Genomic DNA, 57,671 nt, shown 5'->3' with positions numbered 1-57,671 from the left:
GGGGAAGCGGTGCCCGCATAGGCCTGCCAGTTCGCCACCTCGTCCACGGTTTCCAGGTACTGGCCCATTTCCGTCAGGACCCGACGTGTCTGCTCCATGGGTGTACGCTCTGGCATGTCCACCACAACCTGCAGCTCCGACTTGTTGTCGAAGGGCAGCATTTTGAGGATCACCAGCATGAACACCGGCAATGAGGCCGCCGCGACAGTCAGCCCCACTACGCCCAGCCCAAGGAACCGCCGGCGCCAGGAGTGTTCTCCAAGAAACGGGCCCAGAATCGTACGAAAGACCTTCATCGACACTGGGCTGACGCCATCGGCGGAGCTGCCCTGCTCCTCGTTGTTCTCCTGGTCGCCGTCTGACAGGTCCTCACCATGCTTGCGCTTGAGCAACCGCATGGCCAGCCAGGGCGCGACGACAAAGGCAACGATCTGGGACAGCACCATACCGGCGGAGGCGTTAATGGGAATCGGGCTCATATAGGGGCCCATCAGGCCGGTGACAAAGGCCATGGGAATCAGCGCGGCCATAATGGTCAGGCTCGCCATGATGGTCGGCGTACCCACCTCGTCCACCGCAACCGGGATAATGTCTTTCAGCGGCCAGTGGGAGTTGCGGATGCGTCGGTTGATATTCTCGGTGATGACAATGCCGTCATCCACCAGGATGCCGATGGAGAAGATCAGGGCGAACAGCGAGACCCGGTTGAGGGTGAAGCCCCAGGCCCAGGAAAACACCAGGGTCAGCAGCAGCGTCACCAGCACGGCAATCCCGACGATGGTGGCCTGGCGCCAGCCCATGGCTGCCAGTACCAGCAGCACGACACACAGCGTGGCAGATACCAGGTCGGTAATCAGCTTGCGGGCCTTGTCGGAGGCGGTCACGCCGTAATCCCGGGTGACGACCACTTCGATATCCTCCGGCAGGGCCCGGTTGCGGAGCAACTCCAGCCGGTGTTCGATGGCCCGGGTGATATCGATGGCGTTCTCACCGGGCTTCTTGGCAATGGCCAGGGTCACCGCCGGGTACAGTGTTCCGATGTCGCCCCTGCGACCGTCGTCACTTGCCGGCCCCAGGCCCATGGTGACGCTCTGGTCAGGCACGGTGCCGCCGCGGGAGACCTCGGCCACGTCCGCCAGGAAAATCGGTGCACCATCCTGCATGCCGACCACCAGGCGCCTTACGCTGTCCACCGTTTCCAGCAGGGTGCCGGACTGTACCGGGATCGACAGGTTATCACGGGTTACCCGGGCTTCCTGGCTACTGGTGTTGGCGGCCACCAGAGCCTGCTGAAGGTCATCCACGGTGAGGTTGAAGCCCTTGAGCAGGGCCGGGTCAAAGCGCACGTCCACCCGGTCCGGTATGCCGCCAACGGTATAGATATCCCGGGTGCCGGGTACCCGCTTCAGGGCTACTTCCAGGGTATGGGCCAGGCGGGTGAGCTCCTCGCCGGTATGACGATTGGTCGGGTCATACAGGGTGAGCGTCATGATGGGCACATCATCGATGGAGCGGGGCTTGATCACTGGCTGACTGGCACCCAGGTCCGGCGGCAGCCAGTCCTGGTTGGAATACACCTGGTTGTAGAGACGGACCAGCGCATCCTGGCGGGTAATGCCCACCGCGAACTCCACCGTGATCACCGCCTGCCCCTGGCGGGACACGGAGTAAACGTGCTCTACACCAGCGATTTCGCTCATGACCTGCTCGGCCGGCGTGGCGATAACGTTTTCCACTTCCCGGGTGCTGGCACCGGGTAGCGCCACCATGATATCCGCCATGGTGACGTCAATCTGCGGCTCTTCCTCCTTGGGCGTGACCACCACCGCCATAACACCGAGGAGGATAGCCAGTACGGTGAGCAAAGGGGTCAGTCGGGAATCCTGGAAGACCCGGGCAATCGCTCCGGAGGGGCCTGTCGGCGGCAGCTCGCGACTCACTCCTCACCTCCTGCCCGGGGTGCCAGTTGCTCCGTACCCACCAACGATTGCGGGTTTACCACCAGGCGTTCACCCTCAGAGAGGCCGGCAAGGATCTCCACCTGGCCACCCTGGCGCCCCCCGGTGCGCACCTGGCGCAACCGTGGGCGGCCTTCACCCTCGCCTTCCATCACAAAGACGGCTCGCAGTTCACTGCGGTGAATCACACTGCTTTCCGGTACCAGGATCACCTGGCGCTCACTGACCGGCACGGACACTTTCACCAGCATGCCCGGAAACAGGGTACCGTTGGGCTCGGTCAGGCTCATACGGACACGGAAGGTATGGGTGCCGGGGTTGGCGTAGGGATAGAAAGTCATCTCGCCGGTGGCAATGGCGCGGCCGTCATCCAGGGTGACCCGGGCCCGGCGCTGGTCCCTGGCCACGCCGGCGTATTTCTGGGGCAGGTCCACTACCACCCGCAACTGCTCCAGGGAAAGGCCGCTGATCAGGGGCTGGCCGGGGCTGACGGCTTCCCCGATCTCCACATGGCGCTCGGTCACGATACCACCATAGGGCGCCTCGACCCGGGTGTAGGACAACTGTTTTTCGGCTTCCTCAACCACACTACGGGCCCGCTCTACCCGGGCATTGGCGGATGCGAGGTTATTATTGGCCTGGTCGTATTCCTGCCGTGATACCAGCCCCCGGTCGTAGAGTTCATCAATGCGCCGAAAGCGCTGACGGGCATCGGACAGGCCGGAGCGAGCCTCCTCCAGGCCGGCTGCCGCCTGGGCCAGGCGGGACTGCTGCTCGCTGTCCTCCAGCCGCGCAATCAACGCTCCGGCCGGCACCGAATCATCCACATCAAAGGGCAATTCCATGACCTTGCCGCTGGCCTGTGCAGAGACGGTGCTTTGCTGGACCGCCTCGATCAGCCCATCCAGCTGGACCACTTCTTCGAAGGTACCCCGCTCTACCGTGCTGACCCGCACTTCCGCAAGGACAGGCACCGCCAGCACCGCCATTCCCAACAAACACCAACGCAGCATTACCATCACCCGAACCCCACAGCGCGACCATTCATTTACGTTATAACCTTATGAGATATATGGTGACATGTCAGTATAGTCCGGTATACAGCAACCACCGCCTGCAGCCTGATGCCGATCAATTCCGGACGACTCCGCTGATACCCGCAAGCACGAATGGAGGATAATGCGGTGCTACTGAGGCAGAATGTCGCGGCATACCCTCCCAGGAGCGCACTATAATCTCGCCATGAAACTGCACACCATTTCCCAGGCAGGATTCCGCCAGTCTGCCCGCTACCTGTTACTGATGCGTCTCTCCATGGTAACCATGGAGTGGCTTGCGCTGGCCACGCTGTGGTTCCTGGCGCCCCCCCTGGCCGGACCCGCACCCTTGCTGGTTACTATAGCCCACGCACTGTTTGCAGCGGCGAGCTGGCTATGGATGACCCGTCATCCGCCAAGACTGGCGTTACCGGTCACCTTCTCGCTGGCGGCAGACCTGGTCGCGCTGGGTATCTGGCTGGCACTGACCGGCGGCTCCACAAACCCGCTGGTCTCCCTGTTACTGCTGCCCCTGGCCACCGGCCTGGTCCTGATTCCGCTTCGTCACAGCCTGGTGATTACACTGCTGGCCATTACCGTCTATACCCTGTTGATGCTTTACCCGGTACCGCCGCCGGCCGACCTGACCCGGGCAGCCTATATGCAGCTGCACCTGATGGGCATGTGGGGCACCTTTGCCCTGACCGCAGCCATCATGCTGGTGGTCGTAGGGTCGCTGGCAAGCCAGCTAAGGGAACAGCAGCAGGCCCTGGCCCGAAGCCGTGAGGAGCGCCTCCGGGACGAGCAGGTCATTGCCCTGGGCCTGTCAGCCGCCAACGTGGCCCACCGGCTCGGCACCCCCCTGAATACCATGACACTGGTGGTGGACGACCTGAAACTGGCACCCGAGTGCACCGCCTTCCGCGAAGACCTGGAACTGCTGGACCAGCAACTGGGTCTGTGCCGTGAGCAACTACAGACCATGACAGAAGCCGCTGTCAGGGCACGGGAGGCAGCCACCGAAACCCTGCCCCTGGCCCGGTGGCAACAAAGGCTGCGGGAATCCGCCACCCTGCTGTGGCCGGGCGCCCGAATCCAGTGGCCACAGAACCCGCCCGAAGCGGCAGTCCGGGTGGACGCCACCCTGGACCAGGCGGTACTCAACCTGATAGCTAATGCCCTGCGAGCAAGCCCTGAGGGTATAGAGGTGGGCACCAGCGTCGAGGACAATCGCGCGCGCCTGACCATCATTGACCGCGGCGCCGGTATTGAGGACACCCTTCCGGGGCAACATCCGGTGCGCTCTGAGCAGGGGCTGGGCGTCGGCCTGTTCCTGTCCAATGCCACCATCCAGCGACTCGGCGGCCGACTCAGTGCCGAGGCTCGCACCGAAGGTCCTGAACGTGGCACCACAATGACCATTGAACTGCCGGCTGTTTCAGAGGAGGCTGCCCATGAGTGACACACCCTGGCTGCTCATCGACGACGATAAAACCTTTGCGGCCACCCTGGCCCGGTCCCTGGGACGCCGGGGCATCGACTGCGTTCAGGCCAACGACCCGGAAGCAGCGCTGAGTCAGCTGAACGCCAGTGACGCCCGTCGCTGTGTGCTTGACCTGAACCTGGCCGGCGAAAGCGGGCTTCAACTGCTGCCGGAATTACTGGCGAAGCAGCCCGGGCTGGAAGTGCTGATTCTCACTGGCTATGGCAGCATTGCCACCGCCGTGGAGGCCATGCGCAAGGGCGCGGTGAACTACCTGTGCAAACCGGTGACTGCGGACCAGATCATCGACGGGTTCGAACCGGACAACCACGAGCCCGCACTGCGGAGCCAGCCTCCATCCGTGGAGGAACTGGAATGGGAACATATCCAGCGGGTGCTGGCGGAAAATGACGGTAACATCTCCGCCACCGCCCGTGCCCTGAACATGCACCGCAGAACCCTGCAGCGCAAGCTGGGCAAGCACTCCCGCTGGCGGGAATAAACAGTGTCCGGTCAGCAGAAAATCATACCGCCGCGATCGCCCGGACACCTGGCATCCCGTTTGGTCAGGCGCTCTTGAGGGATTTCATGTCGATCACGAAGCGGTACTTCACGTCACCTTTTTTCATGCGTTCATAGGCTTCATTGATGTTGTGAATGTCCAGCATCTCGATATCACAACTGATATCGTGCTCGGCGCAGAAATCCAGTACTTCCTGGGTTTCGGGCATGCCCCCGATCAATGACCCGGTCAGGATGCGACGCTTGCCGATCAGGTTGCGGGAATGCACCGTCGGTTCAATGGGCTCGATCATGCCCACCAGGATATGACTGCCGTTCACCTTCAGGGTAGACAGATACGGGTTCAGGTCATGGTGGACCGGAATGGTATCCAGCAGGAAGTCAAAGCTCTCGGTAGCGGCGGCCATCTGCTCCGGATCGGTAGAGATGATGACGTGGTCGGCGCCCTGCTTCTTCGCTTCGGCCACCTTGGCTTCGGAGCGGGTAAAGATGGTGACCTCGGCCCCCAGTGCCCGGGCAAACTTGACGCCCATATGACCGAGACCGCCCATACCCAGGACCCCCACTTTGTGCCCCTTGCCCACGCCGAAGTGTTTCAGGGGCGAATAGGTGGTGATGCCGGCACACAGGATTGGCGCCGCTGCGGCGGGGTCCAGCTTGTCCGGCACCCGTACCACAAAGCGCTCGCTGACCACGATGCGCTCGGAGTAGCCACCGTAGGTGCGCAGTCGGTCAATACGGTCCTCACCGTTATAGGTGGGGGTCATGCCTTCCCGGCAATATTGCTCCAGACCCTGTTCACAGGAGGGACAGGAACGGCAGGAATCCACCATACAGCCAACTCCGACCAACTCTCCGACTGTGAATTGATTCACATCATTTCCAACCGCAGTCACTCGACCGATAATCTCGTGCCCTGGAACGACCGGGTAATTGGTGCGCCCCCAGTCGTTCTCGGCGAAGTGGATATCGGTGTGGCAGACACCGCAATAAAGAATGTCGATGGAGACGTCGTCGGCACGGGGAGTGCGGCGCTGGAAACTGAAGGGGGCGAGCCCGGAGAGCTCCGAGGTGGCGGCATAGCCCTTTACGTCTGACATGGTCTTTTTACCTCTTTACTGTATCTGTCATTGTTTTGGTTTGGCACCTTGATCATAATCAGCTAACTACTCGTAATGCCACGGAAGTCTATACTGGTCGCAGGGCAGCATTTCTTTTCATTGTATACAGCCCGAGCCCGGAGTATGGACGACACACCTGCCAATCACCACAACGACGACCTGACTGCACTACTGGCAGAAGTCGCATACCAGACCAGCAATGGCGTGGTGATTACTGATACGCAACGGCGGATCCGCTGGGTCAACCGCGCCTTTGAGCAGCTGACCGGTTTCCGGCTGGACGAAATCCGCGGTCATCGTACCGGTGAGTTCCTGACCGGTCCCGACACGGACACCAACACTGAAAACGCCATTCGCCAGGCCGTGGAGTCCGGCAAGGGTTTCGACAAGGACATACTCGCCTATCGCAGGAATGGTACCACCCTCTGGCTGCGGGCCGTATGCAATCCGATCTCACCCGGCACCTCCGGGAATGGCGGGTTCATGGCGGTATTGATTGACGTCACCCAGCGCAAGGAACTGGAACGCCGCCTCAAGATCACCTCCAGTGTGTTCGAGCGCAGCCAGGATGCGATTATCATCTCCGATGCCGATAACCGGATTATCGACGTCAACCCGGCCTTTACCAGCATCACCGGTTACACCCGGGAAGAAGCCATCGGCAATAACCCCAACATGCTCAGTTCTGGCCACCAGGGGCCGGAATTTTACCACTCCCTTTGGCGGGCCCTTCATGAGCAGAACTTCTGGCGAGGTGAGATCTGGAACCGGCGCAAGAATGGCGAGGAATACCCGGAATTCCTGTCCATCACCCGGGTACAGCTCGATGAGCCGGGAGAACATTATTACGTCGCCAGCTTCTCGGATATCACTGCCCTCAAGAACCACGCCGAGGAACTGGAGCGGGCCGCCCACTACGACGACCTCACCGGCCTGCCCAACCGCCAGCTGATGGTCACCCGTCTGAAGCGGGAAATGGACCACAGTGACCTGAGCCAGCAGCCCCTTGCAGTCTGCTACCTGGACCTGGACGGCTTCAAGGCCATCAACAACCAGGTAGGCCAGGGCCTGGGGGATCGAGCCCTGGTCACCATCGCCAACCGTTTGCGACTGGCGGTGCGCAGCGATGACACCGTTGCCCGGGTGGGTGGTGACGAATTTGTACTTCTGCTACGCAACGTGGATGATGAGCGGGTCTACCAGCGCATCCTCAATGCGGTTCGCCAGCCCCTGTCTGTCGGCCCCACAACCGCCAACATCACCGGCAGTATGGGCATCACGGTTTACCCCAATGACAGCTCTGACGGCGAACGACTGGTGCGCCATGCGGACCAGGCCCTGTACTCCGCGAAGGAAAAGGGTCGTAACAACTACCACTTCTTCGACCCCACACTGGATGAAAACCTCCAGCAACGGCGCCAGCAGATCACCGAACTGGCCAGGGCTATCCGGGAGGACGAATTCGAACTTCATTACCAGCCACAGATCCAGCTGCGTGATTCTGCCGTCATCGGGGTGGAAGCCCTGGTACGCTGGCAACACCCTGACAAGGGCCTGCTGGCACCAGGCCAGTTCCTCCCCTACATCGAGGGCAGTCACCTGGAAGAGCGCTTCGGTCAATGGGTGCTAAGGCACGCCCTGGCCCAGCAGGCTGAGTGGTCAAAGGCGGGGCTGCCCCTGGGGATGAGCATCAATATCAGCGCCGCGCACCTGCTGGCACCGGGGTTTTCCCGGTTCCTGGGGCGGTATCTGAGAGATCATCCGGGGCTGGATCCGGCACTGATCACCCTCGAAATCCTTGAATCCACCGCCCTGGATGACATGCAGCGGGCCAGCCAGGTAATTCACGAGTGCCGTGACCTGGGCGTGCAGATTGCCCTGGACGATTTCGGCACCGGGTTTTCCTCACTGAGCTACTTCCGCAGCCTGCCCGTCGACGTCATAAAGATTGACAAGAGTTTCACCCTTCGCATGCTGGAAGATGACAGCGACCGGGCCATTGTGGAGAGCGTGATCTACATGGCCCAGCGCTTCAATCGCACGGTACTGGCCGAAGGCGTGGAAACCGATCGCCATGGGGAAGTGCTCGCCACGCTGGGCTGCGACCAGATCCAGGGCTTTGGCGTGGCGCGGCCCATGCCGGCGGAGAAAACTGCCCAGTGGGTGCGCCAGTGGCAGGCCAGGAACCCGCTAACGGTACCGGCGTTCGTCCAGGGTAGTCAGTAATTCCGGATGGAAGACCATCAGGCCGGTCACCACCACACCGTTGACGAACCCCTCCGGCAGCAAAAACAGCGGCAGGTAACGCACATAGTCATGCTGCAGGTGGTACCAGTCGTACACGCCGGTCAGCCACAGCAGGACCACCATGGTCATGCCCGCCGCCAGCACTGAGGCACCCGCACCGAAGAACCCGCAGAAGAAAATATAGGCGAAGAAGTTACGGAAATTGCGCCGTCGCTCCCAGCGCATGATGGCATGGGTCACCAGTGCTGGCACCATGACCGTAATCAGGCCATTGACGGCAAACAGACTGGCCGGCTCCCGCCCGGTGATCACCACGATCACCGACGCCAACAGGCCGCTGAACACGGCCAGCCGCCATCCCAGCATCAGGGTCACGGCGGTCATGCCAAAAATATGGATGCTCAGACCTGGCGACAGCCCGGCCCGCAGTTGCCAGAGGAAGCCCAGCACCACGGCCGCACCGAACAGACAATGCTGGAGACGCTGTTCCGAGCGAAGCCACTGCCAGTCGGTCTGACGGACTGCCCGCACCAGGATACCGGCGAACATCACCGCTGTGACCAGCAGTAACCAGGCGGGAAAAAGGTTGTCTGTCAGTCCCATAAACGGGCCTCACGCGGATGGGATCAGGTTACCGAAAAGCCGGCAGGATGCTGCCAGAACCGGGCTGGAGAAGAAAGCGAACGCTGACTTGAATCAATCATTGATTGCCAAAATCGCCCTATCATGGTGCAATAGCTGGTTCCCATAAGTATTAACCACCATTAAATCCCACTATCAGGAGAAATCTATGCCGGCACGCCTGGACGAAAAACTTGAGCCCATTTTTCAGGATGTCCTGCACCGGAACCCCGGCGAGTCCGAGTTCCACCAGGCCGTACATGAAGTTCTCGAGACCCTCGGACCGGTACTGGTGAAGTACCCGGAGTTTGTCGAAAAGAAAGTCATCCAGCGTATCTGTGAGCCTGAGCGCCAGATTATCTTCCGGGTACCCTGGCAGGATGACAAGGGCGAAATCCATATCAACCGGGCGTTCCGCGTTGAATTCAACAGTGCCCTTGGTCCCTACAAGGGCGGCATGCGCTTCCACCCGTCCGTGTACCTGGGCATCATCAAGTTCCTCGGCTTCGAGCAGATCTTCAAGAACGCCCTGACCGGCTTACCCATCGGTGGCGGCAAGGGTGGCAGCGACTTCGACCCCAAGGGCAAGTCTGACGACGAAATCATGCGTTTCTGCCAGAGTCTGATGACCGAGCTGTACCGTCACCTGGGCGAGTACACCGACGTCCCCGCCGGCGACATCGGCGTTGGCGGCCGCGAGATCGGCTACCTGTTCGGCCAGTACAAGCGCATCACCAACCGCTACGAATCCGGCGTGCTGACCGGCAAGGGCCTGGACTGGGGCGGCAGCCGTGCCCGCACCGAAGCCACCGGCTACGGCACCGTGTTCTTCACCCAGGAAATGTTGAAAGCCCGTGGTGATTCCCTCGACGGCAAGACCGTCGTCGTTTCCGGTTCCGGTAACGTCGCCATCTACGCCATCGAAAAAGCCCACCAGCTGGGTGCCAAGGTTATTGCCTGCTCCGACTCCGGCGGTATCATCGTGGACGAAAAGGGCATCGACCTGGCCACCGTAAAGCGCCTGAAGGAAGTGGAGCGTCGCCGCATCAGCGCCTACACTGAAGTCCACAAGCACGCCAAGTACGTGGAGGATGGCAATATCTGGAGCGTACCCTGTGACGTGGCCCTGCCCTGCGCTACCCAGAACGAACTCAACGGCAACGATGCCAAGACCCTGGTAGAGAACGGCTGTATTGCCGTGGCGGAAGGCGCCAACATGCCCACCACCCCGGAAGGCATCGAGATCTTCCAGAGCGCCAAGCTGGCCTATGGCCCAGGCAAGGCGGCCAACGCCGGCGGTGTGGCCACCAGTGCCCTGGAAATGCAGCAGAACGCCAGCCGTGATTCCTGGACCTTTGCCTACACCGAGAAGCGCCTGGAAGACATCATGATCGAGATCCACAAGAGCTCCTTTGAAACCGCTGAAGAGTTCGGCTCCCCGGGCAACTATGTGCTGGGTGCCAACATCACCGGCTTTATCAAGGTCGCCCGCGCCATGGACGCCATGGGCCTGATCTGATCATGGCCAACGTCACCGATACTCAGGCCACCCCGGTGATCTCCACCGGGCTGCCAGGACTGGACCAGGTCCTGGATGGCTTGAGGATTGGTGACAATGTGGTCTGGCGGGTCACCGACCTGGACGACTACCGGCGGTTCGTGACGCCCTTTGTGGCGTCTGCCACCGCCGCCGGCCGCCAGATCATCTACCTGCGTTTTGGCCAGCATGAACCCTTGCTGGCACCCGCTCCGGGCATCCGCATTATCGAAGTGGACGCCCGGGACGGTTTCGAATCCTTCACCGCCCGTATCTGGGAACTGGTGGAAACCTGGGGCCGCGGCGCGTTCTACGTATGCGACTGCCTCAGCGACCTTCTTAATGCCTGGGCCACCGATACCATGGTGGGCTATTTCTTCCGCGTGATCTGCCCCTTCCTGTTCGAGCTGGATACCGTTGCATGGTTTGCGCTGCTGCCCCAGCGTCACTCGCGGCAGACCCTCGACCGCATCCGCGCCACCACCCAGGTGATGATCGACGTTCATCGGGCCGATGACGACATGCAGCTGCAACCGGTCAAGGTGTGGCAGCGCCAGTCGCCAACCATGTTCCTGCCCCACCGTTACCGGGACGGCGAGTTCATTCCGGTGACCGACAGCAGCAACGCCACCCGCCTGCAGGCCGCCATCGAGCAACAGGCCCACGCAACCCAGCAGCTGCTGGACGGCTGGGACCGACTGTTCCTCGAAGCCGAGGAATGTGACGCAGCGGATAGCGACCGCGCCCGCGCGCTGGTACAGCGCATCCTCCAGGTTCTGGTGAGCCGGGACCCCCGCATCCTGGCGCTGGCGGAAGACTACCTGTCACTGGATGACCTGACGGCCATACATAACCGCACCATCGGTAGTGGATTTATCGGCGGCAAAGCCGTAGGCATGCTGCTGGCCCGGGCGATCCTGACCAGGGAAGATCCGGACACCTGGGGTAGCGCACTGGACCCCCACGACTCCATGTTCCTGGCGTCGGACGTCTGGTATGCCTTCCTGGTACACAACGGGCTCTGGCCTGCGGTCATGAAGCACCGGACCCGGGAAGGCTTCTTCGACGAGGCTCCTGCCCTGCGCAAGGCTATCCTGCAGGGAGAGTTCCCGCCGGAGGTACGCCCGGAACTGATCCGCACCCTGGACCACTTCGGCCAGTACCCGATCCTGGTGCGCTCCAGCAGTCTGCTCGAAGACGGCTTCGGCAATGCCTTCGCCGGCAAGTACGAGAGTGTGTTCCTGATCAACCAGGGTGATCCCGAACAACGCCTTGCCGCGCTGGAAAACGCCATTCGCCAGGTCTACGCCTCCACCATGAGCGAGGACGCCCTCAGCTACCGCCGGGGCCGCGACCTGGAAGACCTGGAAGAGCCCATGGCCCTGCTGATCCAGCGGGTCAATGGCCGCTTCCATGACCACTGGTACCTGCCCGATGCCGCGGCAGTGGGTGTATCCCGCAACACCTTTGTGTGGGCGCCGGATATGGACCCGAAAGCGGGTATGCTGCGACTGGTGATGGGACTGGGCACCCGTGCGGTGGACCGGATCCAGGGGGACCACGCCTGGGTCATCGCTCTCGACCAGCCTCTCAAGCAGCCATTCCGTAACCTGGAAGAGAACTACCGCTTCAGCCAGCACCTGGTGGACACCCTGGACGTCACCGGACCTGGCCTGACCACCACAGACCTCACTACCCTGGTGCGGGAAGCCCCATCCCTGCCCCTGGAACGCCTGGGGGAAACCGACAGGGCAGCTTCACAGAGAGCACGGGAACTGGGCCTGGGCGCACCGGTCTGGCGCCTTACGTTCAGGCCACTGATTCGCCAGGGAGAATTCATAGACCTGGCCCGTCGCATGCTGACGACCCTTGAGAAGGCCTATCAACACCCGGTGGATGTCGAGTTTACGGTACACCTGGATAACAGCGAGGTCCCGGTCCGCCTCAACCTGGTCCAGTGCCGTCCACTCGCTACCATCGGTGACAGCCAGCCTGCCTCCCTGCCGGAACGGCCGGACCCGAGACGTTTGCTGATGGCCAGTGAAGGGCGCTTCATGGGGGGTAACATCAACCTGGCCATCCATCGCGTCATCCTGGTCAGGGCAGCGGAGTACAGCGCCCTCGACCTCAACGGCAAGCACCAGGTGGCAAAACTGGTAGGCCGGCTGGCCCGCCAGACACCCGAGCATTTCAACCTGATGCTGGCCGGCCCCGGCCGCTGGGGCACCAGCAGCCCGGAACTGGGTGTTCCGGTGGGTTTTGCCGATATCAGCCGGGTGTCACTGCTGGTGGAAATCGCCGATATGGGCAATGGCATGGTGCCGGACCTGTCCTTCGGCTCCCATTTCTTCCAGGACCTGGTGGAATCCGGCATCGCCTACGTGGCTATCTTCCCCGACCAGCAGGACTCCACCTGGAATCCGGACTGGCTGAAACATCATGCCCAGCAGCGACACATCGACAGCCTGCTGCAGCAGGACCTGCCACCGACCGCCATCCAGGACTGCATCACCGTCCTGGAGTGCGAAGGCTCACCCCTGCGCGTGCTGGCCGACGTGACCCGCCAGCGCCTGCTCGCCGGCCACTTCTGACGGCGTCAGGGCCTGCCAGGCCTGGAAGTTGGTAAGGTACACCTTGCCAGTCAGGCTCTCCAGGAACGAAGTGCGCCGCAGGCGGTCCATCACCGGGCCTTTTACCTCAGACAGGTGGAGCCTGACACCACTGTCGTGAAGGCGCTCGTTGATCGCCTCCAGGCTCTCCAGGGCCGACGCATCGATAAGGTTCACCGCCGGACAGACCAGCACAATGTCCTTGAGGTCCGGCTGGCTGCTTACCAGCCCCAGCACACAATCTTCCAGGAAGCGCGCATTGGCAAAGTACAGGCTCTCGTCCACCCGCAGCATGGCCAACTCCGGCCGGGTTTCAACCTGGTGACGCCGCACGTTCCGGAAATGCTCGGTACCCGGAACCCGCCCCACAACGGCACTGTGCGGCCGGCTGGTGCGGTAGAGGAACAACCACAGGGACAGCAACACGCCGGCCACGATACCCGCCTCCACACTGTAGGCCAGGGTCAATACAATGGTCGCCAGCATGGCGACGAAATCGGACCGGGAATAGCGCCAGGTGCGAACAATCGCCGGGAAATCGATCAGGGTTGCCACCGCCACAATGATGGTGGCCGCCAGGGTAGCGACCGGCAACATGGCGATCGCAGGTGTCAGGAGCAGTGTCGCCAGGGCAATACCCACGGCGGTATAGACCCCTGCCGCCGGGGTTTCCGCTCCGGCATCGAAGTTCACCACGGAACGGGAGAATCCACCGGTCACCGGCATACCGCCAGAAAAGCCGGCGGCCAGGTTAGCGGCACCCAGGCCCACCAGTTCCTGGTCCGGGTCAATGCGCTGCCGGCGCTTCGCCGCAAGGGTCTGGCCCACGGATACGGATTCCACGAAACCGACGATACTGATCAGCAGGGCACTCACCGCCAGTTGCTGCCACAGGGACAGGTCCAGGCTGGGCATGACCAGGCCAGGAAGACCGCCAGGTATATCACCAACCACCGCCACGCCACCCTGATCCAGCCTGAGCACCCAGGTCACCAGGGTGGTCACTACCACCGCCAGGATCGGTGCGGTCTTGGAGAGCATGCCGGCCGCGGAGTTTGACAGCCCCAGCCCCATCAGCAGTGGCTTCATATACCGTCGTGCCGCGACCAGGAATACCAGCGCTCCGAGCCCGATCATCAGGGTCGGCCAGTGGATATCACCCAGCTGTCCATACAACCCGGCCAGCAACTCCAGCAGGTTGTGCCCGCTGACGCTCACCCCGAGCAGATGCTTGAGCTGACTGGCAGCAATCACCAGCCCGGAGGCGGTGATAAAGCCGGAAATCACCGGGTGGCTGAGAAAGTTGGCCAGGAAACCCAGCCGGAAAATGCCCATCAGCACCAGCATCAGCCCGGACATGACTGCCAGCAGGATCGCACCCGCCAGGTATTCACCGGACCCTGGCTCAAACAGCTTGCCCAGGGCCGCCGCAGTCATCAGGGAAGCCACAGCCACCGGCCCCACCGACAGCGTCCGGCTGGAGCCGAACACGGCATAGAGCACCAGCGGCAGGATACTGGCGTACAGACCCACCTGGGGTGGCAGGCCCGCCAGCATCGCATAGGCCAGCGACTGTGGAATCAGCATGACGGTGACAATCACCGCCGCCAGAAGGTCGCTGGCCAGGGTGGACCGGTTGTAGCGTGGTAACCAGTCGAGCACCGGCAGGAAACGGGTCAGTTTCACGGTGGCTGACCTCAGAACCGGTTAATCGGGACTTTCAGGTAGACCTGGCCGTTGTCCTCCGCCGGTGGCATGTTCCCGGCCCGCATGTTCACCTGCACCGACGGCAGGATCAGGCGAGGCATGTCCAGGGTGGCATCCCGCTCGGTACGCATCCTGACGAACTCCTCCTCGCTGACGCCCTCGTGTACGTGCACGTTGGCCTCGCGCTGTTCCGCCACCGTGGTCATATGGTGATATTCATCCCGGCCGGGCGCCTTGTAGTCATGGCAGAGGAAGATCCGGGTCTCAGCCGGCAACGTCAGCACCTTCTGGATGGAACGGTACAGGGTGCGGGCATCACCCCCCGGAAAATCACAGCGGGCGGTGCCGTAATCCGGCATGAACAGGGTATCACCGACAAAGGCCGCATCGCCGATCACATAGGTCAGGCAGGCGGGCGTATGACCAGGTGTATGGAGCACGCGGCCTTCCAGGCCACCGATACTGAAGGTATCGCCTTCGCGGAACAGGCGATCGAACTGGCTGCCGTCACGGGCGAACTCGGTACCTGCGTTAAACGCCTTGCCAAAGATTTCCTGCACTTCAATGATGTGGGCGCCAATACCGGTCTTGCCCCCGAGCCGTTCGTGCAGGTACGGCGCTGCAGACAGGTGGTCCGCATGGACATGAGTTTCCAATATCCATTCCACCACCAGGCCTTCCCGCTCTACATACCCGATAATCTCATCCGCCGAACGCACATCGGTACGACCAGCGGCGTAGTCAAAGTCGAGTACGGAGTCCAGGATCGCGCAGGCATTGCTGTCAGGATCACGAACCACGTAACTGAACGTATTGGTGGGCTCGTCGAAAAAGTGCTGAACGATGGGGTTGGACATGACCTTACCTCCCGGGTAACGCTGATTTAGTTCTAAGCATATACTGGAAGGTAATATAAAGTGAAATACGGTTTTCTTATAGTGGTGATGCCCCTGATGCATCAACCAGGCAATTCCGACCGGAACGCTTGGCCCGGTAGAGACGGCGATCGGCTTCGGTAATCAGTTCATCCGGCGTGGGCGACGGATTTTCAAGGTCACTCACATGGACCAGGCCGGCACTGGCGGTGACCGGTATCACCTTGCCATGAAAACTGAGTGCCAACTCGCGGACCTCATCGATCACCCGCTCCAGCGCCCAGGTCGCCCGTTCGGGGGTAACGTCCGCCAGGGCCAGGATGAATTCCTCTCCGCCATACCGGGCTGCCACGTCCGAGGCCCGGCACTGGTTCTGCAACAGCTGCGCAAAGGCGCGCAATACCTGGTCACCGGCCTGGTGGCCATGGGTGTCATTCACCTGTTTGAAGTGATCAATGTCCAGCATCGCCAGGGCAAACCCCTCCCCGGAACGCTGGTAGCGGGCGAGCATTTCGGCGATACGGGGTTCCAGGTAACGGCGATTGTGGATACCGGTGAGCGGATCCCGTATGGATTGATTAAGCAGCTCCTGCTCCAGGCGGAAACGTTCCAGGGCCTGGGCAAGCAGGTTCGCCACCAGGATCAACAAGTCGGACAGGTCCCTGCGCCAGCGCCGCACCTTAAGCGAATCCATCCCGAAGAAACCGTCCACCAGACCCCGGGTGACGACAGGAATACAGAACATCGCAGCCACACCCTGCTCCTCCAGCAAGGCCCGCTCCGGCCCCGCCGAATCGGGCAGTTTGCTGACATCCTCTATAAAGAGCACCCGGTTTTGTTGCAGCAGGTTGCGGCTCTGCTCCTGCCACCAGCGAAACCCGGTGATATCGACATTTTGCTGGGAATCTTTCAGGGCAGGCACACCCGGGCGACACCACTCATGGGTGTTGGTCATTCGGGTCAGTTCCTCCGCAAACCGGTATACGTATACCCGATCCACGTCAAAGAACTCACCAATACGGGCCAGGAAGCGGTCAATCTCCTGGTCGAAATCGCCGATGGGCGCATTGATGAAATCAGACGACAGGCTTGCCAGCAGCTTGTGGAACTGCAGCTGATAGGCCGACTCGGCCTCTCTTTGCCGCAGATCCGCTTCCAGCTCCTTATGGGTCTGGATATCGGTGAACTGCCCATACCACAGGGTACTGCCGTCCGCTTCCCGGCGCGGCATGGAGTGTGCTTCAAACCAATGATAGGTGCCGTCTTTAAGGCGCAGCCGGGCCTGGTACTGCCAGGGTTCAAGGGTCGCCGCGGAGACACTGATCGAGGGCACGATTCCGGCCCGGTCGTCCGGGTGGATAATGTCGAACACAGCCGAGGCATCCGTCTGGAGCTTACGGGGGTCCAGGCCGAAGACTTCCCTCACCCGGCTGCTGATAAAGGGATAATAATGGAAGGTTCCGTCCGCACTGACCCGGTAACAAAACAGCACACCCGGCACGCCGGAGGCCAACTCCGACAACAGGCGGGGGAACATTGGAGTCTCCCCGTCATGGGCTGGCTTGGAAACCATGGCCGACTACCCGTGCTGACGCTTTAACCCCAGATTAGTTGAACCGGCGACATAAAACCACGGATTGAGCAGAATGATTATTATGTCGCCTATAACTACGCAGTATAAGCCGGTCCGGCTGGCTGCTATCGGGGCTTATCGGCCGACGACTTTTTCGGCCTCCTCGACCGGGGTATGGCGAACATCCTCGCCTTCCACCATGTAGATCACGTTCTCCGCGATATTACAGGCGTGGTCACCCACCCGTTCCAGCGCCCGGAGCACCCACATGACCGCCATGCAGCGGGAGATATTGCGGGTGTCTTCCATCATGAACGTCAGCAGGGTGCGGGCCGCGGCCTGGTATTCCTCGTCCACCCGCTTGTCTTCCTTCATGATGCGCAGGGCCTGCTCGGCATCCAGTCGGGAAAAGGCGTCCAGCGCATCGTGCAGCATGGCGGTTACATGGTTGGCGATATGACGCACTTCCACATAGCCCCGTGGCGCCTGGCCTTCCTCCGCCAGGGTCAGGGCGAACTTGGCAATTTTCTTGGCCTCATCTCCCACCCGCTCCAGGTCGGCGACCATCTTGATGACCGAGATGACAAAGCGCAGGTCCCGGGCGGCGGGCTGGCGCCGGGCGATCAGGCGGGTAGCCTCCTCGTCCAGGTCCATTTCCATCCTGTCCACCACCTTGTCCCGGGCGCGGATCTCGTCGGCGGCGTGGCCGTCGCCATCGATCAAGGCATTGACCGCGTCGGTGGTCTGCTGCTCAACCAGGCCGCCCATTTTGAGGAAGTCGTTCTTCAGGCTGGACAGGTCATCGTTGAACTGATGGGAGATATGATCCCCATACATGTTTTCTTTACTTGTAGGCATTCTGTGCTCCTGGATTCGTGACCTGCAATCAGCCGAAACGTCCGGTGATATAGGATTCGGTAAGTTCGTGTTCCGGCGCTGTGAAAACCTTGTTGGTTTCATTGACCTCCACCAGGTGCCCCAGGTGGAAATAGGCGGTGCGGTGGGAAACCCGCGCCGCCTGCTGCATGGAGTGGGTCACGATAACGATAGTATAGCTCTCGGACATTTCGGCGATGAGCTCCTCGACCTTCGCAGTGGCGATGGGGTCCAGGGCCGAACAGGGCTCGTCCATCAGGATCACCTCAGGGCTCACCGCAATGGCCCGGGCAATACACAGCCGCTGCTGCTGACCGCCGGACATGCCGGTGGCAGTGGCATCCAGCCGGTCTTTCGCCTCTTCCCACAGTCCCGCCTTGCGCAGACTGTTTTCAACGATGTCGTCCAGGTCTGACTTCCGATTGGCCAGGCCGTGGATGCGGGGGCCATAGGCCACGTTGTCGTAGATGGACTTGGGGAAGGGATTGGGCTTCTGGAACACCATGCCCACCCGTGCCCGGAGCTCGACCACATCCCGCTTCGGGTCGTAGATGTTCTCGTCGTCCAGGTGCAGGTCACCCTTAACCCGGCAGATGTCGATGCTGTCATTCATCCGGTTCAGGCAGCGCAGGAACGTGGACTTGCCGCAGCCGGACGGGCCGATAAAGGCAATGACCTCGTTGCGGGCAATGTCCAGGCTAATGTTCTTGATGGCACGGTCCTGGCCATAGAACACCTCGACGTTGCGCAGTTTGAACTTGGGGTCATCCGCAAAGGGCGTCCCCACGGTGGCACCTTCCTGGATGATGGTTTCTGCGGGCCGTTCTTCCTGAACCGGTACCGGGGTTTCATCAGGCATTGCGGCCTCTTTGGTTACGGTTGTGTTCATCGTATTCATGGAAACTCTCCTCACCACCGGCGTTCAAGACGCTTGCGCATCCAGATCGCCAGCGCATTCATACTGATCAGGAAGGCCAGCAGAACCATGATGGCCGCTGACGCACGTTCAATAAAGGCCAGCTCCGGGCTGCCTGCCCACAGGAACACCTGCACCGGCAAGACCGTGGCGGAATCCAGGAAACCTCCGGGCACGTCCACGATGAAGGCCACCATGCCAATCAGCAGCAGGGGTGCCGTCTCACCCAGGGCCTGGGCCATGCCGATAATGGAGCCGGTGAGCATACCCGGCAGCGCCAGGGGTAGCACATGGTGCAATACCACCTGCATCTTGGACGCACCGATGCCTTCAGCCGCTTCGCGGATAGAGGGGGGCACGCTCTTGATGGCGGCACGGCTGGAAATAATGATGGTGGGCAGGGTCATCAGGGTCAGCACCAGGCCACCCACCACCGGCACGGAACGTGGCATACCAAACAGATTGATGAACACTGCCAGGCCCAGCAGACCGAAGATAATCGACGGCACCGCCGCCAGGTTGTTGATATTTACCTCGATAAAATCGGTGAGCTTGTTCTGGGGAGCAAACTCTTCCAGGTAAATAGCGGCCGCAACGCCGATGGGAAACGACAGCACCAAAGTCACCGCCATGGTCAGTAACGAGCCAACGATGGCCCCCAGGATGCCGGCCCGGGACGGATCCCGGGAGTCGCCCCGGCTGAAGAAGACGTCGTTGAAGGAAGTATCCACTACGCCCTTCTCAACCAACTGATCCACCCATTCCCTTTGTTGCTGGTTGAGCTTGATGGAGTAGTTGTCGTCGCCGGCGTGTTTCACATACACATCGACATTGGTATGGGACAGCAACTCCATGGTCTGGGTGGTTCCCAGCAGGTCCGGATACTCCTTGAGCGCATCCCGCAACTGGTTGGACGCGTAGGGGTTGAGCAGGTCGCGGACGGCGTCACGGTCAGACTCGCCGGCCCCGGGAATTTCCCGCATCAGTGCCTGGATCAGAGGTTCAACGAAGTCTGCCATCTTCATCTGGCGCTCATCGCTGGCGTCATCCAGGTACATCATCTCACCGTCGATATCCACGTCCATGGTGATGGTGGTCTTGATAAACGCTGAGTGGCCCTTGCCGATAATGTCGGCGAAGAGCACCACCAGCGCCGACAAGGCGATGGCGATGGCGATGATGCCATAGGCCCGGAAACGTCGCTCCTTGCGGTACCGGCGCTTCAGGGACTGGCGGACAATCTCCGCCTGTTTGCTTTGATCACTCATACTGTTCCCGATATTTGCGGACAATGTGAAGGGCGAGCACGTTCAGGGCCAGGGTCGCCAGGAAGAGCATGGCACCCAGGGCAAACGCGGCCAGGGTCTTGGCGCTGTCGAATTCCTGGTCACCGGTGAGCAGCGTCACGATCTGGACCGTCACGGTGGTCACCGACTCCAGCGGGTTGGCGGTCAGGTTGGCCGCCAGGCCCGCAGCCATGACCACGATCATGGTCTCACCAATGGCCCGTGAAACCGCCAGCAAGATACCGCCCATAATCCCGGGCAATGCCGCCGGGAAAATCACCTTCTTCATGGTTTCGGACTGGGTCGCACCCAGGGCCAGGGAGCCATCCCGCAGGGTCTGGGGTACCGCGTTGATCACGTCATCGGACAAGGAGGACACGAACGGGATAATCATGATACCCATGACGCCACCGGCAGCCAGGGCACTCTGGGACGAGGCATCAATACCGAGTGACGCTGCAAAGTTGCTGATAAAGGGCGCTACGGTGAGGGCCGCAAAGAAGCCATAAACCACGGTAGGGATACCCGCCAGCAATTCCAGCAGGGGTTTGACGATACCCCGCACACGACGGCTGGCGTATTCTGAAAGGTAGATCGCCGACAGCAGTCCCACCGGCACTGCCACCAGCATGGCGATGGCCGAGATCAGCAGGGTACCGGTGAACAGCGGAACCATGCCGAAGGCACCCTCGGCCGCCACCTGGTCGGCCCGCAAGGCCGTCTGGGGGCTCCACTGGGTGCCAAAGAAAAACTCGACAAAGGAAATCTTGCCGAAGAAGCGAATGGTTTCGAAAGCGACGGAAAAGATAATCCCCAGCGTGGTCAGAATCGCCAGGGCGGCACAGGCGAAGAAGATCCACTTCAGGGTCTTTTCCACCTGGGCCCGGGCATTCAGGCGCGGCTGGATGCGTATCCAGCCCAGGAAGCCGGCCAGCACGGCCACCGCAACCACCAGCGCTGTCATATACCAGCGGCTCTGGGCACGGAGGGCCGTGAGACGCTCGGCGGCCTCGACGATCGGTGGCTCTGCAAACCCCGGCGGCAGTGCACCACTGGCAACGTTACTGATCTTGCTCAGCAACAGGCTGGCGGCCCCTTCCGAGTCGGGAATCATTTCCGCCGGCAGTGAGCCCACCACCAGCAACTGGATGACCTTGCCCTGAAAGGCTGCCCAGAGCCCGAGTACAATCAGTGCCGGTATACCGCACCAGAGTGCTGCCCGGGCGCCATAGTAAAAAGGCAGGGATTTTAGGTGACGGATGCCGCCCAGGGGCGTGGCCAGTGACCGGGACCGGGCATAGCCCAGCACATAGGCCACCAGGGCAAGTACAATCGTCACGAGGAAAAGGTTGGCCGCTTGCATGCAATTTCCTGTCAGAGAGACTTCAGGGCCAGCAGACACCCAGTCACGGGCGCCGATTCATACTGACCTTCCACATACGCCAAAGGGCGCGGCCCTCCTGGACCGCACCCTTTGACCGTTCCGGCGCTCTGCCGGCGCTTACATCAGCTCATCCTTGCTCAGGTTGGGCAGATTCTCCGCCTTGTCCTGCAGATCCATCAGTGCATCACGGGGCGGCACGATCAGGCCGACTGTTTTCAGGTAGCCGTTCGGGCCCATGGCGCCAACACCCGTAAACTCGGCAGCGTACTCCTTGATACCCGGAACCACGCCAACGTGTGCTTTCTTCACGTAGAAGAACAGGGAGCGGGCAACCGGGTAATCATCAGCTGCGATCGCCTCGGCGGTCGGCACCTTACCATTGAGGGTGGCGGCCTGCAGGCGATCAGAGTTCTCCTCCAGGAAGCTGTAGCCGAATACGCCATACATGCTGTCGTCGTCGATCAGCTTCTGAACGATCAGGTTGTCATTCTCACCCGCTTCGATGAAGGCACCGTCTTCACGAATGCTCTGGCAAACGGATTCCATCTGGTCTTCGTCCATGTCGGCAACCGCCGGCAGGTCTTCACAGCCGCCCTGCAGGGCCAACTCGTTGAAAGAGTCACGGGTACCGGAGGTGGGCGGAGGCCCCATTACACGAATGGCCACGTTCGGCAGGCTGGCGTCGATGTCACTCCACTTCTCGTAAGGGTTCGGAACCAGCTTGCTCTCGTCGTCCGGGGAGGGAACTTCCTTGCCCAGGGCCAGGAACAGCTGTTCAAGGGTGAGTTCCAGGTTGTCCGCGTCCCTGGAGCTGGCAATCACGATACCGTCGGAACCAATGCGGAACTCGGTGATGTCTTCAACGCCGTTGCTCTGGCACAGGTCAAACTCGGACGGCTTCATGCGACGGGAAGCGTTGGTGATATCCGGGTGCTGGGTGCCGATACCCTGACAGAACAGCTTGAGACCACCGCCGGAGCCGGTGGACTCAAGCTTCGGGGTCGGAAAATCTGTGTTGGAACCAAAACGCTCGGCAACCACGGTTGCGAACGGATATACGGTTGAGGAACCGACAATGCTGATGGTGTCCCGGGCCATGGCCGGGGTGGACAGGGCGGCAATGCTGCCTGCCACGGCGACACTGGCAATAGCTGTCTTCAGTTTCATCACGTTGAGTCTCCATCGGGTTATTGGCTTCGGGTTATCCGATGGTTGGCAGATTACGGTGAGTCTATGACAAGTTTGTTACACTCGCAGAAATAATTTCCACTTATCGGTCGATTTCACTTGCACGCGTATCTGTGATGAATACCATGCTCACCAATTAATCAGACCTAATAACAACACAGGTAGCGCTTAATGACCGACTATGACGACGACAGGCCCAAACCCCGCGGCGAGCTGATGATCCAGCTGGTCCCCCTGCCCGCGGACACCAACGCCAACGGCGATGTCTATGCCGGCTGGCTGGTACAGCAAATGGACACCGCCGCCGGAACCCTGGCTGGCCGCATCTCCCAGGGCCGTAACGCCACCGTAGCCATGGACCGCATGGAATTCCTCTCTCCCCTGCGCATCGGTGCCCAGGTGGGTTGTTACTGTGAACTGGTGGATATCGGCCGCAGTTCCATGAAGATTCATGTGGAAGTCTGGACCCGTGACCGCAACAACAAGCCGCCCCGCAAGGTGACCGAGGGCCTGTTCGTCTACGTGGCCATTGACGAGAACGGCCGCATTCGCGAAGTACCGGAACAATAACCGTTTGTTCCCGTCCGGCTCCCGTTAGCGTTGACAGCGACCCGGGGGCCGGGAAAGTCACTACCCCGCCTCCTTCCCTTAATAGAGAAAAAGACCTGTCGTCACCCTGACCGGCTGTCATAAAAATATCATCGGTTATCTATAGGTTCGGAACTGCATTTTCCGAAACCAGAAGGATACCTGTGATGAAAAAGCTCAAGCTGCTGGCCTGTATCTCCCTGCTGCTGCCTGTGGCAGCCAATGCTGAATTCAAGCTGGATGACCGTTACCAGGACAAGGACGGTGACCTGATCGCCGATATTCCCGCTGATGCCTCACAGCAGGTGGATCCCTCTACCCTGATCTTTGCCTACACGCCCGTGGAGGATCCGGCCGTCTACCGGGAAGTCTGGTCCGAGTTCCTTGATCACCTCGCGGAGACCACCGGCAAGAAGGTGCAGTTCTTCCCGGTTCAGTCCAACGCCGCCCAGATCGAGGCGATGCGCGCCGGTCGCCTGCACATTGCCGGCTTCAATACCGGTTCCAACCCGCTGGCAGTCGCCTGCGCCGGTCTGCGACCGTTCACCATGATGGCTGCGGAAGACGGCTCGTTCGGCTATGAAATGGAAATCATCACCTACCCGGATTCCGGTATTGAGGATGTGGAGGATATTCGCGGCAAGGAACTGGCCTTCACTTCCCAGACGTCCAACTCCGGTTTCAAGGCGCCGTCCGCCATCCTCAAGGCTGACTACAACATGGTCGCCGGCGAAGACTTCGAGCCGGTATTTTCCGGTAAGCACGATAACTCGATCCTGGGCGTCGCCAACCAGGATTACCCGGCCGCAGCCATCGCCAACTCTGTACTTAACCGGATGCTGAGCCGGGACGTGGTCAGCGACGACCAGATCGTCTCCCTCTACAAGTCCCAGACCTTTCCCACCACCGGTTACGGCATCGCCCACAACCTGAAGCCGGAACTGCAGGAAGCCATCCAGGAAGCCTTCTTCTCCTTTGAATGGGAAGGTACCGCGCTGGAAGAGGAGTTCTCCAAGTCCGGTGAAGCGCAGTTCGTGCCGATTACCTTCCAGGAGCACTGGGAAGTGATTCGCAAGATCGACGCCGCCAACGGCGTTGCCTACAACTGCCAATAAGCGGTGAGCCCTTTACGTGCTTGAACTTGATCGTCTGTCCAAAACCTACGCCACCGGCGACACCGCCCTGAGCCAGGTCAGCTTCGAAGTACCGGCTGGCCAGGTAGTGGGGCTGATCGGCCCCTCGGGGGCCGGCAAATCCACCCTGATCCGGTGCATCAACCGGCTGGTGGAGCCTTCCGGCGGTAAGGTCATCCTGTCCGGCACCAACCTGGTGACGCTACGGGGCAATGCCCTGCGACGCGCCCGGCGCCGGATCGGCATGATCTTCCAGGAATATGCCCTGGTGGAGCGCCTTACGGTAATGGAAAACGTGCTGTCCGGTCGGCTCGGTTACGTGCCGGCCTGGCGGTCGTTTCTGCGCCGTTACTCGCCCGAAGACGTGGCCAAGGCTTTCTCGCTGCTGGAGCAGGTGGGGCTGTCCGACCATTTCAACAAGCGGGCAGACGCCCTCTCCGGGGGCCAGCGCCAACGGGTCGGCATCGCCCGGGCCCTGGAGCAGGACCCGGAGTTGTTGCTGGTGGATGAACCCACGGCCTCCCTGGACCCCAAGACTTCCCGCCAGATCATGCGCCTGATTGGCAGCGCCTGCCGGAAGCGCAACCTGCCGGCCATCATCAATATCCATGACGTGCTGCTGGCCCAGCAGTTCACCGACCGGATTATCGGCCTGAAAGCCGGCGAAGTGGTCTTCGACGGCAAACCGGAGGCCCTCACTGACCAGGTACTCACCCGCATCTATGGGGATGAGGACTGGACCCGCATGCGCGGGGAAGAGAACGCCGGGGAGGAGTCACAGCCACCCACCGTAGACCTGGCAGAGGGGCTGTAGATGGCAGTACAGAGCTATCCCGGTCGCTGGAAGCGGCCACCGGTACTATTGACCAATCCGTTCTGGCGCCGGGCAATCTACACCGGTGCCCTGGTCTACCTGGTGCTGGCACTGCAAAGCGTGGAGATCGACTGGCAACGGGTTTGGCTGGGGCTGGACCGGGGCTGGAAGTTCATCGAGGGCTTCCTGGTCCCGGACTTCACCACCCGCTGGCGGGATATCCGTGAGGGACTGGTGGAAAGCCTGACCATGACCCTGACCTCCACCGTTGCCGGCATCCTGGTATCGGTGCCCATTGGTATCGGTGCCGCCCGTAACCTGGCTCCCGCCCCGATCTATCTGGTATGCCGGAGCATTATCACCCTGTCCCGTTCCTTCCAGGAAGTGATCATCGCCATCCTGCTGGTGGCCATGTTCGGATTCGGTCCCTTTGCCGGCTTCCTGACCCTGTCGTTCGCCACCATCGGCTTCCTGTCCAAGTTACTGGCGGAAGACATTGAAGAGTGTGACCGCAGTCAGATCGAGGCCATTCGCGCTACCGGCGCCGGCTGGTGGCAGGTGGTGAACTACGCCGTCCAGCCCCAGGTAATGCCACGCCTGGTGGGGCTGTCCCTGTACCGGCTGGACATCAACTTCCGGGAATCCGCGGTCATCGGCATTGTGGGCGCCGGCGGTATCGGCGCTACCCTCAATACGGCCATCGACCGCTACGAGTATGACTCCGCCGGCGCCATCCTGATCATCATCATCGCCATTGTGCTGGTGGTGGAGTATTCCTCATCCTGGATTCGCAGGTGGGTACAATGACAAGCACCTCCGCACCTGTCTGGCACTACCGCACACCGAAGCAGACACTGCTGCGATGGCTGGGCTGGTTTTCGCTGGTGGCGCTGACGGTGTTCAGCTGGCAACTCATGAACGAGAACACCATCTGGGCCTTTGTCAGCGACGCACCGGAGCAGGCCGCCGACATTGGCGATCGGATGTTCCCGCCAGCCTGGGGCTACACCGGCCAGCTCTGGCAACCCCTGTGGGACACCATCAACATCGCGACCCTGGGCACCCTGCTCGGCGTCCTGTTTGCCGTTCCCGTGGCCTTCCTGGCGGCCAGCAACACCACACCCAGCACCCGCTTTGTGCGACCACTGGCACTGCTGGTTATCGTGGCGTCCCGTTCCATCAACTCGCTGATCTGGGCCTTGCTGCTGGTTGCCATCATCGGTCCGGGGCTGCTCGCCGGTATCATTGCCATCGGCCTGCGCTCCATCGGCTTTGTCGCCAAGCTGCTCTATGAGGCCATCGAGGAGATCGATACCAGCCAGGTGGAGGCGGTGCGCGCCACCGGCGCCAGCGGGGCCCAGGTGATCGACTACGCCATTGTGCCGCAGATACTGCCCGCCTTCTGGGGCATCAGCGTGTTCCGCTGGGACATCAATATCCGTGAATCCACCATCCTGGGGCTGGTGGGCGCCGGGGGCCTGGGCATCCAGCTCAATGCGTCACTGGCGACCCTGGCCTGGAACCAGGTGGCGATGATCTTCGTGGTGATCCTGTTCACCGTGGTGGTGTCGGAATGGGTTTCCGCGAAGGTACGACAGGCGGTAATCTGACCTTATGGAAGACACGCACCCGACCGCCTTTGCCGGGGTAACCCCTGACCCGGCCTGGGCCTTTGACCAGTACCAGCGCCTGCGGCACCAGCTTCCCCGGCCTGACTACAATCCAGGCCCAAGCCAGGCCATACCCTCACTGGAGCCGCTGCAGGAGCGGTTTGACGCCTTTGTGTTTGATGCCTTCGGCGTACTCAATACCGGCATGGCGGTTATCCCCGGGGCGGTGGAAAGGCTTGCCAGCCTGCAGGCCAGCGGCAAGTCGGTACTGGTGCTGTCCAACGCGGCCACCGCCAGCCAGGCAGCACTGACTGCGAAGTATCAGGCGATGGGCTTCGACCTGGCCGAGCACCAGGTCATTTCCAGCCGCTGGCTACTGGAGGATTCCCTGGGCCGAGAGCCACGGAATGGACTCTGGGGAGTGATTGCACCACCCACGTCCGACAGCCAGACCCTACCCGGCATTCATCAGCACCCTGTCAGACCGGGTATCACGGACCTGGAGCTGGATGCCTGTGACGGTTTTATCTTTCTCAGTAGTGAAGACTGGAACGAGGTTCTCCACGAGCAACTCACCGCCAGCCTGAAGCGACGGCCTCGCCCGCTGGAGGTTGCCAACCCTGACCTGGTGGCTCCCCGCGGCGATTGCCTGACCCTGGAACCCGGTTTCTTTGCCCACAGACTGCGTGAAGACACCGGCGTCAGCCCGCAGTTCTTCGGCAAACCCTACGCCCCTGCCTTTGCGGCAGCGCTGACGCGCCTGGCCGGCATTCCAGCCCACCGGATACTGATGGTGGGCGACACCCTGCACACGGACATCCTGGGTGCCCGCGCGGCCGGCATGGCCACCCTGCTGGTGAGTAGCCACGGTTCGCTCGCGGGCATGGACCTGGACAGCTGCATCCGACAGTCCGGTATTGCACCGGACTTCATCACTCCCTCGATCTGAATGGACAACGTCTGTGCCTGACAGCTCCCCGCGCACCGGATGTCCGCAAAGGCCAGCAGACAGTCCCTATGTCCCGTCGGCCGATTCCGGGTTCAACGCTGAGTCAACTTTCACCTGAAGTTCATCCGGATACAGCAGGACCTCGATGCGACGGTTCATGCGCCGGCTGGCGTCATTGGTTTCCTCAACCAGCGGGCGGGTATCGGCGTACCCCACCGCCTGCATGCGTTCAGCGGCGATGCCCGTGTCCCGGAGTACCCTTACCGCCGAGGCCGCCCGGGAAGCTGAAAGCTCCCAGTTCGTGGGGTAGCGGAACTGAAGCCGGCGGGAGATGGGACGGCTGTCACTGTGACCCTGGACACTGATCGTGTGATCGGGAAAGCTTTCAAGGGCGTTGGCCAGCAGTTGCAGCGTTTGCCGCCCGGACTCACCAATGCGGGCGGAGCCGGAATCAAACACGATTTTCTCCGGCAGTTTGATGACCGTGGTGCCGTCTTCCAGGCGTGACACCAGCGTCTGCTTTTCATTGCTCAGCGCCTGCAGGCGAGCCTGGAGGTCGTTCATGGCGGATTGTTCACGCTGCAACCGGGCTTCAAGTTCCGCGATGGTTTCGCTGGCATTTTGGCTCCGGACCTGCTGCAAGGCCAGCTGTTCCCGTGCCTGACGGTATTGCTCTGCGACCGATTGGCGTTCGGCAGCCACTTCATCCAGGGCGGCTTTCCGTTGCTCTACCTGGCCTCGGGTCTGATCCAGTTCGGCACGGGCGGTTTCCAACGTATCCTCAAGTTCATCAGCCTGGGCCCGGGCCCTGGTCTGTTCTTCCCTGGCGGTAGCCAATGAGGCTTCCAGATCCTGGCGGCGTGCCGTCAACTCTGCAACCTGTTCCTGACTGTGGGCAAGCTGTTCACCACGGTCGCTGGCCAGTGTCTCAGCAACTGCCAGATCCTTCTTCAGTGTTTCAATACGACGCTCCAGGTCGATGATCTGCTGCCGGGCCCCGGTCAGATTTCGCCGGGTATCATTCAGCTCCGTTTCCAGCTGATCGGCGCTGGTGGTTCGCTGTTCAAGACGTTCCTGAGCCCTGAGCAACTGCTGACGCAGGCGCTCCTGTTCGGCCTGCAAGTCAGCGAGTGCCTGCTGCCCTTGCCTCGCCCCTGCCAGGGTTTCCTCATAGGCGCTGGTCATCTGTGACAGCTCGTCGTTGAGGGACCAGTAAAAATAGGCTCCGGCCCCGGCTATCAGCACCAGCAAGATCATCAGTGCCGTGGTCACCCAGCCTCGTTGCGCCATAGGATGTCCTCTTGGTGATAAAGCATTAACCATAGTTCATGTTGTCGCTATGATCGAGTGACGGCGCCAATGGTCCGCCGCCCGGGAAAACGCTCCAGGCTGACCACTCCGAATCCCTGTTAACGACGTATCCATCAAGGGGGTCAATGATCCTGCAATGGGAATCGACACTTACAGAGCGACTCTGCAATACGGCAGCGCTCTGCACAGGCAACTGACAGGAGGCTGTTTGAGACCCGGAACACGGCAAGGCACTGTGCACGACCATCCTAACAATGCGGCAGGTCAATCCTACAGCTGGCGGAGCATACTCGCGCTGGCGTTGAAGCATAAGCCGCGGCTTGTCCGTGCCAATGTGCTGGCCATCCTGGCAACAGCGGTCAGTGTACCGATTCCGCTATTGCTGCCAGTGCTGGTGGATGAGGTATTGCTGGACGAGGCTGGGCCGGTCTTGCCCTTCCTGCAGCTGGTGCTGCCAGAGACGTGGCATCAGCCGACGGTTTACATTGGTGCCATGGTGCTGGCGGCGTTTCTGCTCAGAGTCCTCGCGCTGGGGTTTAACGTCTTGCAATCCCGGGAGTTTTCGAAGATTTCCAAGGACGTGGTGTTTCGTATCCGGTCACGGTTGCTGGGACGCTTGCAACGGATCGCCATGTCGGAATATGAGACCCGGGGTTCTGGCGGTATCACTAGCCACTTTATTACCGACCTGGATACCATCGACCAGTTTCTGGGAACCACCATCAGTCGGTTCATTGTTGCCAGCCTGACCGTTATGGGTACCGCGTCGGTCCTGTTGTGGGTGCACTGGCAGCTGGGACTATTGATTCTGCTTTTTAACCCCCTGGTGATCTTCGCCACCATGCTGATCAGCAAGCGGGTGAAGGAACTCAAGCGTCGGGAGAACAGCGCCTACGAGGATTTCCAGGGTGACCTGACGGAAACCCTGGACGCGATCCACCAGCTCCGGGCCGCTAACCGAGAGCAACATTACCTGCACCAGTTGGTCCATCGGGCCCGTGCGGTTCGTGACCACGCCATCCGCTTCGAGTGGCGCAGTGATGCCGCTACCCGGGCCAGTTTTGCCCTTTTCCAGTTCGGGGTAGATGCGTTTCGTGCAGCTGCGATGGTGACTGTACTGTTCAGCGACCTGAGCATTGGTATGATGTTCGCCATCTTTGGCTACCTCTGGTTCATGCTGACGCCGGTCCAGGAAATGCTCAATATGCAGTATGCCTGGTTTGCAGCGAATGCAGCCCTTGGCAGGGTCAATCGCTTACTGGAACTGGAAGAGGAACCGCGCTATCCGGCGTTGGAAAACCCTTTCAGGGGCAAGCACACAGTCGGTCTATCGCTGAAGAATATTCATTTCAGCTACGGTGACGAGCAGGTACTCAAAGGCATCGACCTTGACCTGGCACCCGGAGAGAAAGTTGCCCTGGTGGGCGCCAGTGGCGGCGGCAAATCCACCCTGGTACAAATCATTCTGGGCATGTACACCCCGCGGAAGGGGGAGATACGGATTAACGGGGTACCGGTTCAGCGGATCGGGCTCCCCTGCCTTCGCGAGCACATCGCCACCGTTCTGCAGCACCCGGCGCTGTTCAATGACACCGTTCGCCAGAACCTCACACTGGGTCGCCACAGATCGGACGGGCAACTCTGGGAAGCCTTGCGCATTGCCCAGCTTGACCGGACCATCGAGGCAATGCCGGATCGGCTGGACACCGTGATCGGCCGCCAGGGCGTTCGGCTATCCGGCGGCCAGCGTCAGAGACTGGCGATCGCACGGATGGTGCTTGCCGATCCGGCGGTGGTGATCCTGGACGAAGCAACCTCGGCCCTGGATGCAGAGACGGAGTTTCAGCTCCACCGGGATCTCGAAGCCTTTCTGAGCAAACGGACCACCCTGATCATCGCCCACCGGCTCAGCGCCGTGAAGCAGGCCGATCGGGCCTGTGTGTTTGACGATGGGCGGATTATCGAAGAAGGCCAGCACGCTGACCTGATCGACAAAGACGGCCTTTATGCGCAGCTTTACGGCAACATTCAGGCCTGACCCCTCAGGTCACCAGGGCAGTTCCTCGCCATTGCTGTGCCAGAAGGAGCCCGTATTTTCCAGGTCCAGCCTGGCAATGCGTTCTGCCAGGCCACGGGCGGATTCCTCCGGGCTTATCAGGCCGCCGAAGTTGACCATGCGGGTCTTCACATAGCCCGGGTGCAACTGGGCCACGGCGATACCCTTCGGCTTGAGGTCCATCGCCAGGGACTTGCCGAAGGCATTCAGGGCGGCTTTCGAGGCACGGTAACCGTAACGACCACCGGAATCGTTGTCGGCAATGGAGCCCATGCGGCTGGTGATATTGGCGATCTTGCCCCCTTCCGGGATCTGCGGCACCAGGGCTTGTGCCACCCGCAACGGCGCGTAGGCATTGATCTCCATCTGCGTACGAATGGAGTCAAAGTCGATGCTACCCAGCTGCTCATCCTGCAGCAGGCCGGCATTATTGATCAGCAGGCGGATGGATTTGCCCGCCAGGCCCGCCTTCAGTTTTTCAATGCCAGCATCGGTGGTGACATCCACGCCGTCGATGACCTGCGCGGCTACGTCGACCAGGTCGTCAGAGGACTGGCGACAAACGCCGATCACCTCGCAACCTTCCTGCGCATAGTGTCGGGCCAGCTCCAGACCGATGCCACGGTTGGCACCGGTAATCACAACCACGTCAGATTCAGCCATTAGACCTCCTCAGGGTTCCGATAAGTTGGTTTCGCCCATGTTCGGCCCGGGGAGCGGGAAGATCAAGGATGTGACGGTCGGCTATCCGTTCCCGGCCACTGCTACCGGGTGCCGATCGGGCAGCATCAGCGACAACAACGATGCCGTCGCCACCAGGGCAGCAGAGATCCACAGGCAGGCCTCCAGTCCCCAGGCCTGGTAGACCCAGCCTGACAGCACGGTGCCCAGCAACCGCCCGGCGGCGTTGGACATGTAATAGAAGCCCACATCCAGCGATACCCCGTCCCCCCGGGCGTAGCTGACGATCAGGTAGCTGTGCAGGGATGAATTGATGGCGAACAGGACGCCGAACAGCAGTAGCCCGCCGACCACCACAACTTGCGCTGACCAGCCCGCCATCAGCGCAGCCGCGATGCCCGCCGGAATCAGCGCCAGCAATGCAGCCCAGGCAACGGCCCCGGACTTGCCATCCGAATGGCCGGTTATCCTCGGCGCGATGGTCTGGATAAAGCCATAGCCAATGATCCAGCTGGCCATGAAACCGCCCACTTGCCAGTGGTCCCAGCCAAACACCGTGGCCATGTACACCGGTAGGGCCACCACAAACCACACGTCACGGGCACCGAACAGGAACATGCGCGCTGCCGACAGCACGTTGATGGCCCGGCTCTTGGAGAGGATCTCACGGAACTTTGGCTTTGCCTTGCTCTTGCCCAGGTCCTGCCCCAGCAGGAACAGGCTGGCCAGCCATACCAGCCCTAAAGCCACCGCCATCAGAATGACAGCCCCCTTGAAACCGGCGGCCATCAGCAGCACGCCCCCCAGGAAGAAGCCAACCCCCTTGAGAGTGTTCTTGGAGCCGGTGAGAATCGCCACCCACTTGTACAGGGTACCTTGCTGCTCGTCCGGCACCAGCAACTTGATGCCGCTTTTGGCGGACATCTTGTTCAGGTCCTTGGCGATGCCGGATAGTGCCTGCGCGGCCATTACCCAGGGCACGGTGAGCACAGCCGCCGGGACCGCCAGCATGGCGAGCGCCACAATCTGCAGGAACAGCCCGATATTCATGGTGCGGTTCAGCCCCCAGCGGGCGCCCAGGTACCCTCCCACCAGGTTGGTCACCACCCCGAAAAATTCATAGAAAATGAACAGCAGGGCAATCTCCAGGGGCGAGTAACCCAGCTGATGGAAATGCAGCACCACCAGCATCCGCAGGGCACCATCCGTCAGGGTAAAGGCCCAGTAGTTGCCGGTTATGACCAGGTACTGGCGGATAGCTGCAGTCATATCAGGCCAGGCCCACCTTGCGTGCCAGCTCTACCGTGCGGTTGGCGTAGCCCCATTCGTTGTCGTACCAGGCGTAGATTTTCACCTGGGTGCCATTGATCACCAGGGTGGAGAGTGCATCCACAATGGACGAGCGCGGGTCCGTCTTGTAGTCGATGGACACCAGCGGGCGCTCTTCGTAGCCCAGGATGTCTTTAAGGCCGACCTCGGCGGCCTCTTTCAGCAACTGATTGACGGTATCCCGGTCCGTGGGCTGATCCACCTCGAACACGCAATCCGTCAGCGACGCATTGGTGAGCGGAATACGCACCGCATGGCCGTCCAGGCGCCCCTTCAGTTCCGGGAAAATCTCGATGATGGCCGTGGCAGAGCCGGTACTGGTGGGAATCAGGGAACTGCCACAGGCCCGGGCCCGACGCAGATCCTTGTGGGGCGCGTCCAGGATGGTCTGGGTGTTGGTGAGGCTGTGAATGGTGGTGATGGATCCGTGCCGGATGCCCAGCTTCTCGTGGATCACCTTCACCACCGGCGCCAGGCAGTTGGTGGTGCAGGAGGCTGCCGTGACAATACGGTCGTTGGCCGGGTCGAAGATATCCTCATTGACCCCCATGACAATATTCTTCGCACCCGTTTCCTTTACCGGTGCAGACACCACGACCCGACTTACACCTTGGTCCAGGTAACCCTGCAATACCTCCACGGTCTTGTTGACACCACTGGCTTCGATGACCAGGTCGCAACCGGACCAGTCGGTGTCGCCAATGGCCTTGTTGCCGGTTACGCGAATGCGATGACCCTCAACCACGATCTCGTCGCCATCTGCCCGGGCCTCATGCTTCCAGATACCATGGACGCTGTCAAAGTTGAGCAGGTGCGCCAGGGTCGCCGCATCGGCCCCCGGATCATTAATGGCGACAAACTCCAGCTCCGGCCATCCCCAGGCCGCACGCAGGGCAAGCCGCCCGATGCGACCGAAACCGTTAATGCCTACCTTGATCTTGCTCATACTGTGCTCCTGGTATTTCCTGAAATCCGAAAAGACGAGAACGCTCACTCACGGGCATGACACTTCAGGGCGATTCGCCATGGCCTGCAGCCGGGCTTGCGGTGTCTGAATCAGCGCCTGGTTGGCACTGGCGGTTTCATCGAGTACCCGTACCAGCCAGCCCGGCAAGTGAGGGCTAAGGTAATAGTAGACCCACTGGCCATGACGTTCCGTCTCAACCAGGCCGGTATCGCGAAGGGTGGCCAGGTGGCGGCTGACCTTGGGCTGGGACACGTCCAGTGCTTCGGTCAGCTCACAGACGCACAGCTTTTGCTGATCCCGGATCAGCAACAATGCTGACAGGCGCAGCTCGTCCGCCAGTGCCTTGAATACAGTCACGGGGTTATAGTCGGTCGCCTTCAGGCCGGTTTCCTTCTGGTGCACCAGGGTGAACAAGCTGATGCGCTCCCGCAGTTCTTTCAGGGTCAGGGCAAACACTGCGCGCCGGTTGCTCTGGGCGGGATCGGGAAAGTCCCAGGCGATGCGCTGAGCCGGCTGGCAGACCTCACCACACTCGTTGGCGGCTTTCTCGCAAAGGGTGATCACATAGTCCCAGGGCTGATCCTGCAGACTTGCAAGCCGCTTGCTACGAAGGCCTTCGGTCGATACGCCAGCCTCTTCCAGCACCTGGAGCGCCATCGGATGAGGCGTTGCCGGATCGGTTCCGGCACTGGCTACCTCGAACCGGTCCCCGGCCATATCCCGGAGCAGGGCTTCGGCCATCAGTGAGCGTGCGCTGTTGGCGGTACAGACAAACAGGACCCGGCGCTTCATATGATCACCCATATATTCAATTTAACAGATATCTGTTTTTGTGCATAATAGGCACCACCTTATCCCGAGTAAAGGACATTTCTGTGACAACCATCGATGACCTGCCCAACATCGACCCCGAACACTTCAAGGCGCCTTCCGGCTGGGCCCTTTTTGACAGCACGCCATCGGCCCACAGGCCCAGGATTCTGCTGCTCTATGGCTCCTTGCGGGAGCGTTCCTTCAGTCGCCTGGTTGTGGAAGAGGCCGCCCGCCTGCTGGAAGCCATGGGCGCCGAGCCCCGCATCTTTAATCCACGGGGCCTGCCGCTTGCCGATGCCGAGGAAGATTCGCACCCCAAGGTTCAGGAGCTGAGGCAACTGGCGGAGTGGTCTGAGGGCATGGTGTGGTGCTCGCCGGAGCGCCACGGTGCCATGACCGGTATCATGAAAACCCAGATTGACTGGATCCCGCTCTCCATTGGGGGCATGCGGCCCACCCAGGGCAAGACCCTGGCGGTGATGCAGGTGTGCGGTGGCTCCCAGTCTTTCAACGCGGTGAATCAGTTGCGGGTACTCGGTCGCTGGATGCGCATGATCACCATCCCTAACCAGTCTTCGGTGCCAAAGGCGTTTACCGAGTTTGATGACAACGACCGGATGTTACCGTCACCCTTCTACAATCGGATTGTGGATGTAATGGAAGAGCTGGTTAAGTTCACCCTGCTGACCCGTGACCGCAGCGACTATCTCACCGACCGCTATTCCGAGCGGGTCGAGAGCGCCGACGAGGTCTCGAAGCGCGTCAACCAACGGTCCATGTGAGAGTTCAGCCATGAGCAACAAGGCAGAGATCGCCACCGCCGAAGAAACCAGCGGGGGTATGGGATTATTCGAGCGTTACCTCTCGGTGTGGGTAGCACTGGCAATCATTGTGGGTGTGGCCCTTGGCCAACTGGCCCCGGCCGTTCCGGAGATACTCTCCCGCTTCGAATACGCCCAGGTGTCCATCCCCATCGCCATCCTTATCTGGGCGATGATCTTTCCCATGATGGCCCAGATCGATTTCAGTGCCATTGTCGGGGTACGCAAGGAGCCCAAAGGCCTGGCCATTACCACCACGGTCAACTGGCTGATCAAGCCCTTCACCATGTTTGCCATTGCCTGGTTCTTCCTGACGGTGGTGTTTGAACCATGGATCGCTCCTCAACTGGCCAGTGAATACCTGGCTGGCGCCATTCTGCTCGGGGCCGCTCCCTGCACCGCCATGGTGTTTGTCTGGAGCTACCTTACCAAAGGCGATGCCGCCTACACCCTGGTACAGGTATCACTGAACGACATCATCATGCTCTTCGCCTTCGCGCCGATTGTGGTGTTCCTGCTGGGTATCTCGGACATCCAGGTCCCATGGGACACGGTGTTGCTATCGGTCATCCTGTACATCGTCATTCCACTGGCCGCCGGCTACCTGACTCGTCGCACCCTGATTGCCCGCCACGGCCAGCACTGGTACGACGAGGTGTTCCTGAAACGCATCGGCCCGGTGACGCCCGCGGCGCTGATTGTCACCCTGGTACTACTGTTCGCCTTCCAGGGCGAAGTGATCCTGGAGAATCCGCTGCACATTGCACTGATTGCGGTGCCGTTGGTTATCCAGACGGTGTTCATTTTCCTCCTGGCCTACGGCTGGGCCAGGCTCTGGAAAGTCCGCCACTGCATCGCAGCCCCCGGCGCCATGATCGGTGCCAGCAACTTCTTCGAACTCGCCGTCGCGGCAGCTATTGCCCTGTTTGGTCTTCAGTCCGGCGCGGCACTCGCCACGGTGGTGGGCGTGCTGGTAGAGGTACCGCTAATGCTGGTACTGGTGCGCATTGCAAACCGGACACGAGGAGCCTTCCCGGACTGACCGGCCCGACGGGAGCCGTCGTTCAGCGCCACCGGGGGCGACGGCAGCCAGTATCCCCGTGGTGGTCGGCGCGATCTGGTGGGTCACCCGCCGCATCAAACGGCGGATCATCAATGCCGAGGAGCCTGACGCCCGCTGATTTCATGAACTCGCGGCATTCAGACTCAGCACCTGAGGCCCTCTGATTGTCCGTGACAGCAAACATTGCCGGATTCATCGAGGACCACGTTACAACGACGGGCAAGAACCTCCCGCAAACGCTCTCGCGCGCGCCGGATTCTGGCCTTGGTGGCCGGCAACGATAGCCCCTGCGCCCGGGCGTAGGCCTCCTGGGACATGGGCCCGAGGTCACAGGCCTGGAGGATGTCGCGGTCGCTTTCCGCCAAGTACGGCAGGGTCGCATTAATGCAGGCATCCAGTTCGTCCACCGGTGCCCGCTCCGCAGCACGCTCATCGCGCAGATGATCCGGCACCGGCACCCAGTGCTTGCGCAGGCGATGGCTGTCAGTGAGCGCGTTGCGGGCCACCCGGAACAGCCAGGCGCGGGGATTCTCCAGTTCGCAGAAATTCCGTCCCTCACGCATCGCCTTGAAAAACACATCCTGCAGCAGGTCGTCAGCCATCGCCGGCTCTTTCACTTGGCCGAGGAGAAAGCCGCGAAGCTCGGCCTGGTGGTCATGCCAAGCCTGTAATACACAATTAAATTTCATTATCCGTCACTCAGGCCGCGCACTTCTACGCGCTGGAAAATTTCATGCCCGGCGCCGCCAGGTTGAAGACGGCACCGTCGGTGCTTCAGTAGAACAAGAGTATCCTTTTTGGCGATCATTCGTCCTCTGGGCGCCGATACGTTATCAACGCCAAGACAAGGGCCATCGAACCCATGCTCGAGCTATTTACATCCCTGGCCAACTGGCTGACTTATGATCTGATGGGGCTAAGCCCGGAGACCAAACTGGGCACCTCCATCCATTTCTTCATTGAGGACACCACCAAGATCCTGTTTCTGCTGGTAGTGATGATCTACGTGATCGCACTGGCACGGGCCTCCCTCAACCTGGAGCGGGTAAGGGCCTATATCCAGCAGAAAAACCGCCTGGTGGGCTATTTCTTTGGCTCCGGTTTTGGTGCCATCACCCCTTTTTGTTCCTGCTCAAGCATTCCGCTGTTTCTGGGCTTCACCAGCGCTGGCATCCCCCTGGGGATCACCATGGCGTTCCTGTTTACCTCACCTATCATCAATGAGGTGGCGGTGATCATGTTGTGGAGCCTGCTGGGCTGGAAGTTCACCCTCGCATATATCGTGATCGGCATGGCGGTAGGCATTGTCGGTGGCATGATTCTGGATTCGATCAAGGGCGAGCGCTGGCTGAAAGACTTTGCTGCCAAGGCTTATCAGAACGCTGCAACCGAAGCCCGGAACCACACAGACAACCCTGAAATGCCTGAAGCACCAAAACTGACCTTTCAGGAAAGGCATCAGTTCGCCAAAGACGAACTGAAGGAGATCCTCGGCCGGATCTGGAAGTGGGTACTGATTGGCGTTGGCCTGGGTGCCGCCCTGCACGGCTTTGTTCCCGATGGCTGGTTTGCCGAGAACCTGGGCTCCGGCCAGTGGTGGAGTGTACCGGCGGCGGTACTCGCCGGCCTGCCCCTGTATTCCAATGCCACTGGCGTTATTCCGGTAATGGAAAGCCTGATCGTCAAGGGGCTGCCGGTGGGCACCACCCTGGCGTTCTGCATGAGCACCGTTGCAGCCAGCTTCCCGGAATTCATCATGCTCAAGCAGGTCATGAGCTTTCGCCTGCTGGCTATCATTTTTGTAATCCTGCTGGCCAATTTTATGGTGGTCGGCTGGGTAATAAACGCCATCAGCCCCTGGCTGTTCTCAGGGTTCTGATGCCTTTAAACGTAATGAAATCAATTCAAAGGAAAATGCCATGAAACGTTTCGAAGTACTTGGTACCGGCTGCAAGAAATGCGTCACTACCGCTGAGAGTATTGAGCGGGTAGCCCAGGAGCTGGGCGAGTCGATTGAAGTGGTGAAGGTGACCGATCCGGCAAAAATCATGGAGTACCAGGTGATGTCCACCCCGGCAGTGGCGGTCGACGGCACGGTGGTTCACAGCGGCTCTATCCCCGATCACGCGAAAATTGTCAGCTGGCTGAAAGCATAACCGGCAGGACGCGGGACCGGTTTCCCGCGTAAGATAGCGGGTGCACAGTGCCCCTTGTGTTAAGGGGCACTAGACTATAGTCAGATTCACCCGCTTACCCGGAGCATGCCTATGCTGAGGTTTTTCAGGATTGTCGACGGTCTTATCAGAGAAATCGGTAACCAGGAGGAAGACACCGACGCCCGGTTACGACAAGCCGACTGGATCGACGCCTGTGAACCCGATGAAGAAGAGCGGCAGATTCTCCAACGGCTGCTGAAAACCGATATCCCCGAGTTTGACGATGTGGAGGAGATCGAGGCCTCGGCCCGCTACTTCGTGGACCAGGCCGGGGTGCATGTGCACTCGATGTTTCTCAACCTGGCCGAAGGGCGTCATAACACGGTATCCGTGGCATTCATCCTGCAAAAAAGCCGCCTGATCACCATCCGCGAAACGGAACTGGCGGACTTCCGCCTGCTGCGCATGCGGGCCCGCCGTGGCCAGGTGGAGGCCGGCGATCCCTGCGAAATGATGGTGACGATTCTGGAACAGAAGGTGGAGAACCAGGCGGACGGCCTGGAGGACCTGCATCGCCAGCTGGAAGATGTCAGCTACCTGGTACTGGAAGACGAGGAGGCCGAGCTGGACGAGGCCATCAACCGCCTGGCCCGGCTGGAAGACAGCAACGGCAAGACCCGCCTGTGCCTGATGGATACCCAGCGCAATATCTCGTTCCTGCTACGCCACCTGCGCAACGAAGGGGAAGTACGGGAGACCCTCCGGGAGATTAACCGCGACATCGAAACCCTGATGTCCCACACCACGTTCCTGTTCGACAAGATCAACTTTTTGATGGACTCCACCCAGGGTTTCATCAACATCGAGCAGAACCAGATCATCAAGATTTTCTCGATTGCGGCGGTAGTGTTCCTGCCGCCCACGCTGGTCGCCAGCATCTATGGCATGAACTTCAAGTATATGCCGGAACTTGAGTGGCTACTGGGTTATCCGGGGGCGCTGGGGCTGATGGTGGCGGCCGGGATTGCGCCTTACTGGTACTTCAAGCGTAAAGGCTGGCTCTGATCAGGTTTGGGGGGGAAGGCGGCCATCCGGGAGGGCTTTCCAGAACACGCTCCTTCCGGCACGTCCATGTGACGCTCGAGCTCCGCCATCCCTGGCTCCGCACGATTTTAAAACACATGCCCTAACCCGGCCCCTCAGGCATCTGAGCCTGTCGAAGACGCTCCCCCGCTCCGCTCGCCCTGAGCCTGTCGAAGGGCCATAACGAGGATAAGAGAAGGGGAAATACCCTTCGACAAGCTCAGGGTGAACGGTGGGGAAATGCGGGTCAATGGTGTGGGAATATAGAAGGACTAGTCATCTCTGAACCCGCACCAGAGATTCCCAACCTGCGATAGTTACCCTCTAACAAGCCTCCAACGGAGCATAAGCCAGAACAAGCCACTTGGCTCCATCGTCAAAGTTCACCTGAACCCGGGTATGGTGACCACTCCCTTCGCTGTTCATCACAACCCCCTCCCCAAATTTGGGATGGCGAACCCGCTGACCCAGGGAAAACCCGGCCTGCTCCATGGGCGCGGAATCGAACAGCCCTTCATTGGGCCGAGAGACCATGGCCGGGCGGGTCACCGTATTACGCAGGCGCACTTCCTGGATGCAGTCCGCCGGAATTTCCCGCACGAACCGGGACAGGGCGTGGAACTTCTCCTGACCGTAGAGACGGCGTGATTCCGCGTAGGTGAGGATCAGTCGCTTCATGGCCCGGGTAATGCCCACGTAGGCCAGCCGGCGTTCCTCCTCCATGCGCCCCGGTTCTTCCAGGGACATGCTGTGGGGGAACAGGCCCTCTTCCACACCCGCCAGGAACACCAGCGGGAACTCAAGGCCCTTGGCGGAGTGCAGGGTCATCAACTGGACACTGTCTTCGTGGGTATCCGCCTGCGCCTCACCAGCGTCCAGGGCGGCCTGGGCGATGAACTCGGCCAGCGCGTCCTCGCCGTCTTCCACCTCGAAATCCGACAGGGCGTTGACCAGTTCTTCCAGGTTCTCCACCCGAGCCTGGCCCTTCTCGCCTTTTTCGTTGGCGTGGTAATCCTTCAGGCCGCTGAGTCTGAGGGTTTCTTCCATCAGACCCTGAAGGGAGGACTGGTCCACCTTCTCTGACACGGTCTGGATGATTTCGATAAACTGCTGCAGGCCGGATCGCGCCTTGCCCTTGACGGCGCCGGCGTCGAGCATGCGTTCCGAGGCTTCCCACAGGGAAATACCCTGCTCCGTGGCGTAGGCCCTCAGGTCTGCCAGGCTCTTGGCGCCGATGCCACGGGTGGGCACGTTCACCACCCGCTCGAAGGCCGCATCATCACGGCGGTAGTGGACCAGCCGCAGGTAGGCAATGGCGTTGCGGATTTCCTGCCGGTCATAGAATCTCAGGCCACCGTAGACCCGGTAAGGGATGCCCTGACGCATCAGGGATTCTTCCAGCACCCGCGACTGGGCGTTGGAGCGATAGAGTATGGCCGCTTCGCTACGCAGGTTGCCCTCGTCCACCCAGGCGCTGATGGTGTCGGCGATGTAGTTGGCCTCGTCCATTTCGTTGAAAGCCGCGTACAGGCTGATGGGTTCGCCCTCAGGCCCATCGGTCCACAGTTCCTTGCCGAGGCGACCCTGGTTGTTGGCGATCACCGCGTTGGCGGCCTTCAGGATCAGCTGGGTGGAGCGGTAATTCTGTTCCAGCCGCACCAGGCGCGCGTTGGGGAAGTCCCGCTGGAACTGCTGGATGTTTTCGATCTTCGCGCCCCGCCAGCCATAGATGGACTGGTCGTCGTCACCCACCACGGTGATGGGCACCCGGTTGCTGGCGAGGATCTGCAGCCAGGCGTACTGGATGGTGTTGGTGTCCTGGAACTCGTCCACCAGGATATGCTGGAAGCGGCGCTGGTAGTGGGCCAGCAGTTCCGGCCGGTGCAGCCACAGTTCATGGGAGCGCAGCAGGAGTTCACCAAAGTCCACCAGGCCGCCCTGGTTGCAGAGTTTCTCGTACTGGCGATAGATCTGCAGCATGGTGTTGGTGAAGTGGTCGCCCGGGTTGTCCTGGATGTGGTCCGCCCGCAGCCCCTCGTCCTTCTGGCTGTTGATGAACCACTGGGCCTGTTTTGGTGGCCAGCGGCTTTCGTCGATCTGCGCTTCCCGCATGACCCGCTTGATCAGCCGCAGCTGGTCGTCACTGTCCAGCACCTGGAAGTTTTCCGGCAGGCCGGCGTCGGCATAGTGGGCCCGCAGCAGGCGATGGGCAATGCCATGGAAGGTGCCGAACCACATGCCCCGGGCGGGGATGTTCATCATCTGTTCGATGCGGTAGCGCATCTCCTTCGCCGCCTTGTTGGTGAAGGTGACAGCGAGGATGCTGGTAGGCGGCACGCCATCTACCTGCATCAGCCAGGCCATGCGGTGGACCAGCACCCGGGTCTTGCCACTGCCGGCACCGGCGAGCACCAGCAGGTGGTCGTTCTGGGCGGTGACCGCTTCGCGCTGGGCGTCGTTCAGGGGGTCGATGATGGGGGAGACATCCATGGGTTCTGCCGTTCATTGCCTGGTGGAAAATGAGGCAAGAGTATATCACCCATGGCTGGGGGATTGGGGTGGATGAAGCCCTGTAGCCTGTGAGTTCTGGTGGAGGGGATTGCGCTCCGGTACATTTTCCCCGGACACGCCCGCAAGTACATCCCATGGCCGTTTTTTGCTCCTGCAAAAACGCCACTTCCGCCGTCCATGGCGGTCGTAGGGCTCGACTTCGGCCATCCATGGCCGAAGACGGTCCGGGGAAAACGTCCCCTCACGCACTCCCCCAAACTTGGGCGATAGGCCAACTTTGGGGGAAGGGTTGGTCTTAGAACCCTCGCGGAACGGACTGCGGCTCAACGAATTCGAACAAGCCTTCGATGCCGCCTTCGCGGCCGATGCCGGAGGCTTTCATGCCGCCGAAGGGAGCTTCCGGTGTGGGGCCGGTACCGGTGTTCCAGCCGACGTGGCCGAAGCGGAGGCCGCCGGCTACGCGCTGGGCGCGGTCTTCGTCAGCGGTGAAGACGTAGGAGGCCAGGCCGAATTCGGTGTCGTTACCCATTTCAATCGCTTCATCTTCGGTCTTGAAGGACACCATGGGCACCAGCGGGCCGAAGGTTTCCTCGCGGAAGCAGGCCATGTCACGCTTGACGCCGGAGACGACGGTGGGCGGGAAGAACAGCTTGTCGCTCGGCAGATCTTCCGGCTTCGCGCCGGCCACGAGGCTGGCGCCTTTCTGGAGGGCGTCTTCCAGGTGCTCTTTGACCTTGTTGAAGCCAGCCTTGTTGATCAGCGGACCGATATCCACGTCGCCGTTAATGCCATCACCCACGGTCATCTTGTTGACCCGCTCGGCCAGTTTCTGGCCGAAGGCCTCCATGACGTTTTCATGGACAAAGATGCGGTTGGCGCAAACACAGGTCTGTCCGCCGCCGCGGAACTTGTTGGCGATGAGGTTATCGGCGGCCTTGTCGAGGTCGGCGTCGTCAAAGATGATGTACGGCGCGTTTCCACCCAGCTCCAGGGCCAGCTTCTTGACGTGCTCCACGGTGTCCAGGATGAGCTTGCGGCCCACTTCGGTGGAGCCGGTGAAGCTGAGCATGGGTACGTCCGGATTCTCACACAGCTCCTTGCCGATAACGCTGGCCTTGCCCATCACCAGGTTAATCATGCCCTCGGGCAGGTCGACGTTCTCTTCGATCACCGCAAACATGGCAATCATGGTCAGCGGGGTTTCACTCGCCGGTTTGATCACCGACGGGCAGCCGGCGGCCATGGCGGCGGAAAGCTTCTTGGCAATCATGCCGATGGGGAAGTTCCACGGGGTAATCAGGCCTACCACACCAATCGGACGGTAGTGGATGGTCCAGGTGCAGTCCCGGGGCTTTTCTTCCAGGGTGTGGGAGTTCAGCTCGCCAATGGTCTTGGAGAAATAGTCAAAGAACCCCGCAGCATAGTCCACCTCACCCTGGGCCTCGTTCAGGGGCTTGCCGTGTTCCAGGCACAGGATACGCCCGATTTCTTCCTTGTTGGCCTTGAGGGCATCGCGGATCGCTTCCAGCCACTGGCGACGGGTTTCAATGGCATAGGGTTCGGTCAGGCGCAGGGCGGACTTGCCTGCTTCAATGGCAGCCTTGACGTCCTCGGCCGGCATGGACGGTACGCTGGCAATGACCTCACCGGTGGCCGGGTTGTAGACATCGAAGGTGTTGTCACCGGTCGCCTTCCATTGACCACCGATATAGCCTTTGAGGTTCTTGAGCAGGGGTGATTCGATCATGATGGCTCCTCGTTCTGATAGACAGTCGTTTTTAGTTGTTGGAAGCTGTCCGGGTATTGACGTAAACGTCCTGGAGTGAGACTACTGATCAAGTCTCCGGACACCCAGAAGTCCGGGCAAGTTTGATAATTTGTTCAACCATATTGGCTGCCTTTGTCACGTCTGTAAAGGCAATCGGCCAGAGCGGGCAACCCTGAGAGGGCCTACTATACTGGTCGGAAATGATGACTCATCAGGAGGCCGTAGCATGAAAGCGTATTTCCACCCGTCACAGGACCTGCATGCCCCCAAGACGTATTTTACCCGTGGGCAGATGCGCCAGCCCCAGGAGGTGGCTGACCGGACAGGCCAGATGCTGGAAGGCCTGAAGGAACTGGGCGTGGAAGTACTGCAGCCTGCCGACCAGGGCGCCGGGCCGATCTCGGATATCCATGACCTGGGTTATCTTCGCTTCCTGGAATCCGCCCATCGCCGCTGGATGGAACAGGAAGACTGGGGTGACGAAGTCATCTCCAACATCTTCGTGCGTGAGCCCAACCACCTGCAGGGCATCCTGGCGGAAGCGGCCCGCTACCAGGCCGACGGCAGCTCACCCATTGGCCCCAAGACCTGGGAGGCCGCCTACTGGTCGGCCCAGTCTGCGCTGGGTGCTGCCGACGCCATCAAGGCCGGCGACCGGGTGTCCTACGCGGTATGCCGCCCGCCCGGCCACCATGCCCGTCGCGATGCGGCCGGCGGCTTCTGTTACCTGAACAATGCTGCCATCGCGGCCCAGCACCTGCAGGACCGGTTTGCCCGAGTCGCTATCCTGGATACGGACATGCACCACGGCCAGGGCATCCAGGAGATCTTCTACGACCGCAGTGACATGCTTTACGTATCGATCCACGGGGACCCCACCAACTTCTATCCGGTGGTCACAGGGTTTGAGAATGAACGTGGCGAAGGGGACGGCTACGGCTATAACATCAACTACCCGATGCCCCACGGCTCCAGTGAGCAGTACTTCTTTGACACCCTGGACAAAGCCATCCGCGACATCCGCCTGTATGACCCGGATGTGCTGGTGCTCTGCCTGGGCTTCGATATCTACAAGAACGACCCCCAGGCCAAGGTCTCGGTCAGTTCTGAAGGGTTCTCAAAGCTGGGCAAGCACCTGAGCCAGTTGCACCTGCCCACCCTGGTAGTGCAGGAGGGCGGTTATGACCTGGAGTCCCTGAGCGAGAACGTGCAGCAGTTCTTCAAGGGTATTGGCGGGCTCTGAGGGATTCAGTCCGTCAGCCAGTAGTAGAGCCGACCGATGTGCTCGTAGACCAGCCGTGTACTCTGCTCAAGATAGGTGCTGCGCGGCAACAGGCCTAGCTCACCGCCCGATCCGGAACTGGCAAAGCCCATGGGTGCGGGGATGACGTCAAAACCGCGCTTCTCGAACTCGGGAATCGCCCGGGTCAGGTGGGCAGCATGGGTTACCAGCAGGATGGTGTCCATATCACCGGCGTCCAGGATACGGGCACTGAACTCGGCGTTTTCCCGGGTATCCCGACTCTCATGCTCCAGCCAGCGGGCCTGGATGCCAAAGGCTTCGTCCAGCATTCGCGCCATCAACTGCGCTTCTGATTCGGCGTCATCAATCCCGTTGCGCCCACCGGTCAACAACAGCGGCAGGCCAGTACGCCTGTGCCACCGCGCCGCCTCCGCCAGGCGGGCCAGCGGTGCCTCGGCAACGGTATCACGGCCGTTCCATTGAGGCGCCGAGGTGTCCCGACCACCGCCGAGAACCACGATCACATCGGCCCTGGAGGCTTCCTCCACGGTAGGCACCGGATGATCTTCCAGACCGGTACTCAGCACCGACAGTGACGGCGGTATCGACAGCAGGTAAAGGCAGAGCGTGCTCAGCGCAATCAGCCACCATCCGGCCCTGGGCCAGCGACGGATCATGAGCAGACCGGCCAGCACCAGCAGGATATTGGCAAACGGCGGAAGTACCGCGTATTTGATAAACAGAAGCACGTGTACGATTCCTTTCCGGAGACTGGTGGCGTTATCGGTTATCTGGACTTCCCAGTCCGGAACTGAACAGGGAGTGCGGCTCAGCCCGGCGCATAGACCTTGATATTGTCATGCCCCTCAGCCTTCAGGTGCCCGGCATGCACCCGGCTCATGGTGCCCTTGTCGCAATAGAGCAGGTACTGGCGGTGGTTGTCCAGGCGTTCCAACTGCTGATTGAGCTCATAGAACGGGATAGCGATGACCTGGTTATTGGTCAGGGTCAGCGGTGCACGCTGCTCCTCGTCCGGGTGACGCACATCGATGATGACATCGTCCACCGACGGGGTGTTCACCAGTTCAACATCATCCAGTGTCATTTCCGGGATCATCATGCGCCCCACCGGAGTCTCGGTGCGGTCGGCGACCGCCTGCTCCAGGATCGACGGCTCCATCTGGGACTCATCGTGCTCCACCCGGTGCAGCTTGGCGCGGGTGGCGGGCTTCTGGGAAATCACACCACAGTACTCGGGCATGTTACGGGCGTAAGAGTCAGTACCGATCTCGTGGGCAATACGGATGATCTGCTGCTTGTCCATGGCAATCAGCGGACGCAGCACCACCATGTTGCTGGCCCGGTCCACCACGTTCAGGTTGGTCAGGGTCTGGCTGGACACCTGGGCCACGGCATCGCCCATCACCAGGCCTTCGACCCGGATTTCCTCCGCCACCTTGTCTGCCGCCTTCAGCATCTGTCGTTTGAGCACCACGCCCCAGTGGCGGTGGTTCACTGTGCGCATGATTTCCGCCACCACCCCTTCAAAGGGCACGGAGATAAATTTCACGGAATGGCTTGAGGCGTACCGGTTCCACAGATAGCTGGCCACCTGTTTCACGCCCACCTCATGGGCCTGGCCACCCAGGTTGAAAAACAGGAAATGACTGCGCAGCCCCCGGCGCATCATCAGGTAGGCCGCCACGGAAGAGTCGTACCCACCAGAAACGAGGGTCATTACATTCTCGACGGTCCCCATCGGATAACCGCCCAGTCCCTCGTGCTTGCGATGGGAAACGTGGAACTGATCGTCCCGGACATCAATCCGGATCTCCACATCCGGCGCCTTGAGCTTAACACCGGCCGCATCGGTCTTCGCCAACAGGAAGCCACCCACCTGGCGCTCCAGCTCGCTGGAGGTAAAGTCATGCTGCCCGGAACGACGGGCCCGCACGGCAAAGGTCTTGCCCGCCAGGCGATCCCGGTAGGCCTCCAGGGCTTTCTCGCCCAAATCTTCCAGGCTGACCAGGGGGTAGACAGAGATTTCCTGGATGGTGGAGATGCCTGGAATTCGACTCAGTTCGTCCAGCACCGGGCTTAGCAGCCCCCGGCCTTCGGGTACGTCCACATCGACCCGGTCCCAGGAACCTTCGACAACGATTTCCGGATCCAGGCGGGCCAGCAGTTTGCGGATATTCTGGCGGAGCTGGCGCATCTGCTGACGACGAACCGGCTTGCTCTTGATGGCTACTTCAGCAGCCGGGCGAATCAATAACTTCATGGGGGAACAAATCGACTATTGGGTGACTGGCGTATAGAACGTAAAGGCGTTAGTTTACCCGGTTCCCGGAGTGCCTCAAAATCCGGCCTTGCCGAAACCCGCCGGAAATGGGTACATCGAACCATCAGGAGTCAGGTAATCCATGCAGAAACAGCCCACGGTGAATGCCCTCATTTCCCCCGAAGGCAGCCTTGAAATACTGTCCAACCACGAAGTCAGCCGCCTGAAGGACCGTAGCGAGGGCGGCCTGTATCAGTTGTTCCGACAGTGCGCCCTGGCTGTGCTCAATACCGGTGCGGAAACCGACGACACCAAGGATCTGATGGAGGCTTATGCGGATTTCGATATCCGGCTGGTGCCCCAGCCCCGCGGCCTGAAACTGGAAGTGGTGAATGCTCCGGCCATCGCCTTTGTAGACGGCGAAATGCTCCGCGCCATTCGCGAGCACCTGTTTTCGGTACTGAGGGACATCGTCTATTCGAACACCATCTCCACCTCGGTGGTGGGCTTCCGGAAAGATAACCCCGAGGATCTCACCAACCTGATTTTCCATATCCTGCGCAATGCGCGGGCCCTCCAGGCTGGCCGCTCGCCAGACCTGGTCGTTTGCTGGGGCGGGCATTCCATCAGCCGTGAGGAATACAGTTACAGCAAGGAAGTGGGCCACCAGCTGGGTCTGCGCGGCCTGAGCATCTGCACTGGCTGCGGCCCGGGTGCCATGAAAGGCCCCATGAAGGGTGCGACCATTGGCCATGCCAAGCAACGGGTCAAAAATGGCCGTTACATCGGCATCACCGAACCCGGCATTATCGGTGCCGAAGCGCCGAACCCCATCGTGAACGAACTGGTGATCATGCCGGACATTGAGAAACGCCTGGAAGCCTTTGTGCGTGCCGGCCATGGCATTATTGTGTTTCCGGGTGGCGTCGGCACCGCCGAGGAAATCCTCTACCTGCTCGGTCTGCTGCTACACCCGGACAACGCTGACATCCCCTTCCCCGTAGTGTTCACTGGACTGAAAGAGAATGCCGAATACTTCGAGATGATCGACCGGTTTATCCGTAACGCCCTTGGGGACAAGGCTGCAGAGAAATACGAAATCATCATCGACGACCCGGTCCGCGTAGCCCAGACCATGAAAAAGGGTATCGCCGAGGTGGAGACATTCCGGCGGGCGATGCAGGACGCCTATCACTTCAACTGGATGCTGAAGATCGATCCGGTCTTCCAGCTGCCTTTCGAGCCCACCCACGAGAGCATGTTGTCACTGGAGCTACACCGTGACCAGCCGGTGCATATGATCGCGGCGAACCTGCGCAAGGCATTCAGCGGTATCGTGGCCGGGAACGTGAAGGAAGAAGGTATAAAACAGGTAGAAGCCAGGGGGCCATTCGAGATTTCCGGAGACCCGGTGCTGCTTGCCCCCCTGGAGGAGATGCTGGCCGCATTTGTCGCCCAGAACCGGATGAAGTTGCCGGGAAGTACTGCCTATATTCCCAGCTACCGCATCGTCAGTGGCGGGTACTGAGAAACCCCTTCGTTTCTTCCCCTGTTTGCCCCCAAACTAAAACGGCCGGGTTTATGACCCGGCCGTTTTTTCTTCGACGTCTGTTCAGAGGCACTTCATCGCGGAGCTACCGTGACTTACTTGCCACCGTCCGCAGGCAGGCTCGCGTAGTAGGCTGCCAGGTTGGCGATATCCTCATCACTCAGGCCCGCGGCCTGGCCCTGCATAACCGGAGCCTGGCCACCAGAACGCTGCTTGTTCTTGTAGGCCTTAAGTGCAGACACCAGGTAGGCCTCGTTCTGACCAGCCAGGTTGGGATAACCCGGGATCTGTGCAATACCATTCTGGCCGTGACATGCAGCACAGACTGCTGCCTTGGCCTTGCCAGCTTCCGCATCACCTGCGGCGTTTACCAGGCCCGGCGCTGCAAAAGTTGCCATTACCACACCTGCCATTGCCAGTTTTTTCAGAGTCATAGGTCTCTCCATCAGTTTTTTGGAACCTTTGAGTCGCTTTATAGCATAGCCCTCGCGGCACCGCACATGAGTTAGATCAAGAGCTATCGGCCACCGGCACACCCCCGACCTTTGTACGCTTTATTTCTGATACAGTTAGCACCACAGTAGGTACTTGTACCCAAAGTAGTCGACGACAAGGGAAGCATCCAAAAACCATGAGCGTTCAGACCCGCGAACTCCCCTGCCGTGGCGGTAAGCTCGGCCTGTTAACCCTGGACTCGCCGGCTACCCTGAATGCCCTCTCCTCGGACATGTTCCTTCAGATGCAGGCCCAACTCGATGACTGGGCCCACGATGAAAGCATCCGCCTGGTCATGATCAACGCCAAAGGTGACCGGGGCTTTTCCGCAGGCGGCGATATCCGTGAAGTCTACCAGGCGCTGAAAGAAGCCCCGGACACGATGACCGTTACCAGGGTATTCGCTCAGGAATACCGAGTGGATTACACCCTCCACACCTTCCCCAAGCCAGTAGTTACCCTGGCCCACGGTATAACCATGGGTGGCGGCATGGGGCTGTTACAGGCCAGCCGATACCGCCTGGTTACCCCGGACATCATGCTGGCCATGCCCGAAGCCACTATTGGCCTGTTCCCGGATGTTGGCGCCAGCTGGTTCCTGAACCGCCTGCCTGGCAGTATCGGCCTGTTCATGGGCCTTACCGGGGCACGAATGAATGCAACCGACTCCATGCGCATTGGCCTGGCAGACCTGGTGGTCGAGCGCAGCCAGCAGGATGAGCTGATCAGCCGCATTACCGACCAGTACTGGACCGGTGACCTTGCCGCAGATGACAACCGCCTGTTCCGTCTGCTGAACCAGCTGGAAGAGGCCCCGGCAGAATCCCTGCCGGACAGTGAACTGGCGCTCTACGAACAGGATATTGCACGCCTGTGTCGGCGTGACGATCTGTCCCGGGTGGCCGAACGGCTGCTGAGCAGCCCTCCCGGAAATGAGTGGTGGCGTGCCTGCATCGACGGTTTACGCCACGCCTGCCCGGTGTCCCTCTATCTGCTCGAACGCCAGTTGGCCCATGGTCTGCAGATGTCGCTGAAGGATATTTTCCGGATGGAACTGGCCATGGTGGCCAACTGTGCCGCCGGACCGGACCTGGCGGAGGGCATCCGCGCCCGGCTGATCGACCGGGACAACCAGCCCGCATGGCGTTACCGGTCGTTAACCGAGGTACCGGAAGACTATGTGGAGAGCCACTTCACGCCTCCCTGGCCTGAAACGGAAGACCCCCTCGCGGATCTCTAGGGATGGCATTGGGGGACCAGGTTATCCAGTTGTGCTGCATTAACCGTTACACTACTGAAAACAGGGAAGAACAGGCTCCTCCAACCATGTTCACACAAACCGCCCTCCATTCAGCCTGGCGTGCCTTGGCGATCGTGCTGGTCAGCCTGCTGTGGCTGGTGCAGCCCACATCAGCTGCCGCGGCCGTGACCGACTTGCTGCCGGGCATGAAAGAGGCACAGGGGACGGAATCCGCGGAAGCGACCTCACCACGCGGAGATTCAGGGACAACTTCCGAAGCAGACCCGAAAGAAGCCCAGCAAGCGCCACCACCCGAACCTTCAGCAACCCCGGTTCAACCGGTATTGGAAGAAGAGCCGGAACAACCACTGCAAAGTGACCTGCCAGCGGCAGAACATGCCGATATCCGCCAGCAGATCGAAACCTTGCGAGAAGCCCTGGTGCAACGCCAGGCGGCCCTGGAAGCCAGTCAGCGCCGCCTGGCCCAGGCCCAATCCCTGCTGGAACGACTGGACAACGAGTACCGCAGCTTTGAGCTACGTCTGGAAACCGCCGGCCTCAACCTTACCAATGACTATGCCCGACTGCTTCGCCAACGACTGGAACGGCTGCAGAGCCAGACCATCGCCGACGGCCTCACCGAAGGCATCAGTACCCAACTGTCCGCCGCTCGGGAGGAACAGCTCCGCCTGGAGGAGTTTGAGGCACTCAGCGCTCCCGAAGACACCGACCGCGGCCGTCTGAGACAGCTACGCACTGAGATCATCGTGCAACTGCACGGTGTGGTTACTGACCACATTGATGTGCTTAACGACTACTACAACACAGTGGTCGCCCTGCGTGACCGTTTCGCCGCCTACCAGGAACTGCTACAGCAGCGCCTGTTCTGGCTACCCAGTGCAGAGCGGGTGTCGCCAGCCATGGCCAGCGAGCTGTACCAGGGGGTCAGCTGGCTGCTGTCAGGACTGCAGTGGCCGGAACTGAGCAAAGCGGTCCGTGCGTCCTTCGCTGAGCGGGGCGGCTGGATACTGCTTATCCTGGTGATACTGGCGGTATTGCTCATGCGACGCCGGACCCTCCGCAACGTCGTCATCAACACCGGCGACGATGTCGGCAACGTGGGCAACGACCGCATGGCCCTGACCCTCACTGCCGCAAGCCTGAGCTTTTTGCTGGCGCTGCCCTGGGTGCTGGCGCTTTCGGCCGTGGCGCTTCTCCTCAAGGAGGGGAACTCGCTGTTCGCTGCCCTGTCCTCGGGCTTTACCGGCGCCGCCTTTGTGACCCTGCTTCTTCGCACGCTTCACTCCGTGGCCAGGCCGGAAGGGTTGGGCGAGCGTCATTTCCACTGGCAGACCGCAACCCTGGCAGCCATTCGACATCAAATGCCGCTTTTGCTGGCCGTGCTGACGCCAATCGTCATCATCCTGCCCACCATGGAGACGCCGGAAGGCGCGGATTACAGTAACAGCCTGGGGCGCTTCCTGTTCCTGGTTGCTTCCGGAGCGCTGGCCTGGTTCGCCTACCGGGTCATGTCCGCTGTGTCCCTCGCCAACCCATCCAGTCGCTTTCTGCAGGGCGCCCGAATTGTGACCGTGGTCATTCCGCTGATGCTGGCAATAGCATCCCTGTGGGGTTACCACTATACCGCCGTTCAGCTGGAAGGCCTGTTGTTCCTCAGTGGTTGCTGGCTGGCAGCCGTGATGATGATGTATTACCTGGCGCTGAGAGCCCTGTCCGTCCGGGAGCGCCGGTTGACACTCAAGCGACTGCGGGAGCAGCGAGCCGCCGAGCGCAAGCTGGCAGAGACTCGCGAGACCGCTGAACATTCCGGGGAAGGTATGCCCGTGGCCCTGGATATGCCGGAAATGGACCTGAAGGACATCAGCCAGCAGAGCAAGGCCCTGGTCCGCATCGTCGCCTTTGTCCTGGCCGCCTCTGTGCTATGGGTGTTCTGGGCGGATGTCGTTCCCGCCCTGCAGGTGTTTGACAGCGTTACCCTGTGGACCATTGCAGGCGCAGAAGGGGAAGAGGCCCTGCCCATCACCCTGGGCGACCTGATGCTGGCCCTGTTGTTTGGCATCGGCACTATCCTGGCCGCCCGCAACCTGCCGGGCACACTGGAAGTGATGTTCCTCAGCCGTATGAACCTGGAGCCCGGCGCCGGCTACGCCATTACCACCCTGGTTACCTACGTTATCGTGTTCGCCGGCATCATGGCGGCCCTGGCGGTGATCGGGCTGCAATGGTCGAAATTGCAATGGCTGGTGGCAGCCCTCGGTGTGGGGCTCGGCTTCGGGCTACAGGAAATTGTCGCCAACTTTGTGTCCGGCATCATCCTGTTGTTCGAACGCCCCATCCGGGTGGGCGATACCGTCACCATCAATGGTATTACCGGCACCGTAGCCCGCATCCGCATCCGGGCGACCACCCTGGTGGACTGGGATCGCAAGGAACAGATCATCCCCAACAAGACCTTCGTCACCCAGGACCTCACCAACTGGACCCTGACCGACCCCATAACCCGCGTGATCATCCGGGTGAGCGTTGCCTACGGCTCAGACGTGGACCAGGTGCGAGACCTGCTACAGGAAGTCGCTGAAAACAACGAGCGGGTCGTGGACGATCCCGCCCCAGCCGTCTTCTGCGTCGGGCTTGGCGACAGCAGCGTCAACTTCGAGGTCCGGGTGTTTGTTCGCGACCTGCTGGACTTCATGCCCCTGTCACACGAACTGCACTCCGCCATCACTCGCACCCTGCGGGACGCCAACGTGGAGATTCCCTACCCGCAGCGGGATATCCACATCCGCACAGCGCCCATGCCCTGGGGCGTACCAGGTGCAAAGACCGAGGGTTCATCCTGATGGCGCCGTCCACGTTGTGTAACACCGGACGGCTATACTCCACTATTTCCCGACCGAGGTAAGCGGATACGATGTTTGAAATGTTCCTTTCCACCTACGTCAGCTCCACCATCCGCTTCCTGTTCCTGCTGGCGCCCTTCTTTGTGGTGTCCATGTTCCTGGCGCTCACCCGCGGACTGCCAGCGGCAGAGAAGGCATCCATCATCAAGCGGGCCTCCATCTCAGCACTGATTCTGGGCCTGGTCCTGTTCTTTGCCGGCCCGGTGCTGTTCAGTGCTATCGGAATCACACTGAACTCCTTCCGTATCGGCGCGGGAAGCCTGCTGTTCCTGACCGCCATCAGCCTGGTAACCAGCGGCACCCGGAACCACGCGACAGGCCTGCCTGAAGAGGAGCGGGACGACGTTGCGGTGGTGCCACTGGCCATCCCGGTGATGATCGGCCCGGCCACCATCGGCGCCATCCTGGTCTACGGCGCCGAACTGAAAGCCGTGCCGGAAGTGGCCGGCGGCCTGTTCGGTTTGCTATCCAGTCTGCTGATCCTGGCCGTGTTACTCCACCTGTCGGGCCACCTTGAAAAACTGCTGGGCAAGACGGGGCTGAATATTCTTTCCAAGATCAGTGGGCTGATACTGTCTGCGATGGCTGCGGAGATTGTGATGACTGGGGTTGCAGGGTTTGTCGGGTCCCTTTGATCAGTCTTGCAGCTGAAACAGGGATGTATACAGTGGACGGGTCACGATCGCTGGGCTAAATTGGAGGTACACGGCAGTAACGGAATGAACCCTATCAAAAGGGATCAGATATGCGCTGCTTCAGTGTGCTCCTTCTCATCGTCACCTTGATTTGTTCGTCCATAACATTTGCGCAGAGTCGGAATCGGTCTTTGCCAACCTCCCCTGAGTCCATGGAAGTGACGCTCTCACTGAAAGACGCTTACCAGCGCATGGACAGGATCTACACGTCAGCCGCCAGCATGAGACGCATCGGCGAACTTTATGCCGTCCTTGCCGTGCGCGAGGACAACCAGCTGCTTCTGGTGCAGTGCAGCGGCGGGAGTCAACCAGCACCGGATTGCGAGCCGATGGCTCAGTTCGAGGGTTACGCCGCCAGCGTCGCGGCGGTCTCCTACTACGGATCCCGATACGGGCCGAAGGTCTGGATTTCGACCAACCGGGCGATTTACGTCTGTGCCTTCTGGGAGAAACAAAGGCCGGGCCAGCCCTGGAAAAATTGCGACAAGCTGGCCGATCTACCCTTGTCTCCACTCAACAAAGTGGCACCGACCATACATGCCGCAGCCAAGTGGCCAGACCGCTCGAACGCCTCGATCGCATGGTTCGCTCTGCCGAAGTCATTAACCGGCAGCGCGCATTCTCGGGTCTACCAGTGCTACGACTGGACACGAGACGCCAGCTGCGGGATGTGGACCAAGCTTTCCACGGACATTCTGACGCTCGGGGCCGATATGCAGGCAAGTAACAGGGTGGACGTGTGGGTGACGACCCCGTCGGGGATTCTCAGATGCAACAGCGCGGACGATCAACAAGAATGCCGATCGCTCTTTGGGCTGGCACCAAACGCACCGGTTCAACTCCAATTTAAGTAAAACGATCGCCCAGAGGCCGCCCTGAGGTGATTATGTACATTCTGTAAAGAACCGCTCGACATCGCCTGGGGAGGGCTTTTGATCGGTGGCCAGATGGCCATGTGATCCGCCAGCCGGTCAGACTCTCCTTTCCCCTCGGTAAAGATGACATCGGCAGTCGGGAATCCTCTGACCGCAACCATCACATACCTTGGGTTTAAGCGGCGTGTGAGCCAGTACAGGATCCAGTCCTATTTCCGGTTCTTCGGAGTACTTTGGAGGCCTGCGCGGTAGCTCAATAGAATCGGCAATATCCTCGCGCCGGATACCATGAAAGAATTCGTTGAAGACTTCCAGCAAGTAGTCTCGTTTGGCGTAATCCCAGTTTCTCATGTAGCGGTTACGCGCATCGCAATTCGCTTTATAAGCGGCCTCGAAGGATTCCATCACCTCTGGAATCGTCTGTTTTGGTATCTGATGACAGAGGCAGGCGAGAAACAGGTAGTCCTCTTTTTTCGCGTGGCTGGGCACACCCCTCATCCTGGAGAACTTTTCCTTCAGGGATTCGAGGCTCGGCTCGATAAAGTAGAGGCCCTGCTTCAGCAGCAGAAAGACGCAGGGAGTGTCGGTGAGCTGGCGGTCCTCAAGCATTTCACGCCAGTCCGGATCCTCGGGGTCATCTGGATCGCACAAGTCATCAAGGGAATCCACTACCTCGCCGAACATGGCCGACGGAGACTTTGTGCGGCTTGCCCTTTCTGCCAGTACCTCCGCACATCTCACTTGTGCCGGCCTCAGCTCGGGCTCACTGGTTGACGGATCGAGACCGTAAAACCATGCCTCGTGTCGTGGGTCATCGGATGGGTAGGGGTTGGTGGGCGTTTTGCCGTCCCATGCCAGATCGCTGTTGGGCAAGTCCGTTTGATGCTTCTTCACTGTCTCACTCCATTGAAACCACGCGTCTCGCGTCCTGCTACAAATGTAGTTCATTTCGGGGCTATTGGGGTTGCATACAAAATTTCACGTCCTCTTGCGATCACCCCTTAAACTCGGCGCATGGGCAATTAGATTTACCCAGACCTAGCTTAGATATAACTGTTCGCTTTGCGATCTTTCGCATCCCGGGCAATAGCTAAACAAAAGCGAACGTTCGCGCACCTCGGTTCGATAAATCTGCCTATCTTTTCGTAGTGTCCGCAGTGACGGGGTAGAACCTCAAGAGGTCGATTGGTTCAGAAGCTAATCCCTTTGGCCTTTTTTTCCAATGTCTCCCTCATGTAGAGATGCAATGAGCGGGCACGCGATGCTGTCCGGCTGCGCGTGGCATTGACTGACCATTTCGCTCAGAGCCTCCTCGATTTTTACCAGCCTTTCGATCTTTTCGCGCACATCCTTCAGCTTGTGCTCGGCGAGCGCACTGGCTTCTTCACAGTGGGTGCCATCTTCTAGCCGTAGGAGGTCGCTTATCTCGTCGAGACTGAAACCCAGCTGCTGCGCAGTTTTCACAAATGTCAGCCGATCAATATCGGCGAAACCGTAGCGTCGAATACCACCTGGAGGTCGTTTGGGTTCTGACAAAAGACCTCGCCGCTGGTAATAGCGGATCGTCTCGACATTTACATTGGCCGCCTTGGCCAAGCCGCCAATAGTCAGTGAATTAGCTTTATCCAACATGATGCTTGACTCCGTACTTGACTACGGAAGTAACCTTATCTTATCGAGTCCATGGGCAACAGGTGTCAACGTCATGTCGAAACTCAAATCTAAATCCGGAGGTGCTTCTCTCGCTGTCGGGGGGATTGCAGGAATTCTCGCCTCGGC

48 protein-coding genes (1 of these 48 running past the window's edge) are annotated in these 57,671 nt (G+C 60.4%); 23 read left to right on the top strand and 25 right to left on the bottom strand.

Going from position 1 to position 57,671, the window contains the following annotated elements; all coding sequences use genetic code 11:
• Both BM036_RS13065 and BM036_RS13060 read right to left on the bottom strand, forming a co-directional pair.
• Positions 1–1,940 carry the 5' portion of an efflux RND transporter permease subunit gene (locus BM036_RS13065; protein ID WP_091853012.1) on the bottom strand. It extends 1,333 nt beyond the left edge of the window, so 1,940 of the gene's 3,273 nt are visible here — the first part of the coding sequence; its start codon is at positions 1,938–1,940; its stop codon lies off the left edge, out of view.
• Positions 1,937–2,971, bottom strand: coding sequence for an efflux RND transporter periplasmic adaptor subunit (locus BM036_RS13060; protein ID WP_245742623.1), 1,035 nt, complete (start codon positions 2,969–2,971; stop codon positions 1,937–1,939). Before BM036_RS13060 ends, BM036_RS13065 begins: the two co-directional genes overlap by 4 nt.
• Before the next feature lie 229 nt (positions 2,972–3,200).
• On the opposite strand from BM036_RS13060, the gene BM036_RS13055 reads away from it, so the two are divergent.
• Together BM036_RS13055 and BM036_RS13050 are read left to right on the top strand one after the other, a co-directional pair.
• Complete coding sequence (locus BM036_RS13055; RefSeq protein WP_091853006.1) at positions 3,201–4,457, top strand: sensor histidine kinase; 1,257 nt, start codon at positions 3,201–3,203, stop codon at positions 4,455–4,457.
• Positions 4,450–4,980: a response regulator transcription factor gene (locus BM036_RS13050; RefSeq protein WP_091853002.1), complete on the top strand. Its 531-nt coding sequence runs from the start codon at positions 4,450–4,452 to the stop codon at positions 4,978–4,980. Before BM036_RS13055 ends, BM036_RS13050 begins: the two co-directional genes overlap by 8 nt.
• Before the next feature lie 64 nt (positions 4,981–5,044).
• On the opposite strand, the gene BM036_RS13045 is transcribed toward BM036_RS13050, so the two are convergent.
• Positions 5,045–6,100, bottom strand: a complete 1,056-nt coding sequence (locus BM036_RS13045; RefSeq protein ID WP_091852999.1) for an NAD(P)-dependent alcohol dehydrogenase — start codon at positions 6,098–6,100, stop codon at positions 5,045–5,047.
• Between the two features lie 144 nt (positions 6,101–6,244).
• On the opposite strand from BM036_RS13045, the gene BM036_RS13040 reads away from it, so the two are divergent.
• Positions 6,245–8,347 (top strand): putative bifunctional diguanylate cyclase/phosphodiesterase, encoded by a 2,103-nt coding sequence (locus BM036_RS13040; protein WP_177186059.1) that lies wholly within the window; start codon positions 6,245–6,247, stop codon positions 8,345–8,347.
• Here the strand turns inward: BM036_RS13040 and BM036_RS13035 are convergent.
• The gene (locus tag BM036_RS13035) at positions 8,312–8,971 is read right to left on the bottom strand and encodes an energy-coupling factor ABC transporter permease (protein ID WP_091852991.1); all 660 of its coding nucleotides are present in this window, start codon (positions 8,969–8,971) and stop codon (positions 8,312–8,314) included. The genes BM036_RS13040 and BM036_RS13035 overlap by 36 nt on opposite strands.
• A 187-nt stretch (positions 8,972–9,158) precedes the next feature.
• Between BM036_RS13035 and gdhA the strand changes: the two genes are divergently transcribed.
• Together gdhA and BM036_RS13025 are read left to right on the top strand one after the other, a co-directional pair.
• Complete coding sequence (gene gdhA, locus BM036_RS13030) at positions 9,159–10,508, top strand: NADP-specific glutamate dehydrogenase (RefSeq protein ID WP_091852970.1); 1,350 nt, start codon at positions 9,159–9,161, stop codon at positions 10,506–10,508.
• 2 nt (positions 10,509–10,510) lie between these two features.
• Entirely contained in the window at positions 10,511–13,117 is a 2,607-nt protein-coding gene (locus BM036_RS13025; RefSeq protein WP_091852967.1) for a PEP/pyruvate-binding domain-containing protein, read from the top strand.
• On the opposite strand, the gene BM036_RS13020 is transcribed toward BM036_RS13025, so the two are convergent.
• The 8 genes from BM036_RS13020 to BM036_RS12985 form a co-directional block, all read right to left on the bottom strand.
• Positions 13,058–14,821, bottom strand: a complete 1,764-nt coding sequence (locus BM036_RS13020) for a SulP family inorganic anion transporter (protein WP_091852964.1) — start codon at positions 14,819–14,821, stop codon at positions 13,058–13,060. The two genes, BM036_RS13025 and BM036_RS13020, sit on opposite strands and share 60 nt — an antisense overlap.
• 11 nt (positions 14,822–14,832) lie before the next feature.
• The gene (locus BM036_RS13015; protein ID WP_091852961.1) at positions 14,833–15,699 is read right to left on the bottom strand and encodes an MBL fold metallo-hydrolase; all 867 of its coding nucleotides are present in this window, start codon (positions 15,697–15,699) and stop codon (positions 14,833–14,835) included.
• A 76-nt stretch (positions 15,700–15,775) separates the two neighbouring features.
• Positions 15,776–17,254: a sensor domain-containing diguanylate cyclase gene (locus tag BM036_RS13010; RefSeq protein ID WP_245742622.1), complete on the bottom strand. Its 1,479-nt coding sequence runs from the start codon at positions 17,252–17,254 to the stop codon at positions 15,776–15,778.
• Positions 17,255–17,425: 171 nt separating this feature from the next.
• Positions 17,426–18,148, bottom strand: coding sequence for a phosphate signaling complex protein PhoU (gene phoU / locus BM036_RS13005; RefSeq protein ID WP_091852955.1), 723 nt, complete (start codon positions 18,146–18,148; stop codon positions 17,426–17,428).
• A 28-nt stretch (positions 18,149–18,176) separates the two neighbouring features.
• A complete protein-coding gene (pstB, locus tag BM036_RS13000; protein ID WP_091852952.1) occupies positions 18,177–19,064 on the bottom strand; it encodes a phosphate ABC transporter ATP-binding protein PstB in 888 nt (295 codons plus the stop codon).
• 11 nt (positions 19,065–19,075) lie between these two features.
• Entirely contained in the window at positions 19,076–20,350 is a 1,275-nt protein-coding gene (gene pstA / locus BM036_RS12995; protein WP_091852949.1) for a phosphate ABC transporter permease PstA, read from the bottom strand.
• Positions 20,343–21,731: a phosphate ABC transporter permease subunit PstC gene (gene pstC, locus BM036_RS12990; protein ID WP_091852946.1), complete on the bottom strand. Its 1,389-nt coding sequence runs from the start codon at positions 21,729–21,731 to the stop codon at positions 20,343–20,345. Before pstC ends, pstA begins: the two co-directional genes overlap by 8 nt.
• A 138-nt stretch (positions 21,732–21,869) precedes the next feature.
• A complete protein-coding gene (locus BM036_RS12985; RefSeq protein WP_091852943.1) occupies positions 21,870–22,922 on the bottom strand; it encodes a substrate-binding domain-containing protein in 1,053 nt (350 codons plus the stop codon).
• Between the two features lie 189 nt (positions 22,923–23,111).
• Between BM036_RS12985 and BM036_RS12980 the strand changes: the two genes are divergently transcribed.
• The 6 genes from BM036_RS12980 to BM036_RS12955 all read left to right on the top strand — a co-directional run bounded on the left by BM036_RS12980 (position 23,112) and on the right by BM036_RS12955 (position 28,034).
• Positions 23,112–23,510: an acyl-CoA thioesterase gene (locus BM036_RS12980; RefSeq protein ID WP_091852940.1), complete on the top strand. Its 399-nt coding sequence runs from the start codon at positions 23,112–23,114 to the stop codon at positions 23,508–23,510.
• A gap of 185 nt (positions 23,511–23,695) precedes the next feature.
• The gene (phnD, locus tag BM036_RS12975; protein WP_091852937.1) at positions 23,696–24,643 is read left to right on the top strand and encodes a phosphate/phosphite/phosphonate ABC transporter substrate-binding protein; all 948 of its coding nucleotides are present in this window, start codon (positions 23,696–23,698) and stop codon (positions 24,641–24,643) included.
• A 16-nt stretch (positions 24,644–24,659) separates the two neighbouring features.
• Entirely contained in the window at positions 24,660–25,475 is an 816-nt protein-coding gene (gene phnC / locus BM036_RS12970) for a phosphonate ABC transporter ATP-binding protein (protein ID WP_091852934.1), read from the top strand.
• Positions 25,476–26,282, top strand: coding sequence for a phosphonate ABC transporter, permease protein PhnE (gene phnE / locus BM036_RS12965; RefSeq protein ID WP_091852931.1), 807 nt, complete (start codon positions 25,476–25,478; stop codon positions 26,280–26,282).
• Positions 26,279–27,085, top strand: coding sequence for a phosphonate ABC transporter, permease protein PhnE (gene phnE / locus BM036_RS12960; RefSeq protein ID WP_091852929.1), 807 nt, complete (start codon positions 26,279–26,281; stop codon positions 27,083–27,085). The genes phnE (BM036_RS12965) and phnE (BM036_RS12960) overlap by 4 nt, the downstream gene beginning before the upstream one ends.
• 4 nt (positions 27,086–27,089) lie before the next feature.
• Positions 27,090–28,034 (top strand): HAD-IIA family hydrolase, encoded by a 945-nt coding sequence (locus tag BM036_RS12955; protein WP_091852926.1) that lies wholly within the window; start codon positions 27,090–27,092, stop codon positions 28,032–28,034.
• Positions 28,035–28,100: 66 nt separating this feature from the next.
• Here BM036_RS12955 and BM036_RS12950 read toward each other — a convergent pair whose 3' ends face one another.
• Positions 28,101–29,324, bottom strand: a complete 1,224-nt coding sequence (locus BM036_RS12950; protein WP_091852923.1) for an OmpA family protein — start codon at positions 29,322–29,324, stop codon at positions 28,101–28,103.
• A gap of 256 nt (positions 29,325–29,580) precedes the next feature.
• Between BM036_RS12950 and BM036_RS12945 the strand changes: the two genes are divergently transcribed.
• A complete protein-coding gene (locus BM036_RS12945) occupies positions 29,581–31,383 on the top strand; it encodes an ABC transporter ATP-binding protein (protein WP_245742627.1) in 1,803 nt (600 codons plus the stop codon).
• A gap of 9 nt (positions 31,384–31,392) precedes the next feature.
• Here BM036_RS12945 and BM036_RS12940 read toward each other — a convergent pair whose 3' ends face one another.
• The 4 genes from BM036_RS12940 to BM036_RS12925 form a co-directional block, all read right to left on the bottom strand.
• Positions 31,393–32,064 (bottom strand): SDR family oxidoreductase, encoded by a 672-nt coding sequence (locus BM036_RS12940; protein WP_091852917.1) that lies wholly within the window; start codon positions 32,062–32,064, stop codon positions 31,393–31,395.
• An 81-nt stretch (positions 32,065–32,145) separates the two neighbouring features.
• Entirely contained in the window at positions 32,146–33,351 is a 1,206-nt protein-coding gene (gene arsJ, locus BM036_RS12935) for an organoarsenical effux MFS transporter ArsJ (RefSeq protein WP_091852914.1), read from the bottom strand.
• Between the two features lies 1 nt (position 33,352).
• A complete protein-coding gene (locus tag BM036_RS12930) occupies positions 33,353–34,357 on the bottom strand; it encodes an ArsJ-associated glyceraldehyde-3-phosphate dehydrogenase (RefSeq protein ID WP_091852911.1) in 1,005 nt (334 codons plus the stop codon).
• Between the two features lie 48 nt (positions 34,358–34,405).
• The gene (locus tag BM036_RS12925; protein ID WP_091852908.1) at positions 34,406–35,170 is read right to left on the bottom strand and encodes a metalloregulator ArsR/SmtB family transcription factor; all 765 of its coding nucleotides are present in this window, start codon (positions 35,168–35,170) and stop codon (positions 34,406–34,408) included.
• A gap of 83 nt (positions 35,171–35,253) precedes the next feature.
• Between BM036_RS12925 and arsH the strand changes: the two genes are divergently transcribed.
• Together arsH and arsB are read left to right on the top strand one after the other, a co-directional pair.
• Entirely contained in the window at positions 35,254–35,973 is a 720-nt protein-coding gene (gene arsH / locus BM036_RS12920) for an arsenical resistance protein ArsH (protein ID WP_425434092.1), read from the top strand.
• Positions 35,974–35,983: 10 nt separating this feature from the next.
• Positions 35,984–37,054, top strand: a complete 1,071-nt coding sequence (arsB, locus tag BM036_RS12915; RefSeq protein WP_091852905.1) for an ACR3 family arsenite efflux transporter — start codon at positions 35,984–35,986, stop codon at positions 37,052–37,054.
• 164 nt (positions 37,055–37,218) lie between these two features.
• On the opposite strand, the gene BM036_RS12910 is transcribed toward arsB, so the two are convergent.
• A complete protein-coding gene (locus tag BM036_RS12910; RefSeq protein WP_091852901.1) occupies positions 37,219–37,764 on the bottom strand; it encodes a sigma-70 family RNA polymerase sigma factor in 546 nt (181 codons plus the stop codon).
• A gap of 173 nt (positions 37,765–37,937) precedes the next feature.
• On the opposite strand from BM036_RS12910, the gene BM036_RS12905 reads away from it, so the two are divergent.
• From BM036_RS12905 to corA, 3 genes are all read left to right on the top strand, one after another.
• The gene (locus BM036_RS12905; RefSeq protein WP_091852898.1) at positions 37,938–38,954 is read left to right on the top strand and encodes a permease; all 1,017 of its coding nucleotides are present in this window, start codon (positions 37,938–37,940) and stop codon (positions 38,952–38,954) included.
• 40 nt (positions 38,955–38,994) lie between these two features.
• Complete coding sequence (locus BM036_RS12900) at positions 38,995–39,231, top strand: thioredoxin family protein (protein WP_091852895.1); 237 nt, start codon at positions 38,995–38,997, stop codon at positions 39,229–39,231.
• 111 nt (positions 39,232–39,342) lie between these two features.
• Positions 39,343–40,296, top strand: coding sequence for a magnesium/cobalt transporter CorA (gene corA, locus BM036_RS12895; RefSeq protein WP_091852892.1), 954 nt, complete (start codon positions 39,343–39,345; stop codon positions 40,294–40,296).
• Positions 40,297–40,638: 342 nt separating this feature from the next.
• Here corA and uvrD read toward each other — a convergent pair whose 3' ends face one another.
• Together uvrD and BM036_RS12885 are read right to left on the bottom strand one after the other, a co-directional pair.
• Positions 40,639–42,804, bottom strand: a complete 2,166-nt coding sequence (gene uvrD / locus BM036_RS12890) for a DNA helicase II (RefSeq protein ID WP_091852889.1) — start codon at positions 42,802–42,804, stop codon at positions 40,639–40,641.
• 316 nt (positions 42,805–43,120) lie between these two features.
• Positions 43,121–44,572 (bottom strand): NAD-dependent succinate-semialdehyde dehydrogenase, encoded by a 1,452-nt coding sequence (locus BM036_RS12885; protein WP_091852886.1) that lies wholly within the window; start codon positions 44,570–44,572, stop codon positions 43,121–43,123.
• A gap of 247 nt (positions 44,573–44,819) precedes the next feature.
• On the opposite strand from BM036_RS12885, the gene BM036_RS12880 reads away from it, so the two are divergent.
• Positions 44,820–45,836, top strand: a complete 1,017-nt coding sequence (locus BM036_RS12880) for a histone deacetylase family protein (protein ID WP_091852883.1) — start codon at positions 44,820–44,822, stop codon at positions 45,834–45,836.
• Between the two features lie 5 nt (positions 45,837–45,841).
• On the opposite strand, the gene BM036_RS12875 is transcribed toward BM036_RS12880, so the two are convergent.
• A complete protein-coding gene (locus BM036_RS12875; protein WP_091852880.1) occupies positions 45,842–46,585 on the bottom strand; it encodes a YdcF family protein in 744 nt (247 codons plus the stop codon).
• Between the two features lie 80 nt (positions 46,586–46,665).
• Positions 46,666–48,117, bottom strand: coding sequence for a tRNA uracil 4-sulfurtransferase ThiI (thiI, locus tag BM036_RS12870; protein ID WP_091852877.1), 1,452 nt, complete (start codon positions 48,115–48,117; stop codon positions 46,666–46,668).
• Positions 48,118–48,259: 142 nt separating this feature from the next.
• Here thiI and ppnN point away from each other — a divergent pair, with 142 nt between their 5' ends.
• Positions 48,260–49,645 carry a nucleotide 5'-monophosphate nucleosidase PpnN gene (gene ppnN / locus BM036_RS12865; RefSeq protein WP_091852874.1) on the top strand — a complete coding sequence of 462 codons (1,386 nt, stop codon included), beginning with the start codon at positions 48,260–48,262 and terminating at the stop codon, positions 49,643–49,645.
• Between the two features lie 116 nt (positions 49,646–49,761).
• On the opposite strand, the gene BM036_RS12860 is transcribed toward ppnN, so the two are convergent.
• Complete coding sequence (locus tag BM036_RS12860) at positions 49,762–50,100, bottom strand: c-type cytochrome (RefSeq protein ID WP_091852871.1); 339 nt, start codon at positions 50,098–50,100, stop codon at positions 49,762–49,764.
• A 197-nt stretch (positions 50,101–50,297) separates the two neighbouring features.
• On the opposite strand from BM036_RS12860, the gene BM036_RS12855 reads away from it, so the two are divergent.
• The 4 genes from BM036_RS12855 to BM036_RS12840 all read left to right on the top strand — a co-directional run bounded on the left by BM036_RS12855 (position 50,298) and on the right by BM036_RS12840 (position 55,871).
• Positions 50,298–51,401, top strand: a complete 1,104-nt coding sequence (locus BM036_RS12855) for an enoyl-CoA hydratase/isomerase family protein (RefSeq protein ID WP_091852868.1) — start codon at positions 50,298–50,300, stop codon at positions 51,399–51,401.
• An 86-nt stretch (positions 51,402–51,487) separates the two neighbouring features.
• Entirely contained in the window at positions 51,488–54,262 is a 2,775-nt protein-coding gene (locus BM036_RS12850; RefSeq protein WP_245742618.1) for a mechanosensitive ion channel domain-containing protein, read from the top strand.
• 71 nt (positions 54,263–54,333) lie between these two features.
• Complete coding sequence (locus BM036_RS12845) at positions 54,334–54,957, top strand: MarC family protein (RefSeq protein ID WP_091852865.1); 624 nt, start codon at positions 54,334–54,336, stop codon at positions 54,955–54,957.
• 212 nt (positions 54,958–55,169) lie between these two features.
• Entirely contained in the window at positions 55,170–55,871 is a 702-nt protein-coding gene (locus BM036_RS12840; protein ID WP_143066612.1) for a hypothetical protein, read from the top strand.
• 117 nt (positions 55,872–55,988) lie between these two features.
• On the opposite strand, the gene BM036_RS12835 is transcribed toward BM036_RS12840, so the two are convergent.
• Both BM036_RS12835 and merR read right to left on the bottom strand, forming a co-directional pair.
• A complete protein-coding gene (locus BM036_RS12835; protein WP_091852858.1) occupies positions 55,989–56,786 on the bottom strand; it encodes a hypothetical protein in 798 nt (265 codons plus the stop codon).
• Between the two features lie 303 nt (positions 56,787–57,089).
• Positions 57,090–57,524: a mercury resistance transcriptional regulator MerR gene (gene merR / locus BM036_RS12830; protein WP_091852855.1), complete on the bottom strand. Its 435-nt coding sequence runs from the start codon at positions 57,522–57,524 to the stop codon at positions 57,090–57,092.
• Positions 57,525–57,671 lie beyond the last annotated feature (147 nt).

Source organism: Marinobacter segnicrescens (genome assembly GCF_900111555.1).
Taxonomy (GTDB): Bacteria; Pseudomonadota; Gammaproteobacteria; order Pseudomonadales; family Oleiphilaceae; genus Marinobacter; species Marinobacter segnicrescens.
Note: the sequence above shows the minus strand (reverse complement) of the source record. Positions and strands in the feature narration are given on the sequence as shown.

Excerpts from the sequence above, each read along its gene's own strand:
- BM036_RS13060 (WP_245742623.1), bottom strand. The coding sequence starts at position 2,971 with ATGCTGCGTTGGTGTTTGTTGGGAATGGCGGTGCTGGCGGTGCCTGTC.
- BM036_RS13055 (WP_091853006.1), top strand. The coding sequence starts at position 3,201 with ATGAAACTGCACACCATTTCCCAGGCAGGATTCCGCCAGTCTGCCCGC.
- BM036_RS13050 (WP_091853002.1), top strand. The coding sequence starts at position 4,450 with ATGAGTGACACACCCTGGCTGCTCATCGACGACGATAAAACCTTTGCG.
- BM036_RS13045 (WP_091852999.1), bottom strand. The coding sequence starts at position 6,100 with ATGTCAGACGTAAAGGGCTATGCCGCCACCTCGGAGCTCTCCGGGCTC.
- BM036_RS13040 (WP_177186059.1), top strand. The coding sequence starts at position 6,245 with ATGGACGACACACCTGCCAATCACCACAACGACGACCTGACTGCACTA.
- BM036_RS13035 (WP_091852991.1), bottom strand. The coding sequence starts at position 8,971 with ATGGGACTGACAGACAACCTTTTTCCCGCCTGGTTACTGCTGGTCACA.
- gdhA (WP_091852970.1), top strand. The coding sequence starts at position 9,159 with ATGCCGGCACGCCTGGACGAAAAACTTGAGCCCATTTTTCAGGATGTC.
- BM036_RS13025 (WP_091852967.1), top strand. The coding sequence starts at position 10,511 with ATGGCCAACGTCACCGATACTCAGGCCACCCCGGTGATCTCCACCGGG.
- BM036_RS13015 (WP_091852961.1), bottom strand. The coding sequence starts at position 15,699 with ATGTCCAACCCCATCGTTCAGCACTTTTTCGACGAGCCCACCAATACG.
- BM036_RS13010 (WP_245742622.1), bottom strand. The coding sequence starts at position 17,254 with ATGTTCCCCCGCCTGTTGTCGGAGTTGGCCTCCGGCGTGCCGGGTGTG.
- phoU (WP_091852955.1), bottom strand. The coding sequence starts at position 18,148 with ATGCCTACAAGTAAAGAAAACATGTATGGGGATCATATCTCCCATCAG.
- pstB (WP_091852952.1), bottom strand. The coding sequence starts at position 19,064 with ATGAATACGATGAACACAACCGTAACCAAAGAGGCCGCAATGCCTGAT.
- pstA (WP_091852949.1), bottom strand. The coding sequence starts at position 20,350 with ATGAGTGATCAAAGCAAACAGGCGGAGATTGTCCGCCAGTCCCTGAAG.
- pstC (WP_091852946.1), bottom strand. The coding sequence starts at position 21,731 with ATGCAAGCGGCCAACCTTTTCCTCGTGACGATTGTACTTGCCCTGGTG.
- BM036_RS12980 (WP_091852940.1), top strand. The coding sequence starts at position 23,112 with ATGACCGACTATGACGACGACAGGCCCAAACCCCGCGGCGAGCTGATG.
- phnD (WP_091852937.1), top strand. The coding sequence starts at position 23,696 with ATGAAAAAGCTCAAGCTGCTGGCCTGTATCTCCCTGCTGCTGCCTGTG.
- phnE (WP_091852931.1), top strand. The coding sequence starts at position 25,476 with ATGGCAGTACAGAGCTATCCCGGTCGCTGGAAGCGGCCACCGGTACTA.
- phnE (WP_091852929.1), top strand. The coding sequence starts at position 26,279 with ATGACAAGCACCTCCGCACCTGTCTGGCACTACCGCACACCGAAGCAG.
- BM036_RS12955 (WP_091852926.1), top strand. The coding sequence starts at position 27,090 with ATGGAAGACACGCACCCGACCGCCTTTGCCGGGGTAACCCCTGACCCG.
- BM036_RS12950 (WP_091852923.1), bottom strand. The coding sequence starts at position 29,324 with ATGGCGCAACGAGGCTGGGTGACCACGGCACTGATGATCTTGCTGGTG.
- BM036_RS12940 (WP_091852917.1), bottom strand. The coding sequence starts at position 32,064 with ATGGCTGAATCTGACGTGGTTGTGATTACCGGTGCCAACCGTGGCATC.
- arsJ (WP_091852914.1), bottom strand. The coding sequence starts at position 33,351 with ATGACTGCAGCTATCCGCCAGTACCTGGTCATAACCGGCAACTACTGG.
- BM036_RS12930 (WP_091852911.1), bottom strand. The coding sequence starts at position 34,357 with ATGAGCAAGATCAAGGTAGGCATTAACGGTTTCGGTCGCATCGGGCGG.
- BM036_RS12925 (WP_091852908.1), bottom strand. The coding sequence starts at position 35,170 with ATGAAGCGCCGGGTCCTGTTTGTCTGTACCGCCAACAGCGCACGCTCA.
- arsB (WP_091852905.1), top strand. The coding sequence starts at position 35,984 with ATGAGCAACAAGGCAGAGATCGCCACCGCCGAAGAAACCAGCGGGGGT.
- BM036_RS12910 (WP_091852901.1), bottom strand. The coding sequence starts at position 37,764 with ATGAAATTTAATTGTGTATTACAGGCTTGGCATGACCACCAGGCCGAG.
- BM036_RS12905 (WP_091852898.1), top strand. The coding sequence starts at position 37,938 with ATGCTCGAGCTATTTACATCCCTGGCCAACTGGCTGACTTATGATCTG.
- BM036_RS12900 (WP_091852895.1), top strand. The coding sequence starts at position 38,995 with ATGAAACGTTTCGAAGTACTTGGTACCGGCTGCAAGAAATGCGTCACT.
- corA (WP_091852892.1), top strand. The coding sequence starts at position 39,343 with ATGCTGAGGTTTTTCAGGATTGTCGACGGTCTTATCAGAGAAATCGGT.
- uvrD (WP_091852889.1), bottom strand. The coding sequence starts at position 42,804 with ATGGATGTCTCCCCCATCATCGACCCCCTGAACGACGCCCAGCGCGAA.
- BM036_RS12885 (WP_091852886.1), bottom strand. The coding sequence starts at position 44,572 with ATGATCGAATCACCCCTGCTCAAGAACCTCAAAGGCTATATCGGTGGT.
- BM036_RS12880 (WP_091852883.1), top strand. The coding sequence starts at position 44,820 with ATGAAAGCGTATTTCCACCCGTCACAGGACCTGCATGCCCCCAAGACG.
- thiI (WP_091852877.1), bottom strand. The coding sequence starts at position 48,117 with ATGAAGTTATTGATTCGCCCGGCTGCTGAAGTAGCCATCAAGAGCAAG.
- ppnN (WP_091852874.1), top strand. The coding sequence starts at position 48,260 with ATGCAGAAACAGCCCACGGTGAATGCCCTCATTTCCCCCGAAGGCAGC.
- BM036_RS12860 (WP_091852871.1), bottom strand. The coding sequence starts at position 50,100 with ATGACTCTGAAAAAACTGGCAATGGCAGGTGTGGTAATGGCAACTTTT.
- BM036_RS12855 (WP_091852868.1), top strand. The coding sequence starts at position 50,298 with ATGAGCGTTCAGACCCGCGAACTCCCCTGCCGTGGCGGTAAGCTCGGC.
- BM036_RS12850 (WP_245742618.1), top strand. The coding sequence starts at position 51,488 with ATGTTCACACAAACCGCCCTCCATTCAGCCTGGCGTGCCTTGGCGATC.
- BM036_RS12845 (WP_091852865.1), top strand. The coding sequence starts at position 54,334 with ATGTTTGAAATGTTCCTTTCCACCTACGTCAGCTCCACCATCCGCTTC.
- BM036_RS12840 (WP_143066612.1), top strand. The coding sequence starts at position 55,170 with ATGGAAGTGACGCTCTCACTGAAAGACGCTTACCAGCGCATGGACAGG.
- merR (WP_091852855.1), bottom strand. The coding sequence starts at position 57,524 with ATGTTGGATAAAGCTAATTCACTGACTATTGGCGGCTTGGCCAAGGCG.